Genomic DNA, 56,113 nt, shown 5'->3' on the forward strand with positions numbered 1-56,113 from the left:
GAGAGCGTGCCCGACTACCCGGTGGTGACCGACACCGTGCTGACGGTGGAGAACCGCGACGACTTCACCGGCGGCGTCGACGTGCTCGCCGGTCGCGCGACCTGGGCCGGCGGCGAGGTCGGCGACCTCGACGTGTCGCTGTGGGGCACGCCGCAGGGCGTGCAGCTCGACGGTCGCCGCATCTCGGGCGAGCTCCCGGCGACCCGGCGGGTCATCCCCTTCGCCGTCACCGGACGCGCCGGCGACACCGACGTCACGACCTACGCCTTCCTGCGCGTGCCCGGCGACGACGACGTGAGCCTGTCGCTGCGTCCGGGTTCGGCGCAGCGCGTCGACGAGCTCGCCTCGGTCGAGTTCGACATGGCCTCGCTCGTGGCGGTGCCCCGACGGGCGACGCTCGAGGTCGGCACCGACGTGGCGTCGTCGGGCGCGCGGGCCGAGGGGAAGTGCTCGGTGTCGGGCTCGGTCGTGCGCTACGACGCGGGCACCGGCTCGCCCTGGACCGACTCGTGCCAGGTGCCGGTGCGCGTGGCCGGCACCGAGGACTGGACCATCGTGTCGGTGCCGATCGGCGTCGTCGCGCGCGACCCCCAGCCCGAGCTGCGCCCGGGAGCCCTCACCGTCGGCCCCGGAGAGACCGAGACGTTCGATCTGCGCAACATGACCACCTGGCAGCTGGGCCGCGAGGACTGGGACGGCATCCGTTACGCCGTCGACTACTCGGGCTCCGCGTTCGACGTCCGACTCGACGGCTCGACGGTGACGGTCGTCGGCGACGACCGGGCGGTTCCGGGCACCGAGAAGGCCGCGGTGATCTCGGTCACCAGCCACAACGCAGTCGCCCCCGCCCGACTCGTCATCCGGGTGGGCGCGGCCCCCTCGACGCTTCCCCAGGGCGGTACGACGTCGGAGCAGTGCTCCCAGGCGTCCGGAAAGAGTTGTGCGATCGACGTGGTCGGTGCCAGCGGCGAGGTGAACCCCCTGCCGCGCACCCCGCTCGAGGTCGTCGGCGTGCGTGCCGCGGCGGCGTGCACGGGAGTGAGCTTCGCCGTCGCCTCGGACTCCGCCATCGTCGCCTCGTGGAGCGACGACGCCCCGGGCGGCACCTGCAGCGCGAGCGTCACTCTGCGCGACGCGCAGGGGCGCACGACGGCATCCACCCGCGACGCCCGGGTCGTGCTCGATCTGCTCGGCTACCCCCGCGCCCCCGCGAGCGTCCGCCAAACGGCGTACGCCGACGGCTCCCTCACGCTGCGCGTCGACGCCGGCGAGGCGCGTCGCGCCTACCCCGCGTTGAGCGGCTTCGTGGTGCGGTACGGGGGAGACGTCGTCGCCCGGTGCGCCCCCGACGGCTCGTGCCCGGCGATCTCGGCGCCCAACGGCGAGCAGCGCGAGTACGTCGTCACCGCGATCAACAGCGTGGGCGAATCGCGCGGCGCCGTGCGCACCACGGCGTGGTCGTACGACGCCCCCGGCCGCCCGTCGGGCGGCGACTTCGTCCCCGTCTCGAACGGGGGAGAGGGCGGCGTCGCCGATCTGACGATCCGCGGCATCGACTCGGCCGAGACGGGCACCCTCGAGGTCAAGAGCGCGGCCGGCGAGACCAAGACCGTCTCGATCGGTCGCAACCAGGACACCGTCTCGCTGAAGGGCTTCGGTGTCGGCAGCAACTCGTCGACGCAGATCTCGGTGACGCCGATCTCGCGCTTCACCGTGCCTCCCGGGCTCGGCGGGTCGCAGACCGGGCAGACCCTCACCTTCACCGCCCACGGCGTCGGAAAGCCGCAGCAGCTCGCGCTGACGCTGACGTCGAAGCCCACCGGAAACGGCAAGGTCACGATCGTCGCCGAGGGGTCGGCGTCGAAGAACGGCGACGATTCCGAGCTGCGCTACGGCTTCGCCCTCAACGGATCGTGCAAGACGAGCGGAACGCAGGCACGCGCGGAGTTCCCGAACCAGGACGACGGCGAGACCTACACCGTGCGCATGTGCGTCGATTCCGTCTACGACGGCACGGTCTTCGGGTCGGATGCCACGGAGAAGAGCATCGACGCGACCCAGGACTCCGCGGCTCCCCAGGGCTACACGTTCCGCGTCGACGCGCGCCCCGCCGTGAACGGCGACAAGGCGACCTGGACGATCAGCGACATCCAGGAGGGCGACAAGCCCCCGCGCAACAACCGCGTCGTCTACGACGGGTGGGGGCCCGGCACCGACGTGTTCGGACGCGACCCCGGCATCGGCGTCTTCTTCCAGCACAACCTGTGGGGGACGAGGTCAAACCGCGGCGTCGTCGAGGCGGCGGCCGGCAGCGCCCCGTACCAGGTGCGGGCATCGGCGCGCATCGGGTCGTGCGTCGCGGGGAACCCCCTGACCGTGCGCGGCGACACCACCAACGACGCCGGCCGCACCACGGTCGACATCAGCGGGGTCCGCTACTTCGACAAGAACGACCGACCCATCGCGACCACCGACCCCTCGATCGTCCCCAACGGGGCGACCCGCGTCGAGAACGCCAAGATCGCCGTGCACTGGGGCGACCAGGGCTGGGACCTCGACCCCGCCACCCTCGTCACCGGCGGCGGCTGCGACCCGGGCAAGTCCTCGCCCTCCCAACCGCCCAAGGGCAACGGCTGAGCGCCGCCCCCGTCCATCCCCCGACAGGAAGAACGCACCGACATGACGATCACCCAGGAGCAGGCCACCTGGTTCTCCCAGACCTTCTCGCAGATCGCCGACAACGTCGAGCGCGCCGTCCTCGGCAAGCGTCACGTCGTGGAGCTCGTGCTGACGGCGATGCTCAGCGACGGGCACGTGCTGCTCGAAGACGTGCCGGGCACGGGGAAGACCTCCCTCGCGCGTGCCGTCGGGCAGACCGTGCAGGGCACCAACACCCGCATCCAGTTCACCCCCGACCTGCTGCCCGGTGACATCACCGGCATCACCGTGTACGACCAGAAGACCGGATCGTTCGAGTTCCACTCCGGCCCGATCTTCGCCAACATCGTGCTCGCCGACGAGATCAACCGCGCGAGCCCCAAGACGCAGTCGGCCCTGCTCGAGGTGATGGAGGAGGGCAAGGTCACCATCGACGGCGTCTCCCGCGAGGTCGGCGTGCCCTTCCTCGTGCTCGCGACGCAGAACCCCGTCGAGCAGGCCGGCACCTACCGCCTGCCCGAGGCGCAGCTCGACCGCTTCCTGCTGCGCACCTCGCTCGGCTACCCCGATCACGCGGCGACGGTCCGCATCCTCGACGGCGCGGCCACGGCCACGGCCGATCTGCGCCCGATCATCACCCCCCAGGCCCTCGTCGGCATGGCCGACCTCGCGGCATCCGTGTACGTCGACGCCCTCGTGCTCGACTACATCGCGCGCCTGGTCGACGCCACGCGCACGGCCGACGAGGTGCGTCTGGGCGTGTCGATCCGCGGAGCCCTCGCGCTCACCCGCGCCACTCGTGCCCGCGCGGCCGCCCAGGGGCGCACCTTCGCCACCCCCGACGACGTCAAGGCGCTCGCGGTGGCCGTGCTCTCGCACCGCCTCATCCTGCACCCCGAGGCGGAGTTCGACGGGGTGACGCAGGAGGCCGTCATCGGCCAGGTCCTGCTCGACACGGTTCCGCCCTCGCAGCGCGAGAGCGCCTGACGTGACCGTCGCCGTGGCATCCGCGAGCCGGGGAGGTGACCCGTGCCCGATGTGAACCTCACCGAGTCCCGTCTGACGCGCGCCTCCGCGTCCACGATGGCCACGGGCTCACGCACCTCGATCACCTCCACGGCCGCGCGCCGTCAGCGTCGCATCGTGCGGACGGTAGTGCGGATCGCCGAGTGGTGGCGGGTGGCGACGGATGCCGCGCGGGCCGCGGTCCGCTGGGCGGGACGCACCGTTCGCCCGGCCGGAGCCGTGGTCGTCGCGGCCGCCACGATCGGTCTGCTGCTGGGGATCTTCTTCGGATGGGTGGAGTGGATGGTCGCGGGCACCGCGGCGCTGCTGCTGCTGGCGATGGCCGTGCCCTTCCTCTTCGGTGCGCGCGCGTACGAGGTCGACCTCTCGCTCACCCACGAGCGGGTCGTGGCGGGCACGGGGGTGACCGGCGAGATCGTCGTGCGCAACGTCAGCGCGCGTCCCGCCCTGCCCGGTCGTCTCGACATCCCCGTCGGTCGCGGGCTCGTGGAGTTCGGGGTGCCCCTGCTGCGCCCGGATCAGAGCACGACCGAGCCGCTCGAGATCCCGCCCCTGCCCCGCGGTGTGGTGCGCGTCGGACCGGTGACGACGGTCCGCAGCGACCCCGTGGGGCTGCTCCGCCGCGAGCACGCCTTCGACGACGTGCACGATCTGTTCGTCCACCCCCGCACGGTGGGCCTGCCGTCCACCAGCGCGGGGCTCGTCCGCGACCTCGAGGGCAATGCGACCCGCCGCCTCGTCGACGCCGACATGTCGTTCCACGCGATCCGCGAGTACGTCCCGGGCGACTCCCGTCGTCAGGTGCACTGGAAGTCGACGGCCAAGACGGGCCGGCTGATGGTGCGGCAGTACGAGGAGTCGCGACGCTCGCGCATGGCCGTCGTGTTCGCCGCCGCGACGCAGGAGTACGCGGATGCCGACGAGTACGAGCTCGCCGTGTCGGCCGCGGCCTCGCTGGGCCTGCGTGCCGTGCGCGATGCCCGTGACATCGACATCGTCACGGGTTCCGAGATCCCGCGTGTGGTCAAGGGGCGCCTGCGCGCCATCCGCCATGTGCCGATCGTCTCGCCTCGGGCGATGCTCGACGGGTTCAGCGCCGTGCAGCGGCACGAGAACACCATGCCGGTCGAAGACGTCTGCCGATTCGCCGCCGAGGCCAACGAGCGTCTGTCGATCGCCTTCGTCGTCGTCGGGTCCGCCGTGCCCCTCGCCCGCCTGCGCCAGGCCGCCCTGGCGTTCCCCGCCGACACCGCCGTCGCCGCGGTGATCTGCGACGAGCGGGCACACCCGCGCATGCAGAGCATCGCGGGACTCACCGTCCTCACCATCGGAACCCTCGACGACCTGTCGGGTCTGCTCGTGCGCGGAGCCACCTCGTGAGCGCCGGTCGTCGCGAGCGCCCGACGCGGACGCGGGAGTCCTCCGTGACCCGGTGGGTGGCCGCATCGGCGTACACCGCGGTGTCGGTCGCCCTCGCAGCCGTCGCGGCGTGGCCGGTGTACGCCTCGGGGTCGTTCCTGCTGCTCGTGCTGGTGTCTTCGTTGGTGGCGACGGCGGTCGTCGCGCTCGCCGCGTGGCGGCGCGGCGGAGGGTGGGTGCTCGCCGCCGGGCTGGTCGGCGCGTTCGCGGTGCTCGCGGTGCCGCTCGCCGTCCCCTCGAGACTGACCTCGCCGCTCGACGTGCTGCGTGGGCTGGGTGAGGCCTTCGCGGGGGTCGTCGTCGCGTGGAAAGACCTGGTCACCGTCGACCTGCCGGTCGGCGCGTACCGCAATCTGCTCGTCCCGGCGCTCGTGGTGTTCCTGGTGGGTACCGCCCTCACACTGGCCCTCGCGGCTCGCACCGACCGGCGCGCTCCCGCAGCAGTGGTGCCGGGCCTGGCGATGACCGGGTTCGGGCTGTTCTTCGGCCGGACTTCCACCAGCGCTCCGCTCTCGCTCGGGGCGGTGTCGCTGCCGGCTCCGGTCGAGACCGCCGTCGGACTCGGCGCTCTGCTGTCGGCCGTGCTTTGGCTGGCCTGGCGTGCGCGCGACGAACGCGCCCGCGCCCTGCGGAGGGCTGCCGACGTGACAGCGGTGCAGGTGTCGCGCGGTCGCTCGCGCACCGACTCCCGGCGCGGAGCGCTCGGCGTCGCGATGATCGTCGTCGCGATCGTCGCGACGATCGCGGTGGTGCCGTGGGCCTCTCGCGACGCCGACCGTCAGGTGCTGCGATCGGCGGCCGGTCCGCAGCGTCTCATCGCCGAGGCGGTCAGCCCGCTCGCGCAGTACCGGGCGATGTTCTCCGACGCCCGCAGCGACGACGTGCTGTTCCGCGTCCGCAGCGACGACGGCGCCCTGCCGGAGCGCATCCGCATCGCCACCCTCGACGCCTACGACGGCGAGATCTTCCGCGCCTCGGGAGACGAGGGGACGGGCTTCGTGCGTCTGCCGTCCACCCGCGACGCGGGCACGGGCCGCTCCGTCTCCGCCGACGTCGACATCGCCGATCTGGGCGGCATCTGGATGCCCACCGCGGGGAGCCTGGTGGCGGCGACCTTCGAGGGCGAGCGCCGCGGGCAGCTCGCCGACCGCTTCTACTACAGCGCCGACGCCGAGGCGGGCGTGCAGACGGCCGACGGCGGACTCGAACCGGGCGACTCCTACCGGATCGACGCGGTCGAGGCCGCGCCCGACGATCTCGCCTCCCTGACGCCTCCCGGGGCCGTCGGCGCGACGGCCGGGGGCGACAACCTCCGCCGCTGGGTCGAGGAGCACGCCGATGGATCCGACGGTGCGGCCCTGCAGGCGCTCGTGCAGCTGCTCCGCGAGCGCGGCTACCTCAGCCACAGTCTCGCGCCGGAGGGGGCCGCGCCCCCGGCCTGGACCGCCGACCTGCCCGGGTACCAGCTGCAGCCCAGCGCCTCCGGTCACTCGCTGGCGCGCATCGACCGCATGTTCGAGCGGTTGCTCGAACGTGAGGACGACCCCCGGGCCGCGGCATCCGGAAATTACGTGGCCGCCGTCGGCGACGACGAGCAGTTCGCCGTGGCGACGGCGCTCATCGCGCACGAACTCGGCTTCCCGGCCCGCGTCGTGGTGGGAACGCGTCTGTCGTCGCCGGACAGCGCGCTTCCGACGTGCGAGGCGGGGGAGTGCCGTGCGCGCGATCTGGTCGCCTGGACCGAGGTCGAGGGCGACGACGGCCGGTGGACGCCGATCGACGTGACCCCGCAGTGGGAGCAGTCGCCGAGCCTCGAGGTCACCCAGCAGCAGGATCCCGAGAACGTGACGGAGGTGCGCCCCGACACGGTGGACGAGGTCGTTCCGCCCGAGCCCGTGCAGGAGGACAACTCCCTCGACGACGATCAGCGCGCCGACGACGGCGTCGATCTCGCGTGGCTCTGGCCGATCCTGCGAGTGACGGGTCTCGCGCTGCTCGCCCTTCTCATCGTGTTCGGTCCCTTCCTCGCCGTCGTGATCGCCAAGGCCGTGCGCCGCCGCGGTCGGCGCCGCGACCCCGACCCCCGCTCCGCGATCGCGGGCGGATGGGACGAATACGTCGACGCCGGGGTGGATGCCGGTCGCACCGTGCCGCGCGCCCCCACCCGACGCGAGGTCGCCGACGCGTTCGCGACCCCGTCGGGGGCACGGCTCGCCGACGACGCCGACCGCGCCGTGTTCGCGGGCGGTGCGGTCACGGCCGACGAGGTGGCGGAGTTCTGGAGCATCGTCGACGCCGAGCGGCGTGTGCTGGTGCGTCAGCGAGGCTTCTGGCGGCGCGTGCGCGCGGCCGTATCGTTGAGATCGTTCCTGCGGTTCCTCGCTCCGCGCTCCCCGCGCACGAGATCCCCGCATCGCGACGAGAGGGGGAAGCGTCCCACCGCCCCGGGAGGACGCGACACGACATGACCGATTCGACCATGGTGGTTCTCGGCGCGAGCTCTCTCGCTCTCGTCGTCGTCGTGTACGTGTGGTTCGCCCTCGCCCTTGCCGCGGTGTTCCGCAAGACCGGCGAGCCGGTCTGGAAGGCGTGGGTCCCGATCGTGAACGTGGCCACCGTGCTGAAGCTCGGCGGGTTCTCGCCGTGGTTCGTGCTCATCAACCTGGTTCCGCTGTTCGGAACGCTCACCTTCGTGATCCTCTTCATCATCGCCGTGCACCGCATCACGGTGGGCTTCGGCGCCGGTGCGGGCATGACCGTGGTCGGCGCGATCTTCCCCGTCGTGTGGGCGAGCATCCTCGGTTTCGGCTCCGCGCGGTGGGAGGGCGATGCGCCCCGCGGTCCCGACGAGCAGTCGGCCCCCGTTCGCCGCGGCCAGGACTTCCAGGGGCCGTACGTTCCGCTGGTCGGCGGATGGACCCCCGCACCCGAGTCCCGTCCCGGCGACGGCAGCCGCGACGCCGAAGACCACGTTCCGGATGCCGCTGACGCGCCCGCCGAGCCCGCTCCGGTGTCCGAGCCCGTGATCGTGCCGTTCGCCGCTCCGACCGGTTCGCTCGCCGATGCCGTGCCCGCGTCCGGTGGATGGGGTCCTCCGCCCGGTCTGCGTCCCGCGGAGTTCGATGACCGCCGTCGCCCCACGCCCGCCGTCTCCGACGAGCAGATCGCGCCCGCCGAGCGCCCGGCCGCCGCCGCGGCACACGGATCCTCGGTCTTCGAGGTGCTCGACGCCCTCCGCGACGGTGCCGACGACAACGACTCGTCCCGCAGCGCCGCCCGTGCCGTGCCGTCCGCGGCCGACGACGACGCGTCGACCCGTGCGCTGGTGATCCCCGGCGAGCCCTCGGCGTGGACCCCCGCGCCGGCCGAGCCCGCCCCGGCGCCCCCGACGGTCGACGAACAGTCCCACCCGATCGCCCCGTGGGTGACGCCCGCGCGCCGCACGACCCACTCCGACGCGGCGGCCCCGATCGCCGAGGTGCCGTTGACCCGGCCCGCCCCCGAGCCCGTACCCGCGCCGCGCGCGTCGGCACCCGCGCCGGCGGACGAGTTCCCCGAGCTCTCCGAGGCGGTCTCCGCGGTTCCCGATGCTCCGGATGCCGGCTCCCCGCGCTCCGCACGCACGTCGGTGTCGTCGCTGTACACGCGACCCGAGGTGCCGGCCGTGGCATCCGACGACGACGATTTCGACGCCCTCGACCGCACGGTGGTGACCAAGCGCAAGCGGATCCCGTGGGCCCTCGTGCCTCCGAGCGGGGCGCCCATCGATCTGACGTCGACCGTCGTCATCCTGGGGCGCCGCCCCGCCGCCGACACCGCCTTCCCCGACGCGCAGCTCGTGTCGATCGTCGATGAGACCCGAACGGTCTCGAAGACCCACGCGCGCCTGCACCTGCGCGGCGAGACGTGGTTCGTCACCGATCTCGACTCCACCAACGGCGTCCTGTTCGCCACGCTGATGGGCACCGAGGTCGAAGCCCCTCCCGGCGAGGAGATCGAGGCGGGGGAGCGGTTCTTCCTCGGCGACGCGGAGGTGCGGCTCGCGCGGAGCAGCGCGTGAGCGGCCCGAACGACCGTCCCGACGATCCCGACGAGGTCACCCTCTGGGCCGGGCGTCTGCGCGCGTGGCCGACTCCTCCGGCGCACGACGACGCCGCGGCGGTGGAGGTCGACGACGACACCGTGCGTGTGCACGCCGCCGGACCGGAAGTCGAACCGGATACCGAACCGGATGCCGACACGGTGCTGTCCGGGCGCGCTCGAGCCGCCGATGACACGTTCGTCTCGACGACGGACGACGACGGGATCGGCACGACCGCACCGCGGCGTGCAGCGCGGCCCTCCGCTGCTGCGCCCGACCTCGACGACGAGACGCTCCGTCGCCCCGCGTCCCCGGCGGTCCCGGACCTCGATGACGCGACGGTGCGCCGTGCCCCGGCCGGGGTCGACCGCGTCGACGACGAGACGATCCGTCGCCCCGCGCCCCCGGCGCTCTCAAACCTCGATGACCAGACCATCCGTCGCCCCGCCCCCGCGGCGGCCACGGACCTCGACGACGCGACCCGGCGCCGCCCCGGCCCCGCGTCGGCGGGGGTCGACGAGGACACCCGCCCGCGCGCCGCGCCCGCGCGCGGCGACGACGACACCGCCGCGGGGTCCCGTCGGAGCCGGCGCGAGGCGGCGGCGCGTCCGGGCCCCTCCGAGGCGCCCCTGCCGCCCGTCGTCTCGCGCGAAGCGCACGTGCCGACCGCCCTCCGGAGCGACGTCTACGCGCCCCGTACCGACGGACCCGTGCGCGTCGAACGCGCGCTCCCCGTCCCCCGTGCGTCCGCGTCCGACGCGTCCGTCGTCCGCCCGCGCTCCGAGCGCCGCGGAACAGGCCGCCTCGTGGTGCTGGCCCTGGTCGTCGTCGTGATCGTGGCGGCAGCGGTCGTGGGTGGGGCGCTGCTGCTCGGCTGAGGAGCGGCATCCGGCACACTCCCAGCCGGAGGGCCCGTGATCGTTTGCCGCGCCCCCGGAGAACGCGTATCATTGACCGGGTGTGCGTTCACGCGCGCCGTGCGTCATGCCCTCGGGCGGGTCGTACGGATCAACGCTCGCACCATCTCAGGGATCGGCCTGCGAACAGGTCGCCCCCACGGCATATCCACCACGAATCGCGTCAGATCATTCTGTCGCGGGGTGGATCACACGTGAGCCCGACACGTCACGAATCGCAAGATGACCGACATGGCGGGGGAGACACGACGCTGTCACCGTGCAGCACCCTGGGCGCCCGAGAGGATCGCCCAGCCAATCAAGGAGAGAACGTGCCAACCATTCAGCAGTTGGTTCGCAAGGGCCGCTCGCCGAAGGTCTCGAAGACCAAGGCTCCCGCGCTGAAGTCGAACCCCCAGCAGGCCGGCGTGTGCACCCGCGTGTACACGACGACCCCCAAGAAGCCGAACTCGGCGATGCGCAAGGTCGCCCGCGTGAAGCTGCGCAACGGCACCGAGGTCACCGCGTACATCCCCGGTGAGGGCCACAACCTGCAGGAGCACTCGCTCGTGCTCGTCCGTGGTGGTCGTGTGAAGGACCTCCCCGGTGTCCGTTACAAGATCGTCCGCGGTGCGCTCGACACCCAGGCTGTCAAGAACCGTAAGCAGGCTCGTAGCCGCTACGGCGCGAAGAAGGGCTGAGAACAATGCCTCGTAAGGGTCCCGCCCCGAAGCGTCCCGTCGTCAACGACCCGGTGTACGGCGCTCCCATCGTCACCCAGCTGGTCAACAAGATCCTCGTCGACGGCAAGAAGTCCATCGCCGAGTCGATCGTCTACGACGCCCTCAAGGGCGTCGAGGCGAAGAACAGCCAGGACGCCGTCGCCACGCTGAAGAAGGCGCTCGACAACGTCCGTCCCACCCTCGAGGTCAAGAGCCGCCGCGTCGGTGGCTCGACCTACCAGGTTCCGGTCGAGGTCAAGCCGCACCGCGCGAACACCCTCGCGCTGCGCTGGCTCGTGAGCTACGCGAAGGGTCGTCGTGAGAAGACGATGACCGAGCGTCTGCAGAACGAGATCCTCGACGCCTCGAACGGCCTCGGTGCCGCGGTCAAGCGCCGCGAAGACACCCACAAGATGGCCGAGTCGAACCGCGCCTTCGCGCACTACCGCTGGTAAAACCCGCGGGGTGTCCGTGACCGCATCCCGGTCACGGACACCCCGATGGGCCCGGCATCAACCTCCCAACAGGTAAGGAAGACACCCGTGGCACAAGACGTGCTCACCGACCTGACCAAGGTCCGCAACATCGGCATCATGGCGCACATCGATGCCGGCAAGACGACGACCACCGAGCGCATCCTGTACTACACGGGAACCAACCACAAGATCGGCGAGACCCACGACGGCGCCTCGACGACCGACTGGATGGAGCAGGAGCAGGAGCGTGGCATCACCATCACCTCCGCTGCTGTGACGTGCTTCTGGGACAAGAACCAGATCAACATCATCGACACCCCCGGTCACGTCGACTTCACCGTCGAGGTGGAGCGCTCGCTCCGCGTGCTCGATGGCGCCGTCGCCGTCTTCGACGGCAAGGAGGGCGTCGAGCCCCAGTCCGAGACCGTGTGGCGTCAGGCCGACAAGTACAACGTCCCCCGCATCTGCTTCGTCAACAAGATGGACAAGCTCGGCGCGGACTTCTACTTCACCGTCGACACCATCATCAACAAGCTCAAGGCGAAGCCGCTGGTCATCCAGCTGCCCATCGGCGTCGAGAACGACTTCATCGGTGTCGTCGACCTCGTCGAGATGCGCGCACTCGTCTGGGCGGGCGACGCCAAGGGTGATGTCACCATGGGCGCCAAGTACGACATCCAGGAGATCCCGGCCGACATGGCCGACGTCGTCGCGAAGTACCGCGAAGAGCTCCTCGAGACCGTCGCCGAGACCGACGAGGAGCTTCTCGAGAAGCACTTCGGCGGCGAAGAGCTCACCGTCGCCGAGATCAAGGCCGCCATCCGCAAGATGACGGTCAACTCGGAGATCTACCCGGTGCTCTGCGGCTCGGCGTTCAAGAACCGCGGTGTGCAGCCCATGCTGGACGCCGTCATCGACTACCTGCCGTCGCCCCTCGACGTGCCGGCCATCGAGGCGCACGACCCGAAGAACGAAGAGACGATCATCGAGCGGCACGCCGATCGTGAAGAGCCCTTCACCGCGCTGGCGTTCAAGATCGTCACGCACCCCTTCTTCGGTCGTCTGACCTACATCCGCGTGTACTCCGGTCACCTCGACTCGGGCGCGCAGATCGTCAACTCGACGAAGTCCAAGAAGGAGCGCATCGGGAAGATCTTCCAGATGTACGCCAACAAGGAGAACCCGGTTCCCTCGGTCACCGCCGGCCACATCTACGCGGTCATCGGCCTGAAGGACACCACGACCGGCGACACCCTCTGCGACGCGCAGAACCAGGTCGTCCTCGAGTCGATGACGTTCCCCGAGCCGGTCATCGAGGTCGCGATCGAGCCCAAGACCAAGGCCGACCAGGAGAAGCTGGGTCTCGCGATCCAGAAGCTGGCCGAAGAAGACCCGACGTTCCGTGTCGAGCAGAACAACGACACCGGCCAGACGGTCATCAAGGGCATGGGCGAGCTGCACCTCGACATCCTCGTGGACCGCATGAAGCGCGAGTTCAAGGTCGAGGCCAACGTCGGCAAGCCGCAGGTGGCGTACCGCGAGACGATCAAGAAGACCGTCGAGCGTCACGACTACACCCACAAGAAGCAGACCGGTGGTTCGGGTCAGTTCGCGAAGATCCAGTTCGCGCTCGAGCCCCTCGAGGTCACGGCCGACAAGACCTACGAGTTCGAGAACAAGGTCAGCGGTGGTCGTATCCCGCGCGAGTACATCTCGCCGACCGACCAGGGCTTCCAGGACGCCATGAACGTCGGCGTGCTCGCCGGCTACCCCATGGTGGGCGTCAAGGCGATCCTGCTCGATGGCGCGTCGCACGACGTCGACTCCTCGGAAATGGCGTTCAAGATCGCCGGCTCCATGGGCTTCAAGGAAGCGATCCGCAAGGCCAACCCCGTCATCCTCGAGCCGCTCATGTCGGTCGAGGTGCGTACTCCCGAGGAGTACATGGGCGACGTCATCGGCGACCTGAACTCGCGTCGCGGGCAGATCCAGTCGATGGAAGACGCCCAGGGTGTCAAGGTCGTGCGGGCGCTCGTCCCGCTGTCCGAGATGTTCGGCTACATCGGCGACCTGCGCTCGAAGACCTCGGGCCGCGCCGTGTACTCGATGGAGTTCGACAGCTACGCCGAGGTTCCTCGCGCCGTCGCTGACGAGATCGTCCAGAAGAACAAGGGCGAGTAACACCGCTCTCACGGATGCCGGGAATCCCGGGTTCTGCTCGGGTTCCCGGCATCCGCTCAAACTGAATACCGACTCTCTAGTAATCTGAGAACCATCCCCGCGAAGAATCGGTCGCAATCCAGTGCCCGAGACGTCGCAACCAACGTCCTGAGGAGGACCCAGTGGCTAAGGCCAAGTTCGAGCGGACCAAGCCGCACGTGAACATCGGAACGATCGGTCACGTCGACCACGGCAAGACCACGCTCACCGCTGCCATCTCGAAGGTGCTCGCCGACAAGTTCCCGTCGGCCACCAACGTTCAGCGCGACTTCGCGTCGATCGACTCGGCGCCCGAAGAGCGTCAGCGCGGCATCACGATCAACATCTCGCACGTCGAGTACGAGACCCCCAAGCGTCACTACGCTCACGTCGACGCCCCCGGTCACGCCGACTACATCAAGAACATGATCACCGGTGCCGCTCAGATGGACGGCGCGATCCTCGTGGTCGCCGCCACCGACGGCCCGATGGCTCAGACGCGTGAGCACGTTCTGCTCGCCAAGCAGGTCGGCGTGCCGTACCTGCTCGTCGCGCTGAACAAGAGCGACATGGTCGACGACGAGGAGATCCTGGAGCTCGTCGAGCTCGAGGTTCGCGAGCTTCTGTCGTCGCAGGACTTCGATGGCGACAACGCCCCCGTCGTGCGCGTCTCGGGCCTGAAGGCTCTCGAGGGTGACGAGCAGTGGGTCAACTCGATCGTCGAGCTCATGGAAGCCGTCGACGAGTCGATCCCCGACCCGGTGCGTGACAAGGACAAGCCGTTCCTCATGCCCATCGAGGACGTCTTCACCATCACCGGTCGTGGAACGGTCGTCACGGGTCGCGCCGAGCGCGGTACCCTCGCGATCAACTCCGAGGTCGAGATCGTCGGCATCCGCCCGACGCAGAAGACCACGGTCACGGGTATCGAGATGTTCCACAAGCAGCTCGACGAGGCCTGGGCCGGCGAGAACTGTGGTCTGCTCCTCCGCGGCACCAAGCGTGACGACGTCGAGCGTGGCCAGGTCATCGTCAAGCCCGGTTCGGTCACCCCGCACACCAACTTCGAGGGCACGGCGTACATCCTGTCCAAGGAAGAGGGCGGCCGTCACAACCCGTTCTTCACGAACTACCGCCCGCAGTTCTACTTCCGCACCACCGACGTGACCGGCGTCATCACGCTGCCCGAGGGCACCGAGATGGTCATGCCCGGTGACACCACGGAGATGTCGGTCGAGCTCATCCAGCCGATCGCCATGGAAGAGGGCCTCGGCTACGCGATCCGTGAGGGTGGCCGCACCGTCGGTGCCGGTACCGTCACCAAGATCGTCAAGTAAGTCCTTCCAGACTTCACTCGGCACAGGCCGGGCCTTCGGGCCCGGCCTTTGTCGTTCCCGGGGGACATCTCTTCCCCCCCCCACAGCATTCCGGCCGGGGCGCACGCGAGCCGCCCGGTAGAGTCGCTCGGGTGAATTCCTTGTCCCGTCTGCTCGGTGTGCTGTCCCTGCTCCTCGCGATCGCCGCCGTCGCGGTGCCCGTCGTGGGGGTCGCCGTGCTTCTGCTCGCGGGCTCGGGCACCGTCGTCGCGCAGGCGGTGGGCACCGGCCTCGCGATCGCTGCGGTGGGCGTGGTCCTCGCGGTCATCGGATTCGTCGTCGGTCGCCGCGGACGCGCCACGGCCATGCCGGTGGTCGGCGGGCTCACGTCGGCGTGCGTCGCCGCCGGCATCCTGATCGCCCTGCCCTTCGTCTGAGCCGTCTCCCGCGGGGGCCGACGCGGCCCGGTTCGTCGGGGCGATCCCGCGGGTGTCCGCGGAGCGCAATCGCGCCCCAAGGACGTCCAGGGAGCCTCAACTAGAATTCATCCCATGGGTGAACGTCTGCGACGAGATGCGAGAAGTCAGGCGACGCGAGGAGATTCCGACCTCGACGTCTTCGACTCGACGCCGACGGACGACCCCCCGCGTCGGTCGCGGTACGACGACGAAGACGACGCCCCCCGGCGCCGCGTGTGGCCGTGGGTCGTCGGCGGGGTGTTCGGGGTCGTCGGCGGCGCCGCTGCCTTCGCCGGCATCCTGGGCGCCACCCTCGCCGTGCAGGCACTCGACGTGCGTGACGACCTGCTGGCGGCGAAGTCGTCGATCTCGAGCCTCGGTCCTCTCGCCGAAGCCCGTGACGAGGCCGGGCTCCAGCAGGCGGCCGCCGACCTGAGCGAGCGCACCTCGCGTGCGGCAGCCACCGTGAACACCCCCCTGTGGGACATGGCCGCGCAGTTCCCGGTCGTCGGGGTGAACATCGACGCCGTGTCCCGCGTGACCCGCGCCGCGGACATCCTTGTGAAGGACGCCCTTCCGCCCGGCATCCAGATGCTCGCGCAGACCGACCTGTCGAAGCTGACCCTCGACGGCGGCGGCATCAACCTGCAGCCCTTCGTCCAGGCGCAGGACGCCCTGCCGGCGATGTCGCAAGCCTTCAGCGCGGCCAAGGCCGAGACCGACGGCATCGATTCGGACCAGCTGCTCTCGCCCGTCAGCGGTCCCGTCGACGAGATCCGCGACGTGGTCGATCGCGCAGCGCCCGCCCTCGACATCGCGAACCGGTATCTGCCGACTCTTCTCGACATCGCGGGGGCGAACGGTCCGAAGAAGTACCTCGTGGTCTTCCAGAACAACGCCGAGAGCCGCGCGACCGGAGGAAACCCCTCCGCGAACATCATCATGGACGTCGACCAGGGTGCGTTCTCGCTGCTCGACCAGGGCGGACCGAGCACGTTCTACGGTCCCGAGGGCGCCGGCGTGCAGTTCACCGACCTCCCGGCCGAGACCATGTCGCTGTACCCCTCGTCGTTCGCGCACTACTCGCAGGACAACACCATGACGCCGGACTTCCCGACGACGGCGCAGCTCTTCAGCGACGCCTACACGGAGGTGAACGGGGGCCGGTTCGACGGTGTCATCTCCATCGACCCCGTCGTGCTCTCGCACATGCTCCAGGTCGCGGGCCCCGTCGACGTCGCGGGTCAGCAGATCAACGGCGACAACGCCGTGAAGGTGCTGCTGAGCGACGCGTACCAGAAGTTCCCCACGGCGCGCAGCTCGGACGCGTTCTTCGCCGCCGTGTCCGACAAGGTCTTCCGTCACCTCACCTCGACCAAGTGGGACCCGACGAAGATGCTCGACGCACTCACGCAGTCGGCCGAAGAGAAGCGCATCAATCTCTCGTTCACCTCTCCCGAGGCGCAGCAGCTGGTCACCGAGGTCGGCCTCGACGGCGGCCTGCGCGCCGACAACACGGTCAAGACGCAGGTGGGCACTTATCTGAACGACTACTCGGTCGGAAAGCTCGAGTACTACCTCACCCAGTCCGTGTCCGCCGTCTGCGACCCCACCGCGCGCACCATCACCACCACGACCACTCTGTCGAGCTCGGTGCCGACGGAGGGGCGCAGCGCCTACACGCTGGGTGAGCGCAACGCGGCGAACGGTCTGCCCGCGACCTCGATGATGCTGAACGTGCTGTTCTTCGCCCCTCCCGGGGGAGAGATCGTCTCGACCGATCCCGCGTCGAGCGATCGGGGCGGTTTCGACCGGTCGGGCACGGAGAAGGGCAACACCGCGGTGAACCGACTGGTCGTGCTGCCGACGGGGGAGACCCGTACGCTCACCTCGACCGTGAAGCTGCCCGACGGTCCGCTCGGCCCGCTCGAGCTGCGGCATTCGCCGACCGCCACCGACACCTCGGTGACCGTCGACGCCTCGTGCGGTTCGTTGTTCGGGCAGTGACGCATGTACCGGCCGTGCGCGGGGCGCTCCCCGTGGGCCGGTAGTGTGACTGTCTCGTACGCCAGCGAGCTTCGACCCGCTCCCGAATGATGGAGGCTGCTCTGCTTCCCCTTCCCGGACAGGCCCCGCCGCGCAGCCATGCGCGCGTGGGAAGTGCGTCGGTGCTGCTGTTGATCTACGCGGCGGTCGTGGTGGCGATGACCATGTCGCCCACGCCGTTGGACCGCGGATACCAGGGCGCGATCTCGCGCTTCCTCGCCGTGCTGCACCGCAACGGGGTGCCGGAGTGGTTCGGGTACTCGCAGTTGGAGTTCAGCGCCAACATCGCCATGTTCGTCCCCCTGGGCTTCCTCGTGGGTCTCCTGGTCCCGCGCCGGCTCTTCTGGCTCGCGCTCGTGATCGTGCCGGCGACCTCCACGGTGATCGAGGTGCTGCAGGGGCTCTTCCTCTCGCAGCGCTTCGCGAGCGTGTTCGACGTGCTCGCCAACACGATCGGCGGGTACATCGGCGTCGCGATCGTGATCGTGCTGCGCGTGTTCGTCGAGGGTCGTGACCGCAAGATCGTGGCCCGGGCGTTGTGGGAACGCAACGTCGCGATGATGAACGCCCAGCGCGCCGCCGTCCCTCCTCGACCGGATGCCGCGGGCCCCCGCCCCGGTGCGCCGCGGGCGGATCGCCGATGACGGCCTCGTCCTCGGCATCCGCGAGTGCCTTTTCCCCCACCCCCATCCCCGCGCGCCGATCGAGTCGCGCGCGAACGAAGACGGAGTTCCGATGATCGAGATCATGACCGTGTGCACGGGCAACGTGTGCCGTTCGCCCCTGGCCGCCACGATGCTGGCGACCCGGCTCGCCGACCTCGACGTGCAGGTCACCAGCGCCGGCACGTACGGACTGCAGGGCGAGTCGATGACCGACGAGACGAAGCGCCTCGCGGCGCAGCTGGCGGTCGACCCCGCGCTGATCGAGGGCCACCGGGCGACCTACCTCACCGAAGCCCACCTGCGCGCCCCCGACCTCATCCTCGCGATGAGTCGCGAGCACCGACGCCGCATCGTCGAGCTCAACCCGGCACGGCTGCGGTCGACGCTGACGCTGCGGGAGTTCGCGCGGCTCGCGGCGGAGGTTCCGGATGCCGACATCGTCGGCGATGCGTCTGCCGCGGGCGACGACGACTCGCGGCGACTGAAGGCGGCCATCGACGCGGTGACCGGGGTGCGCGGTCTGACGCCTCCTCCCGCGGACCCGGCCGACGACGACATCGTCGACCCGTACCGCCGGTCGTGGGAGACCTACGAGCTCACCGCGTCGCAGTTGGCCCCTGCCGTGGAGCAGGTCGTCCGCGTCGTGCGGCTCGCGCTCACGCGCTGACCCCGCTCCCGGCAGACGACTGCGGCCCGCGACCCTCGGTGAGGGTGCGGGCCGCAGTTGCGTGGCGTTCGGGACTACTGCCCGATGATCGTTCCGGTGCCAGTGCCAGTGCCGGTGCCAGTGCCGGTGCCAGTGCCGGGGTCGGTCGACGGCTGCGACGGTTCCGGCGTCGACTCGACCGGGTCCGGCGCAGGCTGGCTGGGGGCGGGTGACGCGGGCGGTGTCGACGGCTGCGGCTGCTGTTCCTGCTGCTGCTGCTGTTCCCGCAGCTGCTGCTGACGCTGCAGCTCCTGCTGGCGACGACGCTCGGCTTCGGCGGCGGCCTGTCGGTCGGCCTCTTCGATCTCCGCCGTGCGCTGCCCCGTCTTGAGCGCGGCTACGGCGTTCACGAAGTCGCTGATGGCGCTGGGCGAGGTGTGGCTCTCGACGGTGGCCACGCGTGCCGCGAGGCTGGTGACGTTCGTGCGCAGCGTCTCGTCGGCCAGGTCGTTCTCGGTGACGAGCGTGGTGGCTACGGCGGGCAGCTCGCGGCCGACTCCGGCGACGGCGTCCTCGAAGGGCTGCACCGTCTTCTCCAGCGTCGTGCGCAGGTCGTCCAGCTGCGCCGACGCCTCCTGCGCCTCGCGCGTGCGGGTGTCGACGAGGTCGATCGCGGTTCCGACGGACTCGAGCGAGTCGCCGTCGATCGCGGGACGTCGGTACGCGGCGAGCTGGTCGGGCATCTGCACGCCGTCGATCTCCGCCAGCAGCGCTTGACGCGCGGTCTCGGCGGTGGCGACGGCGGGGATCTCGGCGATCTGGGCGAGTGAGGCGAGAGGTGCGGCGAGGGCCTCGGCGTCGCTCTTCGCCGTCTGGCGGGACTGCTCGAGGGCCGAGATGCTGCTGTTGACCCGTTCGATGCTGTTGGCCAGCACCGCCTCGTTCGCCGTGAGGGTGTTCAGGGCATCCGAGGCGGGGGAGGCGGATGCCACGGAGATGCCCACCAGGGTCGAGGCCGACACGACCGAGACGACGGCGAGGGCGGCGGCGCCGATCGACAGCCAGTCGCGGCTGCTGCGGCTGCGGCGCAGGCGGCCGGGCTTCTTCACGCCGCGCAGCTCGGGCTCGGCGACGCGACGGCTGCCGATGAGGGAGTTCAACGCCTGCACCTCGTCGGCGAAGTCGGTGGGCGCCGACGTGACGCGGGGCGCACCATCGAACATCTCCTCGAGACGCCGATCGGTCGCAGGGTCGCCGAGAGTAGTTCGGACGCGTTCGTCGCGTCGCCGCTGAGAAGCGAAGAGGTCCTGCATTCGAGTCATGAGAATTTTCTTGGCGCGTAGTGTGAAAAGATCGTGCGTCGGCATTCAATGCTAACCGGGGCGGACGGTCCCGTTCAGCGCTCGGAGGATTTGCTTTTGCTTTTGCGTGACGTGCTCGCTGCTATTCGGCGCGGCTGGCTGCTCGTCGTCGCTTGCATGGCGATCGGCGCCGCGGCCGGCACGGCCCTGGCCGTGCTGACGCCCACCACCTACAAGGCCTCGGTCGAGTTGTACGTGGCGGCCGAAACGAATGGCACGCCGAACGGCCTGATCCAGGGGCGCAGCTACGTCCGCCAGTCGCTCGAGAGCTTCGTCGACCTCGTCTCGAGCGCCGTCGTCGTCGATCCCGTCATCGCTCAACTCGGGCTCTCCGGTAATGACGACAATGTCGAAAGCCGCATTTCGGCTGAGAATCCGCCGAGTACGCAGACGATCGTCATCACGGCGACGGATGCCGTTCCGAGCGAGGCATCGCAATTGGCCAATGCTGTCGCGGAGAGCTTCACGACCGTCGTCGAGAAACAGCTCCAGGCTCCTCGCGGAACCGAGGGGGTGGGACTGCTCCGCGTCGAGACGGTCAGCCCCGCGCGCGTCCCGCTGGAGCCCTCCGCCCCGGACTACCGTCTGAACCTGCTCCTGGGCCTCGCGCTCGGAGCCGGCGCGGGCATCATCCTGGCGATCATCCGCACGATCATCGACACCCGCATCCATACGGCCGCCAGCGTCGAGTCGATCCTGTCGGCCCCGATCCTCGGCGGCATCCCCTTCGACCCCGACGCCTCCAAGCGGCCCCTCATCGTGCAGGAGTCGCCCCGCGATCCGCGGTCAGAGGCGTTCCGCCGCGCGCGCACGGCACTGCAGTTCGTCAATCTCGACGGACGCGCGCCCGTCTACGTGGTCACCAGTGCCAACCCGGGCGAGGGCAAGTCGACCACCAGCGCGAACCTTGCCCTGGCCCTGGCCGAAGACGGCTCGAGCGTCGCGCTCGTCGACGCCGACATGCGCAAGCCGCGCACCGCGCAGATCTTCGGGATCGAAGGCGGCGCCGGCCTGTCGACCGTCCTGGCGGGTGCGGCGCCGCTGTCGGCCCTTCTCCAGCCGTACGGCTCCGGCCGCCTGTTCGTGCTCCCCGCCGGCGCGCAGCCGCCGAACCCGGCGGAGCTGGTGGGATCGCCGACGATGGAGGCGACGCTCGACACGCTGCGTCAGGCCTTCGACTACGTGATCGTCGACTGCCCGCCGGTGCTGCCGGTCACCGACGCCGCCGTGCTGGCGCGCTTCGCCACCGGGGCCATCCTGGTCGCGGCATCCGGATCCACCCGCAAGCCCCAGCTCGCCGACGCCGCGAAGGCGCTGTCGGCGGCCGATGTACGCCTGCTCGGCGTCATCCTGACCAAGCTGCCGACCCGGGGGCCCGATACCTACGGGTACGGCGCCTACACGTACGGCATGACGCACCAGCCGACCGACGCATGACGTCTGCCCGATGGGGGTATGACAGGATACAAAAGGGGCGCGACAGCTGTGCCCCACGACTGTGATTGAGGGAATTCACCGTGGAGTTGCGCGACTACATCCGGATCCTGCACCGAAATTGGGTGCTCATCCTGGTGCTCACGATCCTCGGCGGAGCCGGTGGATTCGGCTATGCGGCGACGCAGACGCCCCAGTACCAGTCCACGACGCGCCTCTACGTGTCGGTGCAGGCCGATAGCGCCGACCCCGCCACGGGCGACCTGGTGCAGGGCACCACGTTCGCTCGGCAGATCGTCGCGAGCTACGTCGATGTCGTCACCAGCGCGCTCGTGCTGCAGCCCGTGATCGACGACCTGAACCTCGACACCTCGGTGGGCTCGCTCGCCTCGAAGGTGACGGCCGAGGCCCCGCTGAACACGGTCAACATCAACATCACGGTCACCTCGACCAGCGGCGCGCAGAGCGCCAAGCTCGCCGACGCGATCGCCTCGAGCCTGGTGGACGCCGTCCAGACCACGCTCGAGCCGCCGGTCAGCGAGGGGGCGGCCAGCCCGGTGCGTCTGACGGTCGTGCAGCCCGCGGTCGAGCCCTCGACCCCCTTCAGCCCGCGCATCCCGGTGATCGTCGTCGTCGCAGCCCTCTTCGGCCTCGTCGTCGCCGTGCTGCTGTCGATCCTCCGCAACGCCCTCGACACCCGCGTGCGCACGCTGAAAGACCTCGAGTCGCTCACCGAGGCACCGCTGCTCGGTGGCATCGCGTTCGACCCCGAGGCGACCAAGCGTCCGCTCATCGTGCAGGAAGACCCCCGCAGCCCGCGGTCGGAGTCCTTCCGCGCATTGCGCACCAACCTGCAGTTCCTGAACGTCGAGGGCGGCCCCAAGCTGTTCGTCGTCACCAGCTCCGGCCCCGGTGAGGGCAAGTCCACCACCACGGCCAACCTCGCGATCGCCCTCGCCGAGACCGGGGCGCGCGTCGCTCTGCTCGACGGCGACCTGCGCCTGCCGCGCATCGCCGACTACATGGGCATCGAGGGCGGCGTCGGCCTCACCGACGTGCTCATCGGCCGCGTCGAGGTGGCGGACGTGCTGCAGAAGTGGGGTCGCGGCCAGCTGTTCGTGCTCCCCTCGGGTCCCGTCCCGCCGAACCCGGCCGAGCTCCTGGGCTCCGCCGCGATGTCGCAGCTGCTCGCCACGCTGACCGAGCACTTCGACTACGTCCTCATCGACGCGCCCCCGCTGCTGCTCGTCACCGATGCCGCCGTCCTCAGCAAGGTCACGCGCGGGGCGATCATGGTCGCCGCGTCCGGCAAGGCCAAGAAGCAGGAGTTCGAGGGCGCGCTGCGCACCCTGCAGACGGCCGGTGGCCGACTGGTCGGCGTCATCATGACGATGCTCCCGACCCGCGGTCCGGACAGCTACGGCTATGGCGCCTACTCCTACGGAGGCGACGCCGAGACGGGGTCGTCGTCGGGCTCCTCGTCGAAGCGTTCGGGCAAGCGCGCCTCGTCGCGTCCGAAGAAGAAGCGCAAGGTCTCCGCGAAGTGAGCTCCGAGGTCGATCACTCCACGTCCGTCGTGCACGTGGTCGATCGCCTCACCGGCGGCGTCCCGGTCGCGGTGTGCGACTACATCCGCAACTCGCCCCGCGGCATCCGGCATACGATCCTGTCGCCGTGGGTCGAGGGCCGGCCGTCGCCGATCTGGGACGACGTCGACGCGGCGCATCTCGACCTGGGCGCGTCGCGTCTGCGCCAGCCGATGCGCACGCGCGCTGCCCTGCGCGGGAGCGACGCCGACGTGATCCACGCGCACTCGAGCTTCCCCGGTGCCTTCGTGCGACTGGTCAGGCCGTCCGGCATCCCCGTGGTCTACTCGCCGCACTGCTTCAAGTTCGACGACCCGAGTGTGTCGCGGGCGCTGCGCACCGCCGTCCGCGGCGCTGAGCGCCTCCTGGCGCGCCGGACGGACGTCTTCGCGGTCCTGTCCGGGCACGAGGCCGATCTGGCCCGTCAGCTCGGCGCAGGGGCGCGCGTGGCGCGCGTGCCCAACACCGCCTCGGTGCCTCCCCGCGCGCCTCGGGCGCATGCGCAGGACGCTCCCCGCCGCATCGGCATGGTCGGGCGCCTCGCAGGGCAGAAGGACCCGGCGATGATGATCGCCCTCGCGCGCGAACTCGCCGCGGGCCCCGCCCCCGTCGAGGCGGTCTGGATCGGCGGCGGCGACGACGCCTGGACGCAGCGTCTGCAGGAGGCGGGTGTGCGGGTCACCGGGTGGCTGCGCAAAGACGAGGTCACGCGCGAGCTCGACGCCCTCTCGCTCTACGTGCACACGGCCTCGTACGAGGGATTCCCGCTGAGCGTGCTCGATGCCGCGGCTCGCGGCATCCCGGTCCTCGGACGCCGCATCCCCTCGCTCGACGAGGTGGGTCTGCTCACCTTCGATTCCGCCTCCGACGGTGCGGCCGCCGTGCGCCGGCTCCTCGACGATCCGGCGGCCCTGCGCGACGCGCAGGAGCGCGGCGAACGCATGCTCGCGCAGATGAACCCCACGACCCAGGCCGACGCGCTCGACGCCGTCTGGCGCGGGATCTGAGCCCCGCGGCATCCGCCCCCTCGTCGCGCGGTCAGCGCACCGCGACGGCCAGCAGCGAGCTTCCGCTCCAGCTCCTGTAGTCCTCGTACCGTTCGATCCTTCCGACGAGGACGGAGACCGGCCCGCCCGGAGTCGGCATCGGACGGAACAGCGGCGCTTCGGAGTCGAGGATCTTCCGGTCGTCGCGCCACAGGGAGGACGTCCCCCCGTCCTCGCCGCAGTGCCAGACGGAACCGTCGACGCCAAAGGACGCACCGCACGGATAGCGCTCGAGGTGGGCGCCCGTCTTCCCGAAGGTGCGCGACGTCGTCAGGCCGTTCTCATCGACGGCGGTCTCGGTGTACACGCCGTCAGGAGAGACGTCTCCCGGGTACTCCACGGTCAGGACCGCGGGCGCGGCGGGAGAGGCACGGACGTCGAGGAGACGGCGGGTGCCGGAGGTCTGCCCGAGCACCGGGGTGAGATCCTCCGCCGACAGATAGGTCGACGACGTGATGTCGTGCGTCGTGCGGGGCTTCATCAGGTCCGTCAGGATGCCGGTGCGCAGGTCGAGCTCGAGCAGATAGACCTCGCTGCGACCGACGGCGGGGTTGTACCCCGCGGCGATGCGCACGGTCCCCGCCGACGTGTCGTCGAAGGTCGAGGTGAGGTACGCCTGCTCGGGGAACGTGATCAGGCGGCGGTACTTGCCGGAGTAGCTCGCCTCGCCGGTGGACCAGTTCACGACCAGTTCCGCGATGCCCCAGTTGAGGTCGTTGCGTAGGAGCACCCAGAACGTGTCGGTGTCGGCGGTCTGGGCATCGGGAATGTGCAGGATCTGGCCGTACGAGACCTTGCTGCCCACGGTGATCTCGGTCACCGGACGGTCGGCGAACGTTTCGGCGCGTCCCGATCCGGGGGCGACGGAGACATAAAAGCCCTCTTCGGTGCCGTGGTGCGTCCACTGCACGAGCGAACCGCGTCCGGGGAGCGTGATGCGCGCCGGCACGTTGTGGTCGTCGACCGGGGCGGTGCCGACCACGGTGCGGGAGGTCGCGCCCGTGTCGTCGATGTCGACGGCCTCCACCTCGCCGGTCTCGCTCAGCGCCGCGGTGGAGTACCAGTCCGACTGCTGCTGCACGACGGGACCGATCCACCACTCCTGGATGGCGTCGTCGATCGTGGCGACGATCTCGGTCGAGGGCGCGGGCTCGGGCGGAGCGGGCGGCCCCGCCACGCACCCGGCGGCGCCGACGGCCACGGCCGCGAGCAGGCCGAGCGCGGCGCTGAGGCGCGCACGCGGACGGCGCCGCACGGAGGAGGTGTCGGCCGGGTCGGACCGGCGCACTTAGTCTCCGATCGCGTTCTGCAGGGCGAGGACGATGTCCGCGCGGGCATCGCGGATGCGCGCCGACGAGTTCATCAAGCGCGCGTCGTAGTCGTCGCGCACCGCCGCGTCGTTCAGCAGGTCGGCGACCTGGGTGGCGACGGTGTCGACGTCGAAGCCGTTGACGCGGTGCACCCAGGGCGAGATCCCGAGGTCGTCGAAGGCGCCGAAGCCCTTGCGCTCGTACGCGAGGTGGACGACGTAGTGGCCCGCGGCCAGAGCCATCAGGGCGGCATGCAGACGCACGGCCACCACCACGCGCGGAGTGCTCCCGGCGCCCATCAGTTCGCTGCGCTCGAGGGTACGTGCGGGGCTCAGGGTCGCGGATGCCGGGCGGTCGTCGTTTCCGCCGATCGTGCTCTGGATGTACCCGTCGTAGGGCGTCATGCGCTCTGCCAGCGCGTAGATGTCGGGGTTGATGCGTCCGTGGACGCTGCGGATCGACAGGACGGGACGGGGCTCCACCGTGGTGCCGGCCTTGCGGGCGTCGGCGATGGACGCCGCGGCCAGATCGGGCGTGCGTACGAGGGTCGGGCCGGCGACCTCGAGGAAGGTGCGGTCGTCGCGCACCATGACCACGTCGATGTCGCGGAGCAGGCGCGTGAGCACGCCGCGCGTGCCGAAACGAGCCGGCCCGATGCTCTGCGGGAGGTAGACCGACGGCGTGGTCGACCGCGCGGCCGCCCGCAGCTGCGGTCCCATGACGAGTGCCGACTTCAGCAACTCGACGGGGGTGCCCGCGCGCAGGTATCCACCGCCGACGCCGACCACGAGGTCGAAGTCGTCGATGCGCGAGAGCACGGCGCGCGTGCGCCGGTCCCATCCGCGTCGGGTCGGCACGGTGGGGAAGGTCGGGATGCCCAGGTCGGCGAAGCTGTCCGGGCGCGAGGCGAGCATCGTGGCATCCACCGAGCCGAAGGCGTCTTCGAGCAGGGCCAGCGTCTCGCGCACGAGCAGGCCGTCGCCGGCGTTGTCAGCGGAATAGGCGTGCAGGATCAGCACGCGGGGAGAACGGTTCATCGCAGCACCCGCCGGTAGACCTCGAGATGTTTGTCGACGCTGGCGTCCCACGTGAAGCGGCTCGCCCACGCCAGGCCCTCCGCGCGGCACTGCGCGCGGGCGGTGTCGTCGGTGACCGCCGAGACGATGCCGGCGGCGATCGCTTCGGGCTCCAGACCCGGCAGGCGCAGCGACGGGCCCGCGACCTCGGCGAGCGATCCGCGATCCGAGGTGGCCACGACGGCGCCGGCGGCGAGGGCCTCCAGCACGGGGAAGCCGAAGCCCTCGTACAGCGAGGGGAAGAGGAAGACCTCGCACGCCTGCATGAGAGCGGCGCGGTCCTCGTCGCTGACGAACCCGAGCGAGATGACGTCGGGGGAGTCGCGGATCTCACCGAGCGAGTCGTCGGCGTTCCACGCCGCCTTGCCGGCGATGACCAGGGGCAGGCCGAGCGCGCGCACCTCGGGGGTCGCGAACGCCCGCACCAGCGAGACGAGGTTCTTGCGCGGCTCGATGTTGCCCAGGTACAGGGCGAAACGCTCGGGGAGCTTCGCACGCACCTCGGCCGACAGCTCCACCGGAGTCGAGAACCGCTCCACGTCGATGCCGTGTTCGATGGTCGTCAGACGCTCGGGCTCGACGCCGAAGACCTCGGCGACATCGCGGGCGCTGGAGTTCGACACCGTGATGACGTGGTCGGCGGCGCTGATCGCGCGGCCCACGCGGAAACGCCACGCCTTCTCCTGTGCGGGACGACGTGCGACGTCGATCCACCGACTGGCGACGCCGTGCACCGTGACCACGGTCGGGGTCCGGGTGCCGAGCAGGGGCCCCGTGTCTCCGACGTAGTGGAGCACATCGCCCGCGGCATGCCGGCGCAGGCCCGCGGCGGTCTCGAGCGCGGCGGTCGCGACCGGGTGCGAGGCGGCCGCGATGCGCCCGACGGGCACCCCCCGGGCCTCGAGCCCCGTGGCGATGTACCGCGCGTAGGTCGTGTTGCCGCCGACGTGGCGGTCGACGAAGCGCGACGGCATCAGCACGCGCAGGCGCGACGAGCCGCTCCCGGCCGTCACGAGCGGATCCCGAGGACCGATTCGACCTCAGTCCACATGCGCTCGTTCTGCGCGAGCAGCTCGGGCACCCGTGCGTCCAGGCGGGCGGCGGTCTCGGTGTCGGTGAGGGTGTGGCGGATGCGTGCGGCGATGGCATCCGACCCGTCCGTCATCCACGCACCGGCGCCGAAGTCCTCGAGGAGCTCGGCGTACTTGTGCGACCACCCCAGCGCGACGACGGGCGTGCGCGACGAGAGGGCGCTGACGAGCGCGTGGAAGCGGCTGGCCACCACGATCCGCGCGTCCGAGAGCACGCGCTTGAGCACGAGGGGGTCGGGGCTCTCGAAGATCTCGACCTCGCTGCGCTCGGACAGCGCCTTGGCCAGGGCGCGGTCGTTGTGCTCGTGCACGACCACGACGGCGCGCAGCCCCTGTGCGCGGAACTCCGCCGCACCGTCGGCGAGGAACTGCGTGTACTCCTCGAGCGAGAGCTTGGTGTGGCTGAGCATCTTCGCGTTGGGGACGATGGCGCCGAACTCGCCGGTGAGGGGCGAGGGGATGCCACCGGGCTTGAGGCCGATGGTGAAGTCGGGGGCGAGGCGCACCTCGGTCTTGGCGCCGAGGGCCGTGACGTAGTCGAGGCTCTGACGGTCGCGGGCATAGACGAGGGCGGCGCCGTCGAGCAGCTCGCGGGTCCACTTCGCCTGCTCGGGGTTCGTGAACGGACCGAACGCCTGCGGAAGGAACACGCGCGGAACGCCGCGCTTCTTCCACGCCGCGCTGATCTTGGCCTCGCGCTTGCTGCGCTGGATGCTGAAGGAGTCGCTGTACGCGAAGCCGGCGGCGTCGAGCACTCCACCCACGTCCTTCGAGGCCACCAGGCCGAACGCGTCCTTGACCGAGCCCGGGATCAGACCGCCCACGGCGCCCGACACGGCGGGCAGCTGGTTCAGCAGGAGCGTCTGGTGGAAGCCCAGAGCGCCGCGGTCGTCGAAGTCGCTGCCGTTGGGCGAGACGGTCAGCTTCGCCCGACCCTGCAGACGGTTCGCCACGGCGATCATCATCAGGTGGGCGCCCTTGTTGTGCGTGTTGACGCCACGCAGTTCGATCCACTCAGCGGTCATAGCGAGTTGTAGCTCCTTAGGGCGTCGAGGTGGCGCTTCGCGGAGTACGGGGTCGTACCCTGCTCGTCCGCGTAGCCGTAGCCGACCAGCATGACCACGCGTTCGTGGGACTGGAGGCCGAGAAGGCGGCTCATCTTCTCGTCGCGCGAGGCGATGTCGGGCCAGTTGATGCAGACCGACGCGACGCCCTGCGACTCCAGGCCGAGGATGAACGACATCGCGGCGAGGCAGCCGTCGGTGTAGATGAGGTGGCGGTCGCGCTCGTCGATGAAGGCCGACATGTCGCCGACGATCACGGCGATGCCGGGCAGGTTCTGCCCGTAGCCGGCGGTGCCCATCGGCACCTTCGCGACCTTGGCGACCTGCTCGGGGTCGTCGAAGAAGCGGAACGAGAACGGCTGGCGGTTGCACGCGGTGGGGGCCTCGGCGGCGACCAGCATGGCCTTGTCGACGACTTCGTGCGGCACCGGGCGCTGCTCGAACCAGCGCACCGACTTGCGGCGCTTGGCGAGGGCGGTCAACGCCTCGATCTCGACCGGCGGAGCATCCACGAAGGGGGCGTGCGGGCCGCTGACGTTGTCGCGCTCGATGTTCCACGAGATGCGGCCGAAGTTCTCGCGGGCACGCGCGATCGTGGGGTCGGAGCTCGACGCCGTCGCCTCGAAGTAGCGCTCGAGCACCTCTCGCGCCCACAGCTCGACCTCGGCCGAGATGATCGGGGGCATCGCCTGCGTCAGGCGGCCGGCGAGGGTGACGGTCTCTTCGATGTACGCCACGGCGAAGGTCTCGCGCCGGGGGCGCATGGTGAGACCCTTCTCGGCCATGTGGATGTTGCGGCGCAGGAGGAACTCGAGCTTGCCGTCTTCGAGACGGCGCCAGTACTCCTGGTTGCCGCGGGCGACCACGAGCCGCTCGCGCCGGTAGGCGTCGCTCCAGAACGTGAAGTAGATCGAGCGCTCGAGGGCGTTGCCCTTGCGAAGGCGAACGCGCAGGCGCTCCCGCAGACGACCTGCGGCCTTACGGAGCTTCTTCTTCATGGCTGCCTTTCTTTCGCGTTCCGCGCACGGCGGAGGCGAGGAGTCGGAGCGGATAAATGAACGCCAACGTCATCTGAACGCCCGCGACACGTGTCGTCTTCGTCGCGAAACACGAAAGGTACGAGGCGACGAAATACGAGAACACCGTCGCCCACGCGCTTCCTAGGATTCCCCAATGCGGGATGAGAAGGAAATTCAGAGCGATGTTGAGAACCGCGCCGAGCGTATTTCTGGTCAGCGAGGCGAAGAGTGCGTTCTCGGCGATGATGAACTTGCTGAACACCGCCGCCATGAAGACGAACGGCAGAGCGAGCACGTGGATCTGCAGCACGGGACCGGATGCCTCGTACTTCGCGCCGTACAGGGTGGTGAGCACCCACGGGCCGATCAGCAGGATCACCACGGCGATGAGCACCCCGGCCCAGAACGCGCGGTCGTAACTGGCCTGCAGCTCCTGCTTGTACTGCCGGCTCTTGTGGCCGTACTCCCGCCGCACCTGCAGCAGACGGGGGAAGGTCGCCGTCATGAACACGACGGGCAGGAAGTACGCCATCTCCGACAGGCGCGCCGCGGCCGAGTACAGGCCGACGGCCGAGCTGCCCAGCAACGCCTGGATGACCACGACGTCGCCGCGGGAGTTGATCTGCGTGGCCAGGCTCGCCAGCATCAGGATCCACGAGCTGCCCAGCAGAGCGCGCGGGGTCTCGATCTCGGGCTTGGCGAACTTGGGGGAGTCGCGGTCACGGGCGTACCGCACCAGGAGCAGGCTCGAGACGACGACCGCTTCGACGACGTAGAGGATGACGAAGGTCATCAGGTCGGCACCGGTGAAGGCCAGGACGAGCCGGATGCCGAGCATCACCAGGACGACGGCGATGCGCACCGGCGCCGTGCTGCCGCTGCGCGCCTGCGCCTGGAACCACAGTTCGCTGGCATCGAGGGCGCGGGCGAACAGCACCAGCAGCGCGATCGCGGTGGCCCCGACGACGGCGGCGTCGCCGACCAGGGCCGAGATCGGCAGGAGCACCAGGTACGCCAGGATCGCGAAGAACTCGCGGATGAGGATCAGCGCCGTCATCGTGCGATGGGCGGATGCCGGCTTGTCGACGAACGCCTTGATGGCGATACCGGCGAGACCCGCGGTCAGGATCGCCGTGCCGATGCTGGCGAGGTTCGTCGCGAAGCTGAACACGCCCAGATCCGAGACGCTGACCGTGCGCGCGAGGATGATGCCGGTGATGGCCGTGCTGCCCAGGGTGACGAACTGCTGGATCGTCGCCCAGACGCCGCTCTTGATCGAGCGGCGGCGAGAGAACGGCGCGGAGGAGGTGCTCACGTCGTCGAGCCCCTGCGCGTCGAGTCCGCGAAGGCGAGAAGGCGCTTCGCCCGGTCGGCCCAGCCCATGTCCTGAGCGGCGCGACGCCCGGCCGCACGCTCGGCCTCGCCGGCTGCCGCGGCCGAGGTGACGGCGCGTGCGGCGCCGACGACGTCGTCGTAGAGGTGGACGTTCGTGTCGGCGCGGCGGCGCAGCTCGTCGGAGGAGCGCGCCACGACGGAGAGACCGGCGGCGAGGTACTCGTAGTACTTCATGGGGCTGCGACCGGCATTCCCGGGGTGGTCCGAGAGCGGGAGCAGTCCGACGGCGTGACGGGCGAGCAGGGCGGGCGCCTGCGCGTACGGGACGGCGCCGACGAGTGCGACGTTGGCGGGGAGGGCCGGGACGACCGCGGGCCGCGGGCCGGCGATGGTGAACGACACGTCGGGAAGCGCCCGGGCGAGGTCGGCCACGAGAGCCCAGTCGAAGCGCGCGTCGAGGGCGCCCAGGTAGACGACACCCGCCCGCTCTCCGCCGTCACCCGCGGAAGCGAACCGGTCGTACTCCACGCCGTTCTCGATCACGGTCGAGGGTCCGGTCCATCCGGTGCCCGCGGTGACCTGCTCGAGGGTCGACGCGGAAGCGGCGGAGATCCCGTCGGCCCGCTCGAGCAGCCGCACCTCGGCTGCGCGGGCGCGCGGGTCGTGGTGCGCGTCGGTGGGGCGGTAGATGATCTTCGCCCGGGGGAAGTCAGCGATCGCCGGACCGAGCAGGGGCTGGTCGACGAACACCACGTCGGCCGACCGGAACGCACCGAGACGCCGCCGGCGCCAGGGGCCCGTCAGGCGCAACTGCGCCTCGTTCACGGTGGTGGGAACCGAGCCGAGCGGAGCGGGGACGAGGGGGACGAACTGACGGACGCCATCGGCATCGGATCGAGGCGCCCGCGCCGATTGAAGACGCGCGCGAACGTCCTCATCGCGCATCGCTTTTCCGAGGTGGGCGAGTGACACGGGCGTCGCGACGTGCGCCACGGAATGTCCGAGGCGAGCGATTTCGCGCGAAAGATGATGGCTTCCGACGCGGAACACACCACTGGGCGCTGTGTGGCTCAGAAAGACGACCCTCACCGATCTGTCCCCGAGCAATGGCCGGGGCCAGGCATTTCGGTCATGGCCTCCAGTCTATGTGCTCCCACGTCGGAGGCCTTTCTGCGCAATGGACGTCATTGCATTGATGCGGGAGGCGTCATTCGTCCGATCCGCGCCCGGTTGGGTACGCTGACGCGGTGAGTGATGTGAGAGCAGCGTTGGCGGAGCGCCTTCCCCCGACTCTCGCGTCCAAGCTCATGTTCATCGCGGTGTGCGCCGTCCCCTTCCAGCAGGCGCTGACCATCGACGCCGGATTCCCGCTGAAGATCAGTGAGATCACCGGCATCCTGGCGGTCGTGCTCTACATGACCAGCGAGCGCACGGGCGAGCGGCGGCGGTACTTCGGCGCGCCGTTGCAGTGGGCCCTCCTCGCCCTGGTCTACCTGTCCACCACGCTGTGGCTCATCATGGGACCGCCCCGCGAGACCGCACTCGGGTACGAGCGCGGGATGAACGCCGACATGCTCCTGTACTTCGTGTACGCGGCGCTCGTCATCGTCCTGTCCTCCTTCGCCGGAACGCGACTCGGACCGGACTGGATCGCCCGCGGCCTCGGCGTGGCGGTCAAGCTCGCAGCGGCCTGGAGCCTGCTGCAGGTGGCGCTGTACTTCGTGGGAGCCGCGTCGATTCTGCGCGAGGTCCACGCCACGGTGCAGATCGGCACCGCGTACGGCGTGGGTCTCCCGCGCAACGGCCCCTTCCTCGAGGGCAACTACCTCGGCTTCTTCGCGGGCATCGCGCTCTTCGTCGTTCTCCGTCGCCGCGACTGGTGGGGCGTCGCCGCCGCGGCCGGCTGCCTCCTGTACTCGCAGTCGACCGTCGCCCTCGTCGGCGTGGTGGTCGGCGTGCTCGCCGTCGCGGTGCTGCGACCGGCCGGTCGCGTCGTCGGCGTCCTGGCCTTCGTCGCCCTGGTCGGGATCATCGTCGTCTCCACCGTCGACGTGGTCGCGGTGTACATCACACGCCAGCTGGGCAAGCTCGGCCTCATCAGCGACGCGTCGCTCGGTGCGAGCATCGAATACTCGCTCAACAACCGCACGTCCTCCATCCAGCGCGCCATCGACATGTCCGAGGTCTTCCCGTGGCTCGGCGTGGGCCCGGGTCGCTACGGGTACTGGGACGACGCGTTCAGCGACACTGCGGCGGCCATCGGCAACCGCGGTATCGCGAACAACGCGTACGCCCAGGTCCTCGCCGAGGTCGGCGTGGTCGCCGTCGTATGTCTGATCGGACTCATCCTCACGCTGATCCTGCGCAACCTCCGATCACCCCGCAGCGTGCTGGCGATGGCGGTGTTCCTCGCCGTCGGTCTGAACGCCGCGCCGTCGTGGACGGTGCTGCCGATCTGGTTCGCGGTGGCCCTGCTCGCCACGACGCCGAGCGCCAAGGCGCCGCAGACCGACCTGTTGCCGGAAGGCGCTCTCAAGGGTCAGGCGCTCGACGCCCCGAGTGAACGAGGCGTCGCGGTTACAACGCCGTGATGACGATCTCCTGAATCTGGGTCTCGCCCAGCCCGGTCTTGTCGAACAGCAGCCGCAGGCGGAAGTGCGTGGCCCAGGCGGGTGCACGGCGATCCCACGTGCCGGCGCCGAACACCCGCCGGTAGTTCGCCGTGCCCGCGATCGTTTTGAGAGGGATCGACGTGGCTCCTCGCGCTTGGTTTCGGAGCACGTTCGGCACTCCCGCCGTCGTCTCCCCGCGCAGGGCCACGAACGACTCGATCAGTTCGAGCGAACCGGTCGAGGTCGTCGAGCCGAAGGTGATGGCCATCGCATAGAGCTTGCCGTAGGCGACCGGCACGTCGAACGCCACCGTGCCGGGCTTGGTGGTGCTGAGTCTCTTGACGACCAGGTTGCCCGAGGCGACGCGCAGCGAGATGCCCGGGTTGGCCGTGCGCGACGTCCGATCGGTGTTGTTGACGTAGGCCTCGACGACGGTGCTCTGCTCGAAGCTGCCGTCGACGAGGACGTTGGCCTGCGGGCTGGGCATCAGAGCGCCCATGGAGGAGCCGGACGCGCCCCCGTCGTACACGACCGGATCGCTGATGGTGATCTGGCCCGTTCCGCCGCACAGGAAGCCGGAGGTCGTGCTGGTGCGCATGAGGGCGGTGCTGATGAGGTGGATGCCGCCACCCCAGCTGGGGTTGCGGGTCTCGAAGATCGCGGGGGCCACGGGGTCCTCGTGGAAGAAGATGTGGCCGCTGGTCAGGATGATCTTCGCGCTCGAGTCGGAGCCCGTGACGAAGTGGGCGTCGGTGGACCGCGCCCCCGTCTCGTTGAACTCGATGTGCGGGGCATCGATGAAGACACCGCCGGCGAGGGCCTCCACCGCGCGTCGGCAGAAGTCGATCGACGTGGAGATCAGGTGGAAGTTACCGTCGGGGTTGGAGTTCTGCACCGCGAGATCGCACGTGCCGATGCCCCCGCCGATGAACTTGATGTTCTCGCCGTAGTTGCGGAGTCCTCCGGGCATCGAGATGCCCACGTTGCAGCGGTAGACGTGGCAGTTGAAGAAGCTGAGCAGGAAGGCGTTCGAACGGAATTCGATCCCCGTCGCGAAGCCGGAGAGCTCCATGCCGAAGATCCCGACCCCGCGCACGTCGGTGGTGGAGGTTCCTTCGAAGACGACTCCCGGAGCCGTCGTCGCCGACGAGCCCGGGCCGAGGATGCGCAGACCCGTGACGGTGGAACGGGTGTTGGGATAGCCCGCGTTGCTGCTGCCGGTGAAGACGAAGGCGGGCTTGTTCTTCACCCCTCGGGCGTCGACGGTGCCCTGGGTGAAGTCGAGGGAGACGTATGAGGTGTCGACGGTGATCGTGTCGGTGATCACCATGCGCCGCGAGATCGTCAGTCGCACCTCCTCCCGGGAGGAGACGAAGCTCGACAGCGCCACGCGCAAGCGAGCTTCGTCGGTCATGCTCGAGTCGCCGAACTCGAGGATGTTGCGGACGCCGTGCACCTGCTGCTTGGTCACGACGTCGGCGGGGTCGGCCGCCGATGCGCGCTGAGCGGGTGCGGCGACGGTGACGGCCGTAGCCGCTGCGGCGATGCCGAGCAGTGCTCGGCGGCGCGTCGTGTTCATTTCTCTCCCCCAGGACATGGGGTGAGCGTAACGTGCGGCTTCCTCATCCGTGGGGTGTTTTTCCGCGGGCCGGTGCGCCGCCGTCGCGCGGCGAGCCTGGGGGAGTGCTTAGCGCGGCGTATGATTAACGTCTGCCGACGACATGGGAGCCCATCGTGACGCGACACACCGCACCGGCAACGCAGCATCGAGATCCATCCTCGGCCGTACCCGGCGCCGGGGTCGACGATGCCCAGAATCCTGCCCCCGGGGCGGGCGAGCACCGCCCCTCGGGCAAGCGCGTCGCGCGGTGGCCCGAGCGCTACGCAAGCCGGCTCTTCTACAGCGACGCCCTCGTGATCGCGCTGTCGTTCTCGATCTACGCCCTCCTCGCGCTGCCCGAGTTGAGCCTCCCCGTCGCCTGGGACGGCGGTCCGCGCATCTCCTACGCGCTGGCGCTCGTCGTCCTCGGCATCATCTGGCTGATCTGTCTCGACGTCGTCGACTCGCGCGACCGGCACACGGTCAGCGAGGGCTTCGCCGAGTACCAGCGCATCGTCAGGGCGTCTCTCCTCGCGTTCGGCCTCGCCCTCGTCATCGCGTTCTTCCTGCGCATCGATCTCGCTCGATCGCTGTTCGTGCTCGCCCTCCCCATCGGCGCGGTGCTGCTCATCGTGTCGCGATCGCTGTGGCGCCGGTGGCTGCACCGCCGCCAGCTGCAGGGCAAAGACGTCCACCGTGCCGTCGTGATCGGCGAGCGCGCGAAGGTGGGGCACGTCATCCGGTCCATCCAGCGTGCATCGCGCGCCGGCTACCACATCGTCGGCGCCGTCACCGAGCGCGGGACCCGAGCGGAGATCGAATCGGTCCCGGTTCTCGGTTCGTACGCCGAGGCCGAGCAGACCGTCGACAGCGTCAAGGCAGACACCGTCATCGTCGCCGGTGCCGACGACCTCGACCCGCAGGCCATGCGCGAGCTGGGATGGGCCATGGCGGACCGTGACGTGGCGTGGATCGTCGCGCCGGCACTGACCGATGTCGCCGGCCCCCGCATCCACGCGCGCCCCGTGGCGGGCCTGCCGCTCGTGCACGTCTCGTTCCCCAAGCTCGAGGGCATCAATCGCATGGCCAAGCGCTCCTTCGACATCGTCGGCTCCGCGCTGCTGCTCCTGCTGCTCTCGCCCGTCATGATCGTCGTCGCGCTCGCGGTGAAGCTCACCAGTACCGGGCCCCTCTTCTACTCGCAGGAGCGCATCGGGCGTCGCGGACGACCGTTCGGCATGTTGAAGTTCCGCTCGATGGTGGCCAACGCCGATGATCAGCTCGCGGGCCTGCTCGACCAGCAGGGCACCACCGACAAGCCCCTGTTCAAGGTGGTCAACGACCCGCGCGTCACGCGCGTCGGTCGCATCCTGCGCCGGTACTCGCTCGACGAGCTCCCTCAGCTGATCAACGTGCTGCTCGGCGACATGAGCCTCGTCGGTCCCCGACCGCAGCGCCAAGCCGAGGTCGAGCTCTACGACGACGCCGCTCACCGTCGTCTGCTCGTGAAGCCGGGAATGAGCGGCCTCTGGCAGGTGAGCGGACGCTCGACGCTGTCGTGGGAGGACTCCCTGCGCCTCGACCTCTACTACGTCGAGAACTGGTCGTTCACGCAGGACATCGTCATCCTGCTGCGCACCTTCCGCGCCGTCGTCGCTCCCGGCGAAACCGCGCACTGAGCGGAAGGGGCTTCCGCGGCACCGCGCGGTCCCTCCAGAATGAGGGCACGGCCGACACCACCGTCGGCCCCGTCAGCGAGGGGGATCACCATGGGTGTGGACGACATCATCGCCAAGGGCAAGAAACTGCTCGACGAGAACCGCGACAAGATCGAAGAGGCGCTCAAGAGCGAGAAGGCCGAAGAGGTGAGCGACAAGATCCTCGACGGTGCAGCCGACGCGATCAAGAAGGTCGTTCCGGCCGAGCAGCACTCCAAGGTCGACGAGGTCCGCGAGAACGTCGACAAGAACATCGGCAACGCCTGACATCAGGTCGCCGGATCGGCGCCGTCTCCGGGAATCGGGGGCGGCGCCGTCGCGTTCGGGGAAGAGTTGCTGAGGATACGCCGCACGCGACACGCCCGGGTTTGCGACACGCGCGGGCGGTCCGTAGACTAGTTCAGTTCCACATTCCGGTGCGCGCTCGGCGCGCGCCAGGATCACTGTCTCGGCAGTGCACAGGCGGCGCGGAAGCGCAGGGTCCTGGGCCGCGGGCAGCAGAACAGACACCGAACCCCTCATCCTTCACCGGATTCGTGCGCGTGCGCACGCGGGGTGGGCCGGATGCCATGGCATCCGGTTTGACAGCTGAACAGCGGTGCAGCATCTCTCGCGCAAGCGAGGGGAAGTGCCAGGGCGCGAGAGCGCCACCGTGCGTCCAATGCCCCAGGTCGGGTAAGACGCGAGAAAGAGAGAGAGCAGACAATGGCGGGACAGAAGATCCGCATTCGCCTGAAGTCGTACGATCACGCCGGGCTCGACTCGTCGGCGCGCAAGATCGTCGACACCGTGACCCGTGCCGGTGCCACCGTGGTGGGCCCGGTTCCCCTGCCGACCGAGAAGAACGTCGTGTGCGTCATCCGGTCGCCCCACAAGTACAAGGACAGCCGCGAGCACTTCGAGATGCGCACCCACAAGCGCCTCATCGACATCATCGACCCGACGCCCAAGGCCGTCGACTCGCTGATGCGCCTCGACCTTCCTGCCGATGTCAACATCGAGATCAAGCTCTGAGGTTCGACATGGCTGACATCAACTCCAAGATCTCCAAGGGCCTCCTCGGCACCAAGCTCGGCATGACCCAGGTGTGGGACGAGAACGGCAAGCTCGTTCCCGTCACCGTCATCGAGGTCGCCCCGAACGTCGTGACCCAGCTCCGCTCGCTCGAGAAGGACGGCTACAACGCCGTTCAGATCGGCTACGGCCAGATCGACCCCCGCAAGGTGAACAAGCCCCTCACGGCTCACTTCGACGCCGCGGGCGTCACCCCGCGCCGCCACCTCACCGAGGTGCGCACGGCGGATGCCGCCGACTACGCGCTGGGCCAGGAGCTCACCGTCGACGGTCTCTTCGAGGCCGGCCAGCTGGTCGACGTCGTCGGCACCAGCAAGGGCAAGGGCACCGCGGGTGTCATGAAGCGTCACAACTTCAAGGGTGTCTCCGCTTCGCACGGTTCGCACCGCAACCACCGCAAGCCCGGCTCGATCGGCGCATCGTCGACCCCGAGCCGCGTCTTCAAGGGCATGCGCATGGCCGGCCGTATGGGTGGCGAGCGCGTGACCGTCCTCAACCTCACGGTGCACGCCGTCGACGCCGAGAAGGGTCTGATGCTCGTCAAGGGCGCCGTCCCCGGTGCTCGTGGCCGCATCGTCTACGTCCGCAACGCAGTGAAGGGTGCCTGAACATGGCTGACTCGACTCTCGCGCTCGACGTCGTGAAGGCAGACGGCAAGAAGGCAGGCTCCGTCGAGCTGCCCGCCGCTCTCTTCGACGTCAAGACGAACATCCCCCTCATCCACCAGGTCGTCGTGGCGCAGCGCGCCGCGGCTCGCCAGGGCACGCACTCGACCAAGCGTCGTGGCGAGGTCTCGGGTGCCGGCCGCAAGCCCTTCAAGCAGAAGGGCACCGGTAACGCCCGTCAGGGTTCGATCCGCGCGCCGCACATGACCGGTGGTGGCATCGTCCACGGCCCCAAGCCCCGCGACTACAGCCAGCGCACCCCCAAGAAGATGATCGCCGCCGCCCTCCTGGGTGCGCTCAGCGACCGTGCTCGTGGCCAGCGTCTGCACATCGTCGACAGCTTCGCGATCGAGGGTGCACCTTCGACCAAGGCTGCCGCCGCCGCGCTGAAGGCCTTCGGTGCCGTGAAGAACGTCCTCGTGGTCATCGACCGCGACGACGAGCTCACGATCAAGAGCGTGCGCAACCTCGCGTACGTCCACGTGCTGACCGTCGGCCAGCTGAACACCTACGACGTGCTCGTCTCCGACGACATCGTCTTCACCAAGGCCGCCTACGACGCGTTCGTCGCGTCGAAGGCTGCGGCCACCGAGGAGGTCTCGGCATGACCGCCGTCAACAAGGACCCGCGCGACATCATCCTGAAGCCGGTCGTCTCCGAGAAGAGCTACTCGCTCATCGACGAGGGCAAGTACACCTTCCTGGTGGACCCCCGTTCGTCGAAGACCGAGATCAAGCTCGCGATCGAGAAGATCTTCGGCGTCAAGGTGGCTTCGGTCAACACGATCAACCGCGTGGGCAAGGCCCGTCGCACCCGCTTCGGCATCGGCAAGCGCAAGGACACCAAGCGCGCCATCGTGTCGCTCAAGTCGGGCACCATCGACATCTTCACGTCTGTCGGCTGACGGTCGGGATAGAGGACAACAACAATGGCTATTCGCAAGTACAAGCCCACGACCCCCGGTCGCCGCGGCTCGTCGGTGGCCGACTTCGCCGAGATCACCCGATCGACGCCCGAGAAGTCGCTGCTGCGCCCGCTGTCGAAGACCGGTGGCCGCAACAACCAGGGCCGCATCACCACGCGTCACATCGGTGGTGGCCACAAGCGTCAGTACCGTCTGATCGACTTCCGTCGTAACGACAAGGACGGCATCGACGCCAAGGTCGCTCACATCGAGTACGACCCCAACCGCACCGCGCGCATCGCGCTGCTGCACTACGCGGACGGCGAGAAGCGCTACATCCTCGCTCCCGCGAAGCTGTCGCAGGGCGACGTCGTCGAGTCGGGTGCCGGCGCTGACATCAAGCCGGGCAACAACCTGCCGCTGCGCAACATCCCCACCGGTACCGTGATCCACGCGATCGAGCTCCGCCCCGGTGGCGGCGCGAAGATGGCCCGTTCGGCCGGCGCCTCGGTGCGTCTGGTCGCGAAGGACGGCCCTTACGCGCAGCTGCGTCTGCCCTCTGGCGAGATCCGCAACGTCGACGTGCGCTGCCGCGCCACGATCGGCGAGGTCGGCAACGCCGAGCAGTCGAACATCAACTGGGGCAAGGCCGGCCGCATGCGCTGGAAGGGCGTCCGCCCGACCGTGCGTGGTGTCGCCATGAACCCGGTCGACCACCCGCACGGTGGTGGTGAGGGTAAGACCTCCGGTGGTCGTCACCCTGTTTCGCCGTGGGGTAAGGCCGAGGGCCGCACCCGCCACGCGAACAAGGAGAGCGACAAGCTCATCGTCCGCCGTCGCACCGCCGGCAAGAAGCGCAAGTAGGAGTAGAGGAAGATGCCTCGCAGCCTTAAGAAGGGCCCCTTCGTCGACGAGCACCTGCTTCGCAAGGTCGTCTCGCAGAACGAAGCCGGTTCGAAGAACGTCATCAAGACCTGGTCGCGCCGTTCGATGATCATCCCCGCCATGCTGGGACACACCATCGCCGTGCACGACGGTCGCAAGCACATCCCCGTGTTCGTGACCGAGACCATGGTCGGCCACAAGCTGGGCGAGTTCTCGCCCACCCGCACCTTCCGCGGCCACGTGAAGGACGACAAGAAGGGCCGTCGCCGTTAAGGCGACCGAGGAGGAGAGAGAAATGGTGGAGTCCATCGCACGTGTGCGACACATCCGCGTGACCCCTCAGAAGGCTCGTCGCGTCGTCGCGCTCATCAAGGGCAAGCAGGCCGAAGAGGCCCTCGCGATCCTGAAGTTCGCGCCGCAGGGCGCGAGCGAGCCGATCTACAAGCTCGTCGCCTCGGCGATCGCGAACGCTCGCGTCACCGCCGACAAGACGAACGAATACCTGGATGACGCCGACCTGTACGTGAAGAACGCGTACGTCGACGAGGGCACGACGCTCAAGCGTTTCCAGCCCCGCGCTCAGGGTCGCGCCTTCCAGATCAAGAAGCGCACGAGCCACATCACGGTCGTGCTCGCGACGCCCGAGACCGCTGAGGCGGCCCCGGCTCGCGCCAACAAGAAGGCGAGCAAGTAATGGGACAGAAGGTCAACCCGTACGGCTTCCGCCTCGGCATCACCACCGACCACGTGTCGCGGTGGTTCTCGGACTCGACGAAGCCCGGTCAGCGTTACGCCGACTACCTCGCCGAGGACATCAAGATCCGTCGCCTGCTGACCACCTCGCTCGACCGCGCCGGTGTCAGCAACATCGAGATCGAGCGCACGCGTGACCGCGTTCGCGTCGACATCCACACCGCCCGTCCGGGCATCGTGATCGGTCGCCGCGGCGCCGAGGCCGAGCGCATCCGCGCCGACCTCGAGAAGCTCACCGGCAAGCAGATCCAGCTGAACATCCTCGAGGTCAAGAACCCCGAGGCTGACGCTCAGCTGGTCGCGCAGGGTGTCGCCGAGCAGCTGTCTGCTCGCGTGGCGTTCCGTCGCGCGATGCGCAAGGGTCTGCAGGGCGCGCAGCGCGCCGGCGCCAAGGGTGTCCGCATCCAGGTGTCCGGCCGTCTCGGCGGCGCCGAGATGAGCCGCTCGGAGTTCTACCGCGAAGGCCGTGTGCCCCTGCACACGCTCCGCGCGAACATCGACTACGGCTTCTACGAGGCCAAGACGACCTTCGGCCGCATCGGCGTGAAGGTCTGGATCTACAAGGGCGACCTCACCAACAAGGAGCTCGCCCGCGAGCAGGCCAACGCGCCGAAGTCGCGCGGTCGTGACGACCGCGGTGGCGACCGTCGTCGTGGCCCGCGCAACGAGGCCCCCGTGGCAGAAGGAGCGTCGGCGTAATGCTCATCCCCCGCAAGGTCAAGTACCGCAAGCAGCACCACCCCGGTCGCTCGGGCCAGGCCACCGGTGGCACCACGGTGTCGTTCGGTGAGTTCGGCATCCAGGCGCTGACCCCCGCTTACGTGACCAACCGTCAGATCGAGTCCGCTCGTATCGCCATGACGCGTCACATCAAGCGTGGTGGAAAGGTGTGGATCAACATCTACCCCGACCGTCCCCTCACCAAGAAGCCCGCCGAAACCCGCATGGGTTCCGGTAAGGGTTCCCCCGAGTGGTGGGTCGCGAACGTCAAGCCGGGCCGCGTCCTCTTCGAGGTCGCGGGTGTGAACGAGGAACTCGCTCGCGAAGCACTGACCCGTGCCATTCACAAGCTGCCCCTGAAGGCACGCATCATCAAGCGCGAGGAGGGCGACGCGTAATGGCGATCGGCACCAAGCAGCTCGCTCCGAGCGAGCTCGACACGTTCGAAGACCAGCGCCTCGTCGAGGAGCTGCGCAAGGCCAAGGAAGAGCTGTTCAACCTGCGCTTCCAGTCGGCCACCGGCCAGCTCGAGAGCCACGGTCGCATCCGTGCAGTCAAGCGCGACATCGCGCGTCTGTACACCGTGATCCGTGAGCGCGAGCTCGGCATCCGCGCCACCCCGGCCCCGGTCGAGGCGACGAAGGCGAAGAAGAGCAAGGCGAAGAAGGCGGATGCCGCTGACGACGCCACGAAGGAAGAGGCGGAGTAATGGCTACCGCGAAGAAGGCCGAGGCGCAGGTCGCCGGCCACGAGCACGCCGAGAACGACGTCCGTGACGAGAACGCCCGCGGTTACCGCAAGGCGCGTCGTGGATACGTGGTCAGCGACAAGATGGACAAGACGATCGTCGTCGAGGTCGAGGACCGCGTGAAGCACCCGCTCTACGGCAAGGTCATCCGTCGCACCTCGAAGGTCAAGGCGCACGACGAGTCCAACTCGGCGGGCATCGGCGACCTCGTCGTCATCAACGAGACCCGTCCGCTGAGCGCCACCAAGCGCTGGCGCCTGGTCGAGATCCTCGAGAAGGCCAAGTAAGCCTCGCGGCTTACTTGGAATCCAAGGAGTAAACAGTGATTCAGAACGAATCCCGGCTGAAGGTCGCCGACAACACCGGCGCCAAGGAGCTGCTCACCATCCGCGTGCTCGGCGGCTCCAACCGCCGTTACGCCGGCCTGGGCGACGTCATCGTCGCCACGGTCAAGGACGCGATCCCGGGTGGAAACGTCAAGAAGGGCGACGTAGTCAAGGCCGTCGTCGTCCGTGTCGTCAAGCAGACCCGCCGTCCCGACGGCTCGTACATCAAGTTCGACGAGAACGCCGCCGTGATCCTGAAGAACGACGGGGAGCCCCGCGGCACCCGTATCTTCGGACCGGTCGGTCGTGAGCTTCGTGACAAGAAGTTCATGAAGATCGTCTCGCTCGCCCCGGAGGTCATCTGATCATGGCGAAAATCAAAAAGGGCGACCTGGTTCAGGTCATCTCGGGTGCCAAGCCCGAGCGTGGCGGAGACCGCGGCAAGCAGGGCAAGGTCCTCGAGGTCTTGACCGAGCAGAACCGCGTCATCGTCGAAGGCGTGAACTACGTCACCAAGCACAACCGCGTGGGCCAGTCCCAGCGCGGTACGAAGACCGGTGGCATCGAGACCTTCGAGGCCCCGATCCACATCTCCAACGTCGCGCTCGTCGACCCCTCGACCAAGAAGCCGACCCGTGTCGGTCACCGTGTCGAGGAGCAGGTGAAGGACGGCGTCAAGCGCACCGTCCGCGTGCGCTTCGCGAAGAAGTCAGGCAAGGACCTCTGAACATGAGCACCGTGACTGCCGCGGAGGCTGGCAAGATCCAGCCCCGCCTGAAGCAGAAGTACAACGCCGAGATCAAGAAGGCGCTGCAGGACGAGTTCGGCTACGAGAACGTCATGCAGATCCCCGGCCTGGTCAAGGTCGTCGTGAACACCGGTGTCGGCGAGGCTGCTCGTGACAGCAAGGTGATCGATGGTGCGGTCGACGACCTCACCAAGATCACCGGTCAGAAGCCCGTCGTCACGAAGGCCCGCAAGTCCATCGCGCAGTTCAAGCTGCGCGAGGGGCAGGCCATCGGCGCACACGTCACCCTCCGTGGCGACCGTGCGTGGGAGTTCGTCGACCGTCTGGTGAACCTTGCACTGCCCCGCATCCGCGACTTCCGCGGTCTGTCGGCCAAGCAGTTCGACGGCAACGGCAACTACACCTTCGGTCTCCAGGAGCAGTCCGTGTTCCACGAGATCGATCAGGACCGCATCGACCGCGTGCGTGGTTTCGACATCACGATCGTCACCACCGCCAAAACCGACGACGAGGGTCGCTCGCTGCTCCGCCAGCTCGGCTTCCCCTTCCAGTCGGCCGACGCGCAGGCCTGACCCTTCGGGCCCCCGGGGTTTCCGGGGGCCCGTCATCGAAGGTCGGCTGTCGTGTAACGGCAGCCGAAACCTCATGAAAGAAAGAAGCAAGACATGACGATGACAGACCCGGTCGCAGACATGCTGACCCGTCTGCGCAACGCGAACTCGGCGCACCACGACTCCGTGTCGATGCCGAGCTCGAAGCTCAAGACCAACATCGCCGCCATCCTCAAGCAGGAGGGTTACATCGCCGACTGGAACGTCGAAGACGCCCGCGTCGGCCAGACCCTCAACATGACGCTGAAGTACGGCCCGAACCGCGAGCGGTCCATCGCCGGCATCAAGCGCGTGTCGAAGCCCGGCCTTCGCGTATACGCGAAGTCGACCGAGGTCCCCACGGTCCTCGGTGGCCTCGGCGTCGCCATCCTTTCCACCTCCTCCGGTCTCCTCACGGACCGTCAGGCCGAGCAGAAGGGCGTCGGCGGGGAAGTCCTCGCCTACGTGTGGTGATCTGACATGTCGCGTATTGGACGTCTTCCCATCGACATCCCCGCCGGAGTCACCGTCTCGGTGAACGGTCGGGAGGTCAACGTCAAGGGCCCCAAGGGCGAGCTCGCGCTCACCGTTGCGCAGCCCCTCGAGGTCGCGGTCGAAGAGAACCAGGTTCTCGTCACCCGCCCCGACGACGAGCGCGAGTCGCGGTCGCTCCACGGCCTGACCCGCACTCTCATCAACAACAACATCATCGGTGTCACCCAGGGCTACTCCAAGGGCCTCGAGGTCGTCGGTACGGGTTACCGCGTGGCGCAGAAGGGCAGCTCGATCGAGTTCGCCCTCGGCTTCTCGCACCCCGTCCTCATCGAGCCGCCCGCCGGCATCACCCTCACGGTCGAAGGCAACAACAAGGTCACCGTGAGCGGCATCGACAAGCAGGCCGTCGGCGAGGCCGCCGCCAACATCCGCAAGATCCGCAAGCCCGAGCCGTACAAGGGCAAGGGTGTGCGGTACGCGGGCGAGGTCGTGCGCCGCAAGGCCGGAAAGAGTGGTAAGTAGCCATGGCTGTCAAGACAAAGTCCGTAGCCCGCTCGCGTCGCCACCTGCGTCTTCGCAAGAAGATCGTCGGCACCGAGCTGCGCCCCCGCCTCGTGGTGACGCGTTCCGCCCGCCACGTGTTCGTCCAGGTCGTGGACGACAGCAAGGGCCACACCGTGGCCTCCGCTTCCACCCTCGAGACCGACCTGCGCGGTTTCGACGGTGACAAGACCGCCAAGGCCCGCAAGGTCGGCGAGCTCGTCGCCGAGCGTGCGAAGGCCGCCGGTGTGTCCGACGTCGTGTTCGACCGTGGCGGCAACCGCTACGCCGGCCGCGTCGCCGCGATCGCCGACGGAGCTCGCGAAGGAGGGCTGAACCTGTGAGTGACAACAAGGAGACCGAAGTGACCACCGAGCAGACTGCACCGGCTGAGGGTGCGGCTGCGGCTCAGGCCCCCGCCGAGCGTGAGCGCGAGCCGCGTCGCGGTGGTCGCGAGCGCAACACCAACCAGCGCGACCGTGGTTCGCGCGACCGCAACGAGAGCCAGTTCCTCGAGCGCGTCGTGACGATCAACCGCGTGTCGAAGGTGGTCAAGGGTGGCCGTCGCTTCAGCTTCACGGCGCTCGTCGTCGTGGGCGATGGCAACGGCGTCGTGGGTGTCGGTTACGGCAAGGCCCGCGAAGTCCCCCTCGCCATCTCGAAGGGTGTCGAAGAGGCCAAGCGCAACTTCTTCCGCGTCCCCCGCTCGGGCTCGACCATTCCCCACCCCGTCCAGGGTGAGGCCGCTGCCGGTGTGGTGCTCCTGCGCCCCGCCGCCGCCGGTACCGGTGTTATCGCCGGTGGTCCCGTCCGCGCCGTCCTCGAGTGCGCCGGCATCCACGATGTCCTCTCGAAGTCGCTCGGTTCGTCGAACACGATCAACATCGTGCACGCGACCGTCGCGGCTCTGAAGTCGCTCGAGGAGCCCCGTGCCGTGGCCGCCCGCCGTGGCCTGGAGTTCGACCAGGTCGCCCCGGCCCGCCTCGTGCGCGCCGAGGCCGCCGCCCAGAAGGTAGGTGCCTGATGGCCGAGCGTCTGAAGGTCACGCAGATCAAGTCCAAGGTGAGCGAGAAGCAGAACCAGCGTGACACGCTGCGTTCACTCGGTCTCAAGCGGATCGGCGACTCTGTCGTCCGTCCCGACGACGCGCAGACGCGCGGTTACGTCAAGACCGTCGCCCACCTCGTCAAGGTTGAGGAGATCGACTAATGGCTGCCAAGAAGGACGAGACCGCCACGGTCGACGCCCCGAAGAAGGCAACGGCCCGTAAGACGGCCGCCAAGAAGGAAGCCCCCGCGGCGCGCCCCGGCGTGCTGAAGGTCCACCACCTGCGTCCCGTCCCGGGTGCTCACACCGCCAAGACCCGCGTGGGTCGCGGTGAGGGCTCGAAGGGTAAGACGGCTGGTCGCGGTACCAAGGGAACCAAGGCCCGTTACCAGGTCCGGGTCGGCTTCGAGGGTGGGCAGATGCCGCTGCACATGCGCACCCCGAAGCTCCGCGGCTTCAAGAACCCGTTCCGCGTCGAGTACCAGGTCGTGAACTTGGAGAAGCTCGCCGAGCTCTACCCGCAGGGTGGCGACGTGACCGTCGCCGACCTCGTGGCCAAGGGCGCCGTCCGCAAGAACGAGAAGGTCAAGGTGCTCGGCACCGGCGACATCTCGGTCGCGCTGACCGTTTCGGTCGACAAGGTCTCCGGCTCCGCTGAGCAGAAGATCGTCGCCGCAGGCGGCTCCGTCAACTGACGCCCGACCCCGAAGGGGCCGGCGGCCTTCCGGCCGTCGGCCCCTTCTGGGTTAGTCTGATTTGGTGTGCGCCCCGTCGCGCGCCGAGATCGTTCTGGAGGATTCTCCCTTGTTCAGCGCCATCGCGCGGGTTTTCCGCACGCCCGACCTGAGGCGGAAGATCGCCTTCACGCTGGGCATCATCGCCATCTACCGGCTGGGTGCCCACGTGCCGACGCCCTTCGTCGACTTCCCCAACGTTCAGCAGTGTCTGAACCAGTCGGGTGGGACCGAGGGCCTTCTCTCACTGGTCAACCTGTTCTCGGGCGGCGCGCTCCTGCAGCTGTCGATCTTCGCACTGGGTGTGATGCCGTACATCACGGCGACCATCATCGTGCAGCTGCTGCGCGTGGTCATCCCGCACTTCGAGACGCTGTACAAAGAGGGCCAGGCCGGTCAGGCCAAGCTCACCCAGTACACCCGCTACCTGACCATCGCTCTCGCGCTCCTGCAGTCGACGACTCTCGTCACCGTGGCGCGGTCGGGTCAGCTCTTCGGCTCGGCCGGAGTGCCCGAATGCCAGCAGCTGCTCACGAACGACATCTGGTGGGCGCAGCTGCTCATGATCATCACGATGACCGCCGGTACCGGCCTGGTCATGTGGTTCGCCGAGCTGGTCACCGAGCGCGGTGTCGGCAACGGCATGTCGATCCTCATCTTCACCTCCATCGCCGCCACGTTCCCCGGCGCGATGATCTCGATTCTCAACGCCCGTGGCGTCGAGGTCTTCCTCCTCGTGCTCGCGGTCAGCATCGTCATCGTCGCCCTGGTGGTGTTCGTCGAGCAGTCGCAGCGTCGCATTCCCGTGCAGTACGCCAAGCGCATGGTCGGACGCCGTACGTACGGCGGTACGAACACCTACATCCCGATCAAGGTCAACATGGCCGGTGTCGTGCCCGTCATCTTCGCCTCGTCGCTGCTGTACATCCCCGCCCTGATCGCGCAGTTCAACCAGCCGCAGGCCGGCCAGGAGCCCGCACCCTGGGTCACCTGGATCTCGCAGTACCTGACGCGCGGCGACCACCCGCTGTACATGCTGATCTACTTCCTGCTGATCATCGGGTTCGCCTACTTCTACGTCGCGATCACGTTCAACCCGGTCGACGTCGCCGACAACATGAAGAAGTACGGCGGGTTCATCCCCGGCATCCGCGCGGGTCGCCCGACGGCCGAGTACCTCGACTACGTGCTCACCCGGATCACGCTGCCCGGCTCGATCTACCTCGGCCTGATCGCCCTCCTGCCTCTGGTTGCCCTGGCGACCGTGGGGGCCAACCAGAACTTCCCGTTCGGCGGAGCGTCGATCCTCATCATCGTGGGTGTCGGTCTCGAGACGGTGAAGCAGATCGACGCGCAACTCCAGCAGCGTCACTACGAAGGGCTGCTGCGATGACCGCGCGTCTTCTGATCGTGGGCCCGCAGGGCTCGGGCAAGGGAACCCAGGGTGTCCGCGTCGGGGAGTCCCTCGGTATCCCTGTCGTCTCCACGGGCGACGTCTTCCGTGCCAACGTCAAGGACGGCACCGAGCTCGGCCTCCAGGTGAAGTCGATCATCGACGCGGGCGATCTCGTTCCTGATGAGCTGACCAGCGCTGTCGTGCGCGACCGCCTCTCGCAGGAGGACGCCGCCGAAGGCTTCCTCCTCGACGGGTACCCCCGCAACCTCGCTCAGGTGATGCATCTCGACGAGTTCCTCGAGGGCCGCGACGAGGCGCTCGACGCCGTCATCGCCCTCGTCGTACCGCGCGAGGAGTCGCTGTCGCGTCTCACCGCCCGTGCCGCGGAGCAGGGCCGTGCCGACGACACCGAAGAGGCCATCGCGATCCGCCTCGGCATCTACGAGCGTGAGACGGCGCCGATCCTCGACGTGTACGGCACGCGCGGCATCGTCGACGAGATCGACGGTGTCGGCAGCCTCGACGAGGTCACCGCCCGCATCTTCGCGGCGCTCGAGGCGCGCGGCATCATCGCCACGCCGGCTGCCTGACGTGGTGTTGCGCTCCATCTACAAGAAGCCCGCCCAGCTGCGGTCGATGATCGAGCCGGGGCTCATCACGGCCGACATGCTGGCCGCGGTCCGCGCGATGATCGAGCCGGGCGTGACCACGCTCCAACTCGACGCCGAGGCCGCGCGGGTACTCGGCAGCCGCGGCGCGAAGTCGAATTTCCAGATGGTGCGCGGCTACCGGCACACGATCTGCGCGTCGGTGAACGAGCAGGTGGTGCACGGGATCCCCAACGAGCGCCCCCTGCAAGCGGGCGACATCCTCTCGATCGACGCCGGCGCGGAGTTCCGCGGATGGAACGGCGACTCGGCGTTCACCGTGATCGTGCCGGGCGAAGCATCCGAAGAGTTGGTGGCGCCGCGTCGCCGCCTCTCGGAGGTCACCGAGGGGTCGCTCTGGGCGGGTATCGCCGCGCTCAGCCGCGCCTCACATCTCGCCGAGGTGGGGGCAGCGATCCAGGAGTACATCGACGACAACGCCCCCGCCGGCGGGTACGGCATCCTGCGCGACTACGTCGGGCACGGCATCGGCCGCAAGATGCACGAGTCGCCGAGCGTGTTCAACTACGCCGTCGACGACCTGGGTCCCGAAGTGCGCCCCGGTCTCGCCGTGGCGATCGAGCCGATGGTGGTCATCGGCGATCAGGCGACTCAGGTCGAAGGCGACGGGTGGACCGTCACGACGATCGACGGTACGGCCGGCTCCCACTGGGAACATAGTGTCGCCGTGCATGATGGAGGCATCTGGGTGCTGACCGCGCACGATGGCGGAGCCGAGAAACTCGCGCCGTGCGGCGTGGTGCCGAAGGAGATCGACTGATGATGATGGCCGCTGTGCGGAAGTCCACCAACTGGTTCGCGATCGGAGTCACGGCCGCCGCGGTCGTGGTGGTGCTGATCGTCGGCGGAGTGGTGTGGTTCGCCAACAGCCAGGTGGGATCGCCGGGGGCTCTGCCCCAGTCCTCGGCCGTCAACACCGAGACCGGTGCGATCGCGGTGGGCACGGGCCCGAAGACGGTCGACACCTACATCGACTTCATGTGCCCCATCTGCAACCAGTTCGAGCAAAGCTACGGCCCCACGCTCGACCAGCTGGTGGCGGACGACCAGATCACGCTCAACATCCACCCGATCTCGATCCTCGACCGGGCTTCGCAGGGAACCCAGTACTCGACGCGGTCCGCATCGGCTGCGTACTGCGTGGCCGTCGACGACCCGGCGAACGTCCCGGCGTTCGTGAAGGCCCTCTACGCGCAGCAGCCGTCGGAGAACACCGCCGGGCTCGACGACGCGACTCTGGCCTCGATCGCGACCTCGGCGGGTGCATCGGATGCCGTGACTTCCTGCATCAACGACGGAACCTACGAGAAGTTCGTGACGGCGATGACGCAGAAGACGCCTGTGCAGCCGGGGCAGAGCGGCATCGCGACCCCGACGATCGCCGTCGACGGAACCGTGCTGTCGAACCAGAACGATCTGACCGGCGACCCGAAGAAGGACATCGTCGCCCGCCTCGACGGCTGACGACACTCCCGGCGAGTTGCCGGGTCAAGCGATACCACGTATGCTTGATCTTTGGTGCGTTGCGCCTTCATTGGCGTGTCGAAGCACCGAATCCCCATCCACCGCAGACCGGCCGGTCTGCAACTGAGCGTGAGCGAGTTTATGGCGAAGAAAGACGGTGTCATCGAGATCGAGGGCACGGTGTCCGAAGCACTGCCCAACGCGATGTTCCGTGTCGAGCTGACGAACGGGCACAAAGTGCTCGCGACCATCTCGGGCAAGATGCGACAGAACTACATCCGCATCATCCCCGAGGACCGCGTCGTCGTCGAACTGAGCCCTTACGACCTCACCCGCGGTCGTATCGTCTACCGCTACCGCTGAGTCCGGCCGAGAAGTAACGAGCCGCTCCCGCGGCCTCGAAGACAGCGAAACAGGAACATCATGAAGGTCAACCCCTCCGTCAAGCCCATCTGCGACCACTGCAAGGTGATCCGTCGTCACGGGCGCGTGATGGTGATCTGCAAGAGCAACCCGCGCCACAAGCAGCGCCAGGGCTGAGCTTCCAGCTCCACACCTTTCCAACTGAATACACATCGGCAGGATCAGATCCCGTTCGCTGACGCGGACGGGGGACACCTCGGGTCGGAGGCCCGAGCACCGATCCTGCTCCACACCTCCACGACACTCTGAGGAGAGCCGCATGGCACGTCTCGCCGGCGTCGACATCCCGCGCGACAAGCGCGTGGTGATCGCACTTACTTACATCTACGGCGTGGGTCGCACCCGCTCCGTCGAGATCCTGAACGCCACTGACATCAGCCAGGACATTCGCGTCAAGGACCTCACCGACGACCAGCTGGTCGCTCTGCGCGACCACATCGAAGGCACCTACAAGGTGGAGGGTGACCTCCGTCGCGAGGTCGCCGCCGACATCCGCCGCAAGGTCGAGATCGGTTCCTACGAGGGCCTGCGCCACCGCCGCGGCCTCCCGGTGCGCGGTCAGCGCACGAAGACGAACGCGCGTACCCGCAAGGGTCCCAAGCGCACCGTCGCCGGCAAGAAGAAGGCGCGCTAAGCCGCGGGCTGAGCGTCAGGATTCAGGAGAACGCACATGGCACAGGCCAAGTCCGCCGCGCGCAAGCCGCGCCGCAAGGAAAAGAAGAACATCGCCGTGGGTCAGGCCCACATCAAGTCGACGTTCAACAACACCATCGTTTCGATCACCGACCCCTCGGGTGCCGTCATCAGCTGGGCTTCGTCCGGCGGTGTCGGGTTCAAGGGCTCGCGCAAGTCGACGCCGTACGCCGCCGGCATGGCCGCGGAGTCGGCCGCTCGCCAGGCGCAGGAGCACGGCGTCAAGAAGGTCGACGTCTTCGTGAAGGGTCCGGGTTCGGGTCGTGAGACCGCGATCCGCTCGCTGACCGCGGCCGGCCTCGAGGTCGGCTCGATCCAGGACGTGACGCCGCAGGCCCACAACGGCTGCCGTCCGCCCAAGCGTCGCCGCGTCTGATGCGTTTCGTTCCCGGGGAGTGCTCGTCACTCCCCGGGAATGCCGCGCTCTCGCGCGATTCAGACTTCCGGATGCCGCGCGCGGCCGTCGAGGCCACGCGGCATCCCGCGAGTACAACTCAACACCTCACCCCATTACACGTGTCATATAGCGGGCACGTGATCGAAAGGAACACATAGTGCTCATCGCACAGCGTCCCACTCTGACCGAGGAGAAGATCGGGGAGTTCCGCAGCCGTTTCGTCATCGAGCCGCTGGAGCCCGGCTTCGGTTACACGATCGGCAACGCGCTGCGTCGCAGCCTCCTGTCGTCGATCCCCGGCGCGGCCGTCACGAGCATCCGCATCGACGGCGTCCTGCACGAGTTCAGCACCATCCCGGGCGTGAAGGAAGACGTCACCGAGATCATCCTGAACATCAAGCAGCTGGTCGTCTCGAGCGAGCGCGACGAGCCCATCACGGCGTACCTGCGCAAGACCGGCGCCGGTGAGGTCACCGCCGCCGACATCTCCGCTCCCGCGGGTGTCGAGGTGCACAACCCCGAGTTGGTCATCGCGACGCTCAACGACACCGCCAAGTTCGAGCTCGAGCTGACGATCGAGCGTGGCCGTGGCTACGTCTCGGCGACCCAGAACCGCAACGAGTACGCCGAGGCCGGTCAGATCCCGATCGACTCGATCTACTCGCCCGTGCTCAAGGTCAGCTACCGCGTCGACGCCACCCGTGCCGGTGAGCGCACCGACTTCGACAAGCTCGTCCTCGACGTCGAGTCGAAGGCCTCGATCGCCCCGCGCGACGCCGTGGCCTCCGCCGGCCGCACCCTCACCGAGCTGTTCGGCCTCGCCCGCGAGCTGAACGTCGAGGCCGAGGGTATCGAGATCGGCCCCGCGCCGGTCGAGACCGTCCTCTCGAACGAGCTGTCGATGCCGATCGAAGACCTGGACCTCTCGGTCCGCTCGTACAACTGCCTCAAGCGCGAGGGCATCAACACCGTCTCGGAGCTGGTCGCCCTTTCGGAGACGCAGCTGATGAACATCCGCAACTTCGGTCAGAAGTCGGTCGACGAGGTGCGCGACAAGCTCACCTCCCTCGGCCTGTCGCTCAAGGACTCGGTGCCCGGCTTCGACGGCGCCCAGTTCTACAGCGGCTACGACGAAGAAACCGTCTGACGCGTCAGACCCGACCGAACCTTTTCCAGGAGTAACACGACATGCCCAAGCCCACGAAGGGTCCCCGCCTCGGAGGCGGCCCGGCCCACGAGCGTCTGCTTCTCGCGAACCTCGCGGCAGCCCTCTACACGCACAAGTCGATCAAGACGACCGAGACGAAGGCCAAGCGCCTCCGTCCGCTCGCTGAGCGCCTCATCACCTTCGCCAAGCGCGGCGACCTGCACGCGCGTCGCCGCGTGCTGGGCGTCATCGGTGACAAAGAGGTCGTGCACACCCTCTTCACCGAGATCGCGCCGCTGGTGGCCGACCGTGAGGGTGGATACACCCGCATCACGAAGGTCGGCAACCGCAAGGGTGACAACGCCCCCATGGCCGTGATCGAGCTCGTTCTCGAGCCCGTCACGAAGAAGGCGTCGAACAAGGCCGCTGCGGCCCCCGCCGCCGCTGCCGCCCCGGCCGCCGCCGAGGAGCCCGCCGCCGACGAGACCGCCGCTGAGGAGACCTCCAACGACGAGGCCGCCGAGGCCGGCGCCGAGTCGCCCGAGGAGGGCGCGGCCGCCGAGGCCGCCGCCGACGACGCCGTCACGGACGACGCCAAGGCCTGAGCCCTCCCGCTCGCACGAGGCCCCCACCCGTCAGGGTGGGGGCTTCGTCGTTCCCGCGCCCCCTCCGACGCTCGTAGGCTGGGGGAGTGCGCATCCGTCTCGACATCTCCTACGACGGCACGCACTTCCGCGGCTGGGCGCGGCAGCCGGGTCTGCGCACCGTGCAGGGAGTTCTGGAGGACGCCCTGTCCCGCATCGTCGGAGGGTCGCCGCGGCTCATCGTCGCGGGTCGCACCGACGCCGGCGTGCACGCGTCGGGCCAGGTGGCCCATCTCGACCTCGACGATGCGCAGACGGCTCGCCTTCCGCGACGGCGTCGCGACAACGACGAAGGCGACGCGGTCGCGGCGCTGGCCGGCCGCGTGCGCGGCGTGCTGGGCGCCTATCCCGACGTGACGGTCCGACGCACCTCCACGGCTGCGAAGGGATTCGACGCGCGCTTCTCGGCGGTGTGGCGGCGCTACAGCTACCGACTGGCCGACGCAGCCACCGGGTACGACCCCCTTGACCGCCTTCGCACGACGACGGTGCGCAGCGCGCTGGATCTCGAGGCAATGGATGCCGCCGCCTCGCGTCTCATCGGGCTCCACGATTTCGCGGCGTACTGCAAAGCCCGCGAAGAGGCGACCACCATCCGTACCCTGCTCGAGTACGACTGGCGCAGAGGCGACGACGGGGTGCTGGTCGCGAACGTCCGCGCGGACGCCTTCTGCCACAGCATGGTCCGCGCCCTGGTGGGCGCCTGCGTCGCGGTGGGGGAGGGGCGGATCGCGGTCGAGGACGTCGTTGCGATCCGCGACGCGCGCATGCGCATCCCCGAGACGAAGGTGCTGGCCGCGCGAGGTCTCGTCCTCGCCGAGGTCGGTTATCCGGCGGACGAGCTCCTCGCCTCCCGCGCGGAGCAGACGCGTGCGCGCCGCGACGCAGACGTCGCCGATTCCTGATCCCCGAGTCGGCGGCATCCGGAATCGCCCGTTGCGGGTGTGTGCAACCCCTCGGCTCGCCCCGAGCCGACGGTCGTAGGCTGTCTTCGCCATGAAGGTCATCTCGTACAACCTCAACAAGCACCGCGCTGCCGGTGAGCTCGTCGCCCTCGTCGAGGCCCACGAGGTCGACGTGCTCTGTCTGCAGGAGTGCGACGCGAACGACATCCCCGCTCAGATCGGTGGTCTGCGCCTCGCGGAGGCGACGCAGCGCAATCGCCTCGGTCTCGCCCTGTACTACCGCGAGAACACCTTCCGTGCGGAAGAGGTGCGTGCGATCGCGCTGAAGAAGTCCCTGCACGACCGTGTGCTGAAACCGGCTGAAGAGCGGATGCTGGGGGTGCGCCTCAGCGACATCGACACGGGTCGCGACGTGATCGTCGCCTCGTTCCACGCGGCGCCCTTGACCGCGCTGAATTCCCTGCGGCGGCATCAGATCCGTACCGCCCTGACCGAATTGCAGAACCTCGGTCCGGGGCTGCCCGCCTTGATGGTCGGCGATTACAACTACCCGGTCTTCAAGGAGAACCTCGGGCAGAAAGTCCGCGACCAGGGATACGAGCTCACGCTGAGCGATGCGCGCACGTACACGAGGTACCGCGTGTTCCGCGGCCATTACGATTTCGCGACGTCGATCGGCTTCGACATCGCCCACATCAAGACCCTCCCGCAGGGGCTGAGCGACCACCTCCCGATCCTCATCACGGCTGAGGTGACGCAGGGGCATCGCGCCCCCGTCGCCGGCTGACACGCGGGAGAGCGAACGCGAAAGGAGGGGCCGTCGAAACGACGGCCCCTCCTGCTGTGCGCGTGCCGGTGCTCAGGCCTCGACGCGGCGACGGCGTCGCACGCTGGCGCCGATCGCGACGGCCCCACCGGCGAGGACGAGTGCGCCTCCGCCGATCCACAGGCCGGTCGCGGCGCCGCCGTCGACACCGGTGACCGCGAGTCCGCCCTTCGAGGGGTTCGATGCCGAACCCGAGCCCGCGGTGGTCAGAGTGACCGTGGCGTGCAGGACGTGTCCGCTCGACGCGCCGGTGAAGGTGAAGTCGTACGAGCCCTTGCCGTTCGCGGGCATCTTGACCGGGACGCGGAGCGACCCGTTCGACGACTTGCCGCGCAGCGAGGTGTTGGTCTCGACCTTGGCCGAGGCGAGGGTGATGCCACTGGCGTTGATGCCGGTGACCGAGATGAGAACGTCTTCGTCGCCGACGAAGGGGGTTCCGGGAGTGGTGAAGGTGGTGACGT

Annotated in this window: 62 protein-coding genes (2 of these 62 running past the window's edge); 52 read left to right on the forward strand and 10 right to left on the reverse strand. The window is 68.9% G+C overall.

Going from position 1 to position 56,113, the window contains the following annotated elements:
* The 14 genes from LPW41_RS03755 to LPW41_RS03820 form a co-directional block, all read left to right on the forward strand.
* Positions 1–2,637: the 3' portion of an Ig-like domain-containing protein gene (locus LPW41_RS03755; RefSeq protein ID WP_230704160.1), read on the forward strand. Its footprint begins 3,315 nt before the window's first position; 2,637 of the gene's 5,952 nt are visible here — the last part of the coding sequence; its start codon lies off the left edge, out of view; it ends in the stop codon at positions 2,635–2,637.
* Between the two features lie 42 nt (positions 2,638–2,679).
* The gene (locus LPW41_RS03760; protein ID WP_144829790.1) at positions 2,680–3,645 is read left to right on the forward strand and encodes a MoxR family ATPase; all 966 of its coding nucleotides are present in this window, start codon (positions 2,680–2,682) and stop codon (positions 3,643–3,645) included.
* Between the two features lie 42 nt (positions 3,646–3,687).
* Complete coding sequence (locus LPW41_RS03765) at positions 3,688–5,064, forward strand: DUF58 domain-containing protein (RefSeq protein WP_230704161.1); 1,377 nt, start codon at positions 3,688–3,690, stop codon at positions 5,062–5,064.
* A 44-nt stretch (positions 5,065–5,108) separates the two neighbouring features.
* The gene (locus LPW41_RS17000; protein WP_230704162.1) at positions 5,109–7,571 is read left to right on the forward strand and encodes a transglutaminase domain-containing protein; all 2,463 of its coding nucleotides are present in this window, start codon (positions 5,109–5,111) and stop codon (positions 7,569–7,571) included.
* Positions 7,568–9,163, forward strand: a complete 1,596-nt coding sequence (locus LPW41_RS03775; RefSeq protein ID WP_230704163.1) for a DUF5684 domain-containing protein — start codon at positions 7,568–7,570, stop codon at positions 9,161–9,163. Before LPW41_RS17000 ends, LPW41_RS03775 begins: the two co-directional genes overlap by 4 nt.
* A complete protein-coding gene (locus tag LPW41_RS03780) occupies positions 9,160–10,062 on the forward strand; it encodes a hypothetical protein (protein ID WP_230704164.1) in 903 nt (300 codons plus the stop codon). The genes LPW41_RS03775 and LPW41_RS03780 overlap by 4 nt, the downstream gene beginning before the upstream one ends.
* A gap of 350 nt (positions 10,063–10,412) precedes the next feature.
* The gene (rpsL, locus tag LPW41_RS03785) at positions 10,413–10,781 is read left to right on the forward strand and encodes a 30S ribosomal protein S12 (protein WP_013584051.1); all 369 of its coding nucleotides are present in this window, start codon (positions 10,413–10,415) and stop codon (positions 10,779–10,781) included.
* 5 nt (positions 10,782–10,786) lie between these two features.
* On the forward strand, positions 10,787–11,257 hold the full coding sequence (gene rpsG / locus LPW41_RS03790) for a 30S ribosomal protein S7 (RefSeq protein ID WP_144829781.1): 471 nt from the start codon (positions 10,787–10,789) through the stop codon (positions 11,255–11,257).
* Positions 11,258–11,344: 87 nt separating this feature from the next.
* On the forward strand, positions 11,345–13,459 hold the full coding sequence (gene fusA / locus LPW41_RS03795) for an elongation factor G (protein ID WP_144829778.1): 2,115 nt from the start codon (positions 11,345–11,347) through the stop codon (positions 13,457–13,459).
* A gap of 161 nt (positions 13,460–13,620) precedes the next feature.
* The gene (gene tuf / locus LPW41_RS03800) at positions 13,621–14,814 is read left to right on the forward strand and encodes an elongation factor Tu (RefSeq protein WP_144829775.1); all 1,194 of its coding nucleotides are present in this window, start codon (positions 13,621–13,623) and stop codon (positions 14,812–14,814) included.
* Positions 14,815–14,945: 131 nt separating this feature from the next.
* Positions 14,946–15,230, forward strand: coding sequence for a hypothetical protein (locus LPW41_RS03805; protein ID WP_144829772.1), 285 nt, complete (start codon positions 14,946–14,948; stop codon positions 15,228–15,230).
* A gap of 114 nt (positions 15,231–15,344) precedes the next feature.
* Positions 15,345–17,258: a DUF4012 domain-containing protein gene (locus tag LPW41_RS03810; RefSeq protein WP_144829769.1), complete on the forward strand. Its 1,914-nt coding sequence runs from the start codon at positions 15,345–15,347 to the stop codon at positions 17,256–17,258.
* A 146-nt stretch (positions 17,259–17,404) separates the two neighbouring features.
* Entirely contained in the window at positions 17,405–17,941 is a 537-nt protein-coding gene (locus tag LPW41_RS03815) for a VanZ family protein (protein WP_186325415.1), read from the forward strand.
* 103 nt (positions 17,942–18,044) lie between these two features.
* Positions 18,045–18,629 carry a low molecular weight phosphatase family protein gene (locus LPW41_RS03820; protein ID WP_230704165.1) on the forward strand — a complete coding sequence of 195 codons (585 nt, stop codon included), beginning with the start codon at positions 18,045–18,047 and terminating at the stop codon, positions 18,627–18,629.
* Positions 18,630–18,703: 74 nt separating this feature from the next.
* On the opposite strand, the gene LPW41_RS03825 is transcribed toward LPW41_RS03820, so the two are convergent.
* A complete protein-coding gene (locus tag LPW41_RS03825; protein WP_230704166.1) occupies positions 18,704–19,930 on the reverse strand; it encodes a hypothetical protein in 1,227 nt (408 codons plus the stop codon).
* A 96-nt stretch (positions 19,931–20,026) separates the two neighbouring features.
* Here LPW41_RS03825 and LPW41_RS03830 point away from each other — a divergent pair, with 96 nt between their 5' ends.
* The 3 genes from LPW41_RS03830 (at position 20,027) to LPW41_RS03840 (ending at position 23,996) form a co-directional block, all read left to right on the forward strand.
* A complete protein-coding gene (locus tag LPW41_RS03830) occupies positions 20,027–21,406 on the forward strand; it encodes a polysaccharide biosynthesis tyrosine autokinase (protein ID WP_186325413.1) in 1,380 nt (459 codons plus the stop codon).
* Between the two features lie 80 nt (positions 21,407–21,486).
* Positions 21,487–22,950 (forward strand): polysaccharide biosynthesis tyrosine autokinase, encoded by a 1,464-nt coding sequence (locus LPW41_RS03835; protein WP_144829757.1) that lies wholly within the window; start codon positions 21,487–21,489, stop codon positions 22,948–22,950.
* The gene (locus tag LPW41_RS03840; protein WP_154096192.1) at positions 22,947–23,996 is read left to right on the forward strand and encodes a glycosyltransferase family 4 protein; all 1,050 of its coding nucleotides are present in this window, start codon (positions 22,947–22,949) and stop codon (positions 23,994–23,996) included. Before LPW41_RS03835 ends, LPW41_RS03840 begins: the two co-directional genes overlap by 4 nt.
* Positions 23,997–24,027: 31 nt before the next feature.
* Here LPW41_RS03840 and LPW41_RS03845 read toward each other — a convergent pair whose 3' ends face one another.
* From LPW41_RS03845 to LPW41_RS03875, 7 genes are read right to left on the reverse strand one after another with little or no spacing between them, the layout of a single operon-like run.
* The gene (locus tag LPW41_RS03845) at positions 24,028–25,323 is read right to left on the reverse strand and encodes a hypothetical protein (protein WP_230704167.1); all 1,296 of its coding nucleotides are present in this window, start codon (positions 25,321–25,323) and stop codon (positions 24,028–24,030) included.
* Positions 25,324–26,382 (reverse strand): polysaccharide pyruvyl transferase family protein, encoded by a 1,059-nt coding sequence (locus LPW41_RS03850; RefSeq protein WP_222123893.1) that lies wholly within the window; start codon positions 26,380–26,382, stop codon positions 25,324–25,326. It abuts the gene before it with no gap.
* Positions 26,379–27,434 carry a glycosyltransferase family 1 protein gene (locus tag LPW41_RS03855; protein ID WP_222123892.1) on the reverse strand — a complete coding sequence of 352 codons (1,056 nt, stop codon included), beginning with the start codon at positions 27,432–27,434 and terminating at the stop codon, positions 26,379–26,381. The genes LPW41_RS03850 and LPW41_RS03855 overlap by 4 nt, the downstream gene beginning before the upstream one ends.
* Positions 27,431–28,537 carry a polysaccharide pyruvyl transferase family protein gene (locus LPW41_RS03860; RefSeq protein WP_144829749.1) on the reverse strand — a complete coding sequence of 369 codons (1,107 nt, stop codon included), beginning with the start codon at positions 28,535–28,537 and terminating at the stop codon, positions 27,431–27,433. The genes LPW41_RS03855 and LPW41_RS03860 overlap by 4 nt, the downstream gene beginning before the upstream one ends.
* Positions 28,534–29,574 carry a nitroreductase family protein gene (locus LPW41_RS03865; protein ID WP_144829746.1) on the reverse strand — a complete coding sequence of 347 codons (1,041 nt, stop codon included), beginning with the start codon at positions 29,572–29,574 and terminating at the stop codon, positions 28,534–28,536. Before LPW41_RS03865 ends, LPW41_RS03860 begins: the two co-directional genes overlap by 4 nt.
* Positions 29,555–30,910 (reverse strand): flippase, encoded by a 1,356-nt coding sequence (locus tag LPW41_RS03870; protein ID WP_186325412.1) that lies wholly within the window; start codon positions 30,908–30,910, stop codon positions 29,555–29,557. Before LPW41_RS03870 ends, LPW41_RS03865 begins: the two co-directional genes overlap by 20 nt.
* Entirely contained in the window at positions 30,907–31,875 is a 969-nt protein-coding gene (locus LPW41_RS03875) for a glycosyltransferase (protein WP_230704168.1), read from the reverse strand. Before LPW41_RS03875 ends, LPW41_RS03870 begins: the two co-directional genes overlap by 4 nt.
* 302 nt (positions 31,876–32,177) lie before the next feature.
* Here LPW41_RS03875 and LPW41_RS03880 point away from each other — a divergent pair, with 302 nt between their 5' ends.
* Complete coding sequence (locus LPW41_RS03880) at positions 32,178–33,521, forward strand: O-antigen ligase family protein (protein ID WP_230704169.1); 1,344 nt, start codon at positions 32,178–32,180, stop codon at positions 33,519–33,521.
* Here the strand turns inward: LPW41_RS03880 and LPW41_RS03885 are convergent.
* Positions 33,508–35,121 (reverse strand): hypothetical protein, encoded by a 1,614-nt coding sequence (locus LPW41_RS03885; RefSeq protein ID WP_144829735.1) that lies wholly within the window; start codon positions 35,119–35,121, stop codon positions 33,508–33,510. The genes LPW41_RS03880 and LPW41_RS03885 overlap by 14 nt on opposite strands.
* A 155-nt stretch (positions 35,122–35,276) precedes the next feature.
* Here LPW41_RS03885 and LPW41_RS03890 point away from each other — a divergent pair, with 155 nt between their 5' ends.
* From LPW41_RS03890 to LPW41_RS04055, 34 genes are all read left to right on the forward strand, one after another.
* Positions 35,277–36,821 carry a sugar transferase gene (locus tag LPW41_RS03890; RefSeq protein ID WP_144829732.1) on the forward strand — a complete coding sequence of 515 codons (1,545 nt, stop codon included), beginning with the start codon at positions 35,277–35,279 and terminating at the stop codon, positions 36,819–36,821.
* A 90-nt stretch (positions 36,822–36,911) separates the two neighbouring features.
* Complete coding sequence (locus tag LPW41_RS03895) at positions 36,912–37,127, forward strand: hypothetical protein (RefSeq protein ID WP_144829729.1); 216 nt, start codon at positions 36,912–36,914, stop codon at positions 37,125–37,127.
* Between the two features lie 438 nt (positions 37,128–37,565).
* A complete protein-coding gene (rpsJ, locus tag LPW41_RS03900; protein WP_013584016.1) occupies positions 37,566–37,874 on the forward strand; it encodes a 30S ribosomal protein S10 in 309 nt (102 codons plus the stop codon).
* Between the two features lie 8 nt (positions 37,875–37,882).
* On the forward strand, positions 37,883–38,542 hold the full coding sequence (gene rplC, locus LPW41_RS03905) for a 50S ribosomal protein L3 (protein ID WP_055959336.1): 660 nt from the start codon (positions 37,883–37,885) through the stop codon (positions 38,540–38,542).
* A gap of 2 nt (positions 38,543–38,544) precedes the next feature.
* A complete protein-coding gene (gene rplD / locus LPW41_RS03910; protein WP_144829726.1) occupies positions 38,545–39,207 on the forward strand; it encodes a 50S ribosomal protein L4 in 663 nt (220 codons plus the stop codon).
* Positions 39,204–39,503, forward strand: coding sequence for a 50S ribosomal protein L23 (rplW, locus tag LPW41_RS03915; protein WP_144829723.1), 300 nt, complete (start codon positions 39,204–39,206; stop codon positions 39,501–39,503). Before rplD ends, rplW begins: the two co-directional genes overlap by 4 nt.
* A gap of 24 nt (positions 39,504–39,527) precedes the next feature.
* Positions 39,528–40,367: a 50S ribosomal protein L2 gene (gene rplB, locus LPW41_RS03920; protein ID WP_013584012.1), complete on the forward strand. Its 840-nt coding sequence runs from the start codon at positions 39,528–39,530 to the stop codon at positions 40,365–40,367.
* Between the two features lie 12 nt (positions 40,368–40,379).
* Positions 40,380–40,661 (forward strand): 30S ribosomal protein S19, encoded by a 282-nt coding sequence (rpsS, locus tag LPW41_RS03925; protein ID WP_013584011.1) that lies wholly within the window; start codon positions 40,380–40,382, stop codon positions 40,659–40,661.
* A 22-nt stretch (positions 40,662–40,683) separates the two neighbouring features.
* Positions 40,684–41,082 carry a 50S ribosomal protein L22 gene (gene rplV / locus LPW41_RS03930; RefSeq protein ID WP_013584010.1) on the forward strand — a complete coding sequence of 133 codons (399 nt, stop codon included), beginning with the start codon at positions 40,684–40,686 and terminating at the stop codon, positions 41,080–41,082.
* Positions 41,082–41,840 (forward strand): 30S ribosomal protein S3, encoded by a 759-nt coding sequence (rpsC, locus tag LPW41_RS03935; protein ID WP_058230882.1) that lies wholly within the window; start codon positions 41,082–41,084, stop codon positions 41,838–41,840. The genes rplV and rpsC overlap by 1 nt, the downstream gene beginning before the upstream one ends.
* Entirely contained in the window at positions 41,840–42,259 is a 420-nt protein-coding gene (gene rplP, locus LPW41_RS03940) for a 50S ribosomal protein L16 (RefSeq protein WP_013584008.1), read from the forward strand. Before rpsC ends, rplP begins: the two co-directional genes overlap by 1 nt.
* Positions 42,259–42,570 (forward strand): 50S ribosomal protein L29, encoded by a 312-nt coding sequence (rpmC, locus tag LPW41_RS03945; protein ID WP_144829719.1) that lies wholly within the window; start codon positions 42,259–42,261, stop codon positions 42,568–42,570. Before rplP ends, rpmC begins: the two co-directional genes overlap by 1 nt.
* Positions 42,570–42,896: a 30S ribosomal protein S17 gene (gene rpsQ / locus LPW41_RS03950; protein ID WP_144829716.1), complete on the forward strand. Its 327-nt coding sequence runs from the start codon at positions 42,570–42,572 to the stop codon at positions 42,894–42,896. Before rpmC ends, rpsQ begins: the two co-directional genes overlap by 1 nt.
* A gap of 35 nt (positions 42,897–42,931) precedes the next feature.
* The gene (gene rplN, locus LPW41_RS03955; protein ID WP_013584005.1) at positions 42,932–43,300 is read left to right on the forward strand and encodes a 50S ribosomal protein L14; all 369 of its coding nucleotides are present in this window, start codon (positions 42,932–42,934) and stop codon (positions 43,298–43,300) included.
* Positions 43,301–43,302: 2 nt separating this feature from the next.
* Entirely contained in the window at positions 43,303–43,662 is a 360-nt protein-coding gene (gene rplX / locus LPW41_RS03960; protein ID WP_094736303.1) for a 50S ribosomal protein L24, read from the forward strand.
* 2 nt (positions 43,663–43,664) lie between these two features.
* On the forward strand, positions 43,665–44,255 hold the full coding sequence (gene rplE, locus LPW41_RS03965) for a 50S ribosomal protein L5 (RefSeq protein WP_144829713.1): 591 nt from the start codon (positions 43,665–43,667) through the stop codon (positions 44,253–44,255).
* A gap of 93 nt (positions 44,256–44,348) precedes the next feature.
* Positions 44,349–44,747, forward strand: coding sequence for a 30S ribosomal protein S8 (rpsH, locus tag LPW41_RS03970; RefSeq protein ID WP_094736305.1), 399 nt, complete (start codon positions 44,349–44,351; stop codon positions 44,745–44,747).
* Between the two features lie 6 nt (positions 44,748–44,753).
* Positions 44,754–45,290, forward strand: coding sequence for a 50S ribosomal protein L6 (rplF, locus tag LPW41_RS03975; RefSeq protein ID WP_144829709.1), 537 nt, complete (start codon positions 44,754–44,756; stop codon positions 45,288–45,290).
* Between the two features lie 2 nt (positions 45,291–45,292).
* Positions 45,293–45,652 carry a 50S ribosomal protein L18 gene (gene rplR, locus LPW41_RS03980; RefSeq protein ID WP_056226271.1) on the forward strand — a complete coding sequence of 120 codons (360 nt, stop codon included), beginning with the start codon at positions 45,293–45,295 and terminating at the stop codon, positions 45,650–45,652.
* The gene (rpsE, locus tag LPW41_RS03985) at positions 45,649–46,332 is read left to right on the forward strand and encodes a 30S ribosomal protein S5 (RefSeq protein WP_144829707.1); all 684 of its coding nucleotides are present in this window, start codon (positions 45,649–45,651) and stop codon (positions 46,330–46,332) included. The genes rplR and rpsE overlap by 4 nt, the downstream gene beginning before the upstream one ends.
* Positions 46,332–46,517, forward strand: coding sequence for a 50S ribosomal protein L30 (gene rpmD, locus LPW41_RS03990; protein ID WP_013583998.1), 186 nt, complete (start codon positions 46,332–46,334; stop codon positions 46,515–46,517). The genes rpsE and rpmD overlap by 1 nt, the downstream gene beginning before the upstream one ends.
* Positions 46,517–47,050 carry a 50S ribosomal protein L15 gene (gene rplO, locus LPW41_RS03995; RefSeq protein ID WP_144829702.1) on the forward strand — a complete coding sequence of 178 codons (534 nt, stop codon included), beginning with the start codon at positions 46,517–46,519 and terminating at the stop codon, positions 47,048–47,050. The genes rpmD and rplO overlap by 1 nt, the downstream gene beginning before the upstream one ends.
* Positions 47,051–47,159: 109 nt before the next feature.
* Entirely contained in the window at positions 47,160–48,482 is a 1,323-nt protein-coding gene (secY, locus tag LPW41_RS04000; RefSeq protein ID WP_076673717.1) for a preprotein translocase subunit SecY, read from the forward strand.
* Positions 48,479–49,075 (forward strand): adenylate kinase, encoded by a 597-nt coding sequence (locus tag LPW41_RS04005; RefSeq protein ID WP_144829699.1) that lies wholly within the window; start codon positions 48,479–48,481, stop codon positions 49,073–49,075. The genes secY and LPW41_RS04005 overlap by 4 nt, the downstream gene beginning before the upstream one ends.
* A gap of 1 nt (position 49,076) precedes the next feature.
* A complete protein-coding gene (gene map, locus LPW41_RS04010) occupies positions 49,077–49,913 on the forward strand; it encodes a type I methionyl aminopeptidase (RefSeq protein WP_308071685.1) in 837 nt (278 codons plus the stop codon).
* Positions 49,913–50,617 carry a thioredoxin domain-containing protein gene (locus LPW41_RS04015; RefSeq protein ID WP_154096187.1) on the forward strand — a complete coding sequence of 235 codons (705 nt, stop codon included), beginning with the start codon at positions 49,913–49,915 and terminating at the stop codon, positions 50,615–50,617. The genes map and LPW41_RS04015 overlap by 1 nt, the downstream gene beginning before the upstream one ends.
* 141 nt (positions 50,618–50,758) lie before the next feature.
* Entirely contained in the window at positions 50,759–50,980 is a 222-nt protein-coding gene (gene infA / locus LPW41_RS04020) for a translation initiation factor IF-1 (RefSeq protein WP_013583992.1), read from the forward strand.
* 60 nt (positions 50,981–51,040) lie between these two features.
* Positions 51,041–51,157: a 50S ribosomal protein L36 gene (rpmJ, locus tag LPW41_RS04025; RefSeq protein ID WP_005050492.1), complete on the forward strand. Its 117-nt coding sequence runs from the start codon at positions 51,041–51,043 to the stop codon at positions 51,155–51,157.
* Positions 51,158–51,299: 142 nt separating this feature from the next.
* Positions 51,300–51,674 (forward strand): 30S ribosomal protein S13, encoded by a 375-nt coding sequence (rpsM, locus tag LPW41_RS04030; RefSeq protein ID WP_056226287.1) that lies wholly within the window; start codon positions 51,300–51,302, stop codon positions 51,672–51,674.
* Between the two features lie 36 nt (positions 51,675–51,710).
* Complete coding sequence (rpsK, locus tag LPW41_RS04035; protein ID WP_013583990.1) at positions 51,711–52,109, forward strand: 30S ribosomal protein S11; 399 nt, start codon at positions 51,711–51,713, stop codon at positions 52,107–52,109.
* Between the two features lie 178 nt (positions 52,110–52,287).
* Positions 52,288–53,277, forward strand: coding sequence for a DNA-directed RNA polymerase subunit alpha (locus LPW41_RS04040; RefSeq protein ID WP_058230893.1), 990 nt, complete (start codon positions 52,288–52,290; stop codon positions 53,275–53,277).
* A 41-nt stretch (positions 53,278–53,318) separates the two neighbouring features.
* On the forward strand, positions 53,319–53,882 hold the full coding sequence (rplQ, locus tag LPW41_RS04045; RefSeq protein ID WP_154096186.1) for a 50S ribosomal protein L17: 564 nt from the start codon (positions 53,319–53,321) through the stop codon (positions 53,880–53,882).
* 86 nt (positions 53,883–53,968) lie between these two features.
* The gene (truA, locus tag LPW41_RS04050) at positions 53,969–54,826 is read left to right on the forward strand and encodes a tRNA pseudouridine(38-40) synthase TruA (protein WP_154096185.1); all 858 of its coding nucleotides are present in this window, start codon (positions 53,969–53,971) and stop codon (positions 54,824–54,826) included.
* A 91-nt stretch (positions 54,827–54,917) separates the two neighbouring features.
* Entirely contained in the window at positions 54,918–55,613 is a 696-nt protein-coding gene (locus LPW41_RS04055; RefSeq protein WP_144829684.1) for an endonuclease/exonuclease/phosphatase family protein, read from the forward strand.
* A 72-nt stretch (positions 55,614–55,685) separates the two neighbouring features.
* Here LPW41_RS04055 and LPW41_RS04060 read toward each other — a convergent pair whose 3' ends face one another.
* Positions 55,686–56,113, reverse strand: the 3' portion of a protein-coding gene (locus tag LPW41_RS04060) for a hypothetical protein (protein WP_144829682.1). 145 nt of this gene lie beyond the right edge of the window; only the last 428 of its 573 coding nucleotides appear in the window; its start codon lies off the right edge, out of view — the gene reads right to left on this strand; its stop codon occupies positions 55,686–55,688.

The organism is Microbacterium sp. JC 701, from assembly GCF_021026215.1.
In the GTDB taxonomy this organism is placed as follows: domain Bacteria; phylum Actinomycetota; class Actinomycetes; order Actinomycetales; family Microbacteriaceae; genus Microbacterium; species Microbacterium algihabitans.

Bases quoted from the DNA above. Each gene is read 5' to 3' on its own strand.
- LPW41_RS03760 (WP_144829790.1), top strand. From the start codon at position 2,680: ATGACGATCACCCAGGAGCAGGCCACCTGGTTCTCCCAGACCTTCTCG.
- LPW41_RS03775 (WP_230704163.1), top strand. From the start codon at position 7,568: ATGACCGATTCGACCATGGTGGTTCTCGGCGCGAGCTCTCTCGCTCTC.
- rpsG (WP_144829781.1), top strand. From the start codon at position 10,787: ATGCCTCGTAAGGGTCCCGCCCCGAAGCGTCCCGTCGTCAACGACCCG.
- LPW41_RS03810 (WP_144829769.1), top strand. From the start codon at position 15,345: ATGGGTGAACGTCTGCGACGAGATGCGAGAAGTCAGGCGACGCGAGGA.
- LPW41_RS03820 (WP_230704165.1), top strand. From the start codon at position 18,045: ATGACCGTGTGCACGGGCAACGTGTGCCGTTCGCCCCTGGCCGCCACG.
- LPW41_RS03825 (WP_230704166.1), bottom strand. From the start codon at position 19,930: ATGACTCGAATGCAGGACCTCTTCGCTTCTCAGCGGCGACGCGACGAA.
- LPW41_RS03850 (WP_222123893.1), bottom strand. From the start codon at position 26,382: ATGAACCGTTCTCCCCGCGTGCTGATCCTGCACGCCTATTCCGCTGAC.
- LPW41_RS03860 (WP_144829749.1), bottom strand. From the start codon at position 28,537: ATGACCGCTGAGTGGATCGAACTGCGTGGCGTCAACACGCACAACAAG.
- LPW41_RS03865 (WP_144829746.1), bottom strand. From the start codon at position 29,574: ATGAAGAAGAAGCTCCGTAAGGCCGCAGGTCGTCTGCGGGAGCGCCTG.
- LPW41_RS03875 (WP_230704168.1), bottom strand. From the start codon at position 31,875: ATGCGCGATGAGGACGTTCGCGCGCGTCTTCAATCGGCGCGGGCGCCT.
- LPW41_RS03885 (WP_144829735.1), bottom strand. From the start codon at position 35,121: ATGAACACGACGCGCCGCCGAGCACTGCTCGGCATCGCCGCAGCGGCT.
- LPW41_RS03895 (WP_144829729.1), top strand. From the start codon at position 36,912: ATGGGTGTGGACGACATCATCGCCAAGGGCAAGAAACTGCTCGACGAG.
- rpsJ (WP_013584016.1), top strand. From the start codon at position 37,566: ATGGCGGGACAGAAGATCCGCATTCGCCTGAAGTCGTACGATCACGCC.
- rplC (WP_055959336.1), top strand. From the start codon at position 37,883: ATGGCTGACATCAACTCCAAGATCTCCAAGGGCCTCCTCGGCACCAAG.
- rplD (WP_144829726.1), top strand. From the start codon at position 38,545: ATGGCTGACTCGACTCTCGCGCTCGACGTCGTGAAGGCAGACGGCAAG.
- rplW (WP_144829723.1), top strand. From the start codon at position 39,204: ATGACCGCCGTCAACAAGGACCCGCGCGACATCATCCTGAAGCCGGTC.
- rplB (WP_013584012.1), top strand. From the start codon at position 39,528: ATGGCTATTCGCAAGTACAAGCCCACGACCCCCGGTCGCCGCGGCTCG.
- rpsS (WP_013584011.1), top strand. From the start codon at position 40,380: ATGCCTCGCAGCCTTAAGAAGGGCCCCTTCGTCGACGAGCACCTGCTT.
- rplV (WP_013584010.1), top strand. From the start codon at position 40,684: ATGGTGGAGTCCATCGCACGTGTGCGACACATCCGCGTGACCCCTCAG.
- rpsC (WP_058230882.1), top strand. From the start codon at position 41,082: ATGGGACAGAAGGTCAACCCGTACGGCTTCCGCCTCGGCATCACCACC.
- rplP (WP_013584008.1), top strand. From the start codon at position 41,840: ATGCTCATCCCCCGCAAGGTCAAGTACCGCAAGCAGCACCACCCCGGT.
- rpmC (WP_144829719.1), top strand. From the start codon at position 42,259: ATGGCGATCGGCACCAAGCAGCTCGCTCCGAGCGAGCTCGACACGTTC.
- rpsQ (WP_144829716.1), top strand. From the start codon at position 42,570: ATGGCTACCGCGAAGAAGGCCGAGGCGCAGGTCGCCGGCCACGAGCAC.
- rplX (WP_094736303.1), top strand. From the start codon at position 43,303: ATGGCGAAAATCAAAAAGGGCGACCTGGTTCAGGTCATCTCGGGTGCC.
- rplE (WP_144829713.1), top strand. From the start codon at position 43,665: ATGAGCACCGTGACTGCCGCGGAGGCTGGCAAGATCCAGCCCCGCCTG.
- rpsH (WP_094736305.1), top strand. From the start codon at position 44,349: ATGACGATGACAGACCCGGTCGCAGACATGCTGACCCGTCTGCGCAAC.
- rplF (WP_144829709.1), top strand. From the start codon at position 44,754: ATGTCGCGTATTGGACGTCTTCCCATCGACATCCCCGCCGGAGTCACC.
- rplR (WP_056226271.1), top strand. From the start codon at position 45,293: ATGGCTGTCAAGACAAAGTCCGTAGCCCGCTCGCGTCGCCACCTGCGT.
- rpmD (WP_013583998.1), top strand. From the start codon at position 46,332: ATGGCCGAGCGTCTGAAGGTCACGCAGATCAAGTCCAAGGTGAGCGAG.
- rplO (WP_144829702.1), top strand. From the start codon at position 46,517: ATGGCTGCCAAGAAGGACGAGACCGCCACGGTCGACGCCCCGAAGAAG.
- LPW41_RS04005 (WP_144829699.1), top strand. From the start codon at position 48,479: ATGACCGCGCGTCTTCTGATCGTGGGCCCGCAGGGCTCGGGCAAGGGA.
- LPW41_RS04015 (WP_154096187.1), top strand. From the start codon at position 49,913: ATGATGATGGCCGCTGTGCGGAAGTCCACCAACTGGTTCGCGATCGGA.
- infA (WP_013583992.1), top strand. From the start codon at position 50,759: ATGGCGAAGAAAGACGGTGTCATCGAGATCGAGGGCACGGTGTCCGAA.
- rpmJ (WP_005050492.1), top strand. From the start codon at position 51,041: ATGAAGGTCAACCCCTCCGTCAAGCCCATCTGCGACCACTGCAAGGTG.
- rpsM (WP_056226287.1), top strand. From the start codon at position 51,300: ATGGCACGTCTCGCCGGCGTCGACATCCCGCGCGACAAGCGCGTGGTG.
- rpsK (WP_013583990.1), top strand. From the start codon at position 51,711: ATGGCACAGGCCAAGTCCGCCGCGCGCAAGCCGCGCCGCAAGGAAAAG.
- rplQ (WP_154096186.1), top strand. From the start codon at position 53,319: ATGCCCAAGCCCACGAAGGGTCCCCGCCTCGGAGGCGGCCCGGCCCAC.
- LPW41_RS04055 (WP_144829684.1), top strand. From the start codon at position 54,918: ATGAAGGTCATCTCGTACAACCTCAACAAGCACCGCGCTGCCGGTGAG.